This is a genomic window from Prevotella sp. C0026C3 (assembly GCF_056590795.1).
Window position 1 is genome coordinate 1 of record NZ_JBWPWW010000006.1, and the last position, 57,671, is coordinate 57,671.

General features: G+C 44.2%; 55 protein-coding genes, 1 tRNA gene and 1 pseudogene (1 of these 57 running past the window's edge). 31 read left to right on the plus strand and 26 right to left on the minus strand.

The window, feature by feature from the left end:
• The first annotated feature begins 162 nt into the window (after positions 1-162).
• The 10 genes from AC1EK4_RS05105 (at position 163) to AC1EK4_RS05150 (ending at position 8,095) form a co-directional block, all read left to right on the plus strand.
• Positions 163-384: a DUF2795 domain-containing protein gene (locus AC1EK4_RS05105; protein WP_036898451.1), complete on the plus strand. Its 222-nt coding sequence runs from the start codon at positions 163-165 to the stop codon at positions 382-384.
• A 90-nt stretch (positions 385-474) separates the two neighbouring features.
• Positions 475-1,413 (plus strand): PorP/SprF family type IX secretion system membrane protein, encoded by a 939-nt coding sequence (locus AC1EK4_RS05110; RefSeq protein WP_480357289.1) that lies wholly within the window; start codon positions 475-477, stop codon positions 1,411-1,413.
• Positions 1,414-1,419: 6 nt separating this feature from the next.
• The gene (porK, locus tag AC1EK4_RS05115; RefSeq protein ID WP_197421739.1) at positions 1,420-2,865 is read left to right on the plus strand and encodes a T9SS ring complex lipoprotein PorK/GldK; all 1,446 of its coding nucleotides are present in this window, start codon (positions 1,420-1,422) and stop codon (positions 2,863-2,865) included.
• Positions 2,865-3,611 carry a type IX secretion system motor protein PorL/GldL gene (porL, locus tag AC1EK4_RS05120; protein WP_062434208.1) on the plus strand — a complete coding sequence of 249 codons (747 nt, stop codon included), beginning with the start codon at positions 2,865-2,867 and terminating at the stop codon, positions 3,609-3,611. The genes porK and porL overlap by 1 nt, the downstream gene beginning before the upstream one ends.
• 29 nt (positions 3,612-3,640) lie before the next feature.
• On the plus strand, positions 3,641-5,185 hold the full coding sequence (porM, locus tag AC1EK4_RS05125) for a type IX secretion system motor protein PorM/GldM (RefSeq protein WP_062434211.1): 1,545 nt from the start codon (positions 3,641-3,643) through the stop codon (positions 5,183-5,185).
• Between the two features lie 27 nt (positions 5,186-5,212).
• Positions 5,213-6,244 carry a type IX secretion system ring subunit PorN/GldN gene (gene porN, locus AC1EK4_RS05130; protein WP_480357291.1) on the plus strand — a complete coding sequence of 344 codons (1,032 nt, stop codon included), beginning with the start codon at positions 5,213-5,215 and terminating at the stop codon, positions 6,242-6,244.
• Between the two features lie 237 nt (positions 6,245-6,481).
• Positions 6,482-7,099: a porin family protein gene (locus AC1EK4_RS05135; RefSeq protein ID WP_036898460.1), complete on the plus strand. Its 618-nt coding sequence runs from the start codon at positions 6,482-6,484 to the stop codon at positions 7,097-7,099.
• A 6-nt stretch (positions 7,100-7,105) separates the two neighbouring features.
• Positions 7,106-7,702 carry an HAD family hydrolase gene (locus tag AC1EK4_RS05140; protein ID WP_036898435.1) on the plus strand — a complete coding sequence of 199 codons (597 nt, stop codon included), beginning with the start codon at positions 7,106-7,108 and terminating at the stop codon, positions 7,700-7,702.
• Positions 7,699-7,947 (plus strand): TolB-like translocation protein, encoded by a 249-nt coding sequence (locus AC1EK4_RS05145; RefSeq protein WP_052052903.1) that lies wholly within the window; start codon positions 7,699-7,701, stop codon positions 7,945-7,947. Before AC1EK4_RS05140 ends, AC1EK4_RS05145 begins: the two co-directional genes overlap by 4 nt.
• Positions 7,948-7,954: 7 nt before the next feature.
• Positions 7,955-8,095 carry a hypothetical protein gene (locus AC1EK4_RS05150; RefSeq protein ID WP_198025887.1) on the plus strand — a complete coding sequence of 47 codons (141 nt, stop codon included), beginning with the start codon at positions 7,955-7,957 and terminating at the stop codon, positions 8,093-8,095.
• Positions 8,096-8,429: 334 nt separating this feature from the next.
• Here the strand turns inward: AC1EK4_RS05150 and AC1EK4_RS05155 are convergent, their stop codons facing one another.
• A complete protein-coding gene (locus AC1EK4_RS05155; protein WP_036898432.1) occupies positions 8,430-8,597 on the minus strand; it encodes a DUF362 domain-containing protein in 168 nt (55 codons plus the stop codon).
• A gap of 309 nt (positions 8,598-8,906) precedes the next feature.
• Here AC1EK4_RS05155 and AC1EK4_RS05160 point away from each other — a divergent pair, with 309 nt between their 5' ends.
• A complete protein-coding gene (locus AC1EK4_RS05160; RefSeq protein WP_036898429.1) occupies positions 8,907-9,794 on the plus strand; it encodes a Fic family protein in 888 nt (295 codons plus the stop codon).
• A 98-nt stretch (positions 9,795-9,892) separates the two neighbouring features.
• Positions 9,893-10,636 carry a type IX secretion/gliding motility protein PorT/SprT gene (gene porT / locus AC1EK4_RS05165; protein ID WP_480357296.1) on the plus strand — a complete coding sequence of 248 codons (744 nt, stop codon included), beginning with the start codon at positions 9,893-9,895 and terminating at the stop codon, positions 10,634-10,636.
• Positions 10,637-10,841: 205 nt separating this feature from the next.
• On the opposite strand, the gene hemL is transcribed toward porT, so the two are convergent.
• The 9 genes from hemL to AC1EK4_RS05210 form a co-directional block, all read right to left on the minus strand.
• Positions 10,842-12,119 (minus strand): glutamate-1-semialdehyde 2,1-aminomutase, encoded by a 1,278-nt coding sequence (gene hemL / locus AC1EK4_RS05170; RefSeq protein WP_062434226.1) that lies wholly within the window; start codon positions 12,117-12,119, stop codon positions 10,842-10,844.
• Positions 12,120-12,128: 9 nt separating this feature from the next.
• Entirely contained in the window at positions 12,129-13,121 is a 993-nt protein-coding gene (hemB, locus tag AC1EK4_RS05175) for a porphobilinogen synthase (RefSeq protein WP_036898423.1), read from the minus strand.
• On the minus strand, positions 13,108-13,728 hold the full coding sequence (locus tag AC1EK4_RS05180; RefSeq protein ID WP_062434229.1) for a uroporphyrinogen-III synthase: 621 nt from the start codon (positions 13,726-13,728) through the stop codon (positions 13,108-13,110). Before AC1EK4_RS05180 ends, hemB begins: the two co-directional genes overlap by 14 nt.
• A gap of 3 nt (positions 13,729-13,731) precedes the next feature.
• Positions 13,732-14,391 (minus strand): hydroxymethylbilane synthase, encoded by a 660-nt coding sequence (hemC, locus tag AC1EK4_RS05185; RefSeq protein WP_036898417.1) that lies wholly within the window; start codon positions 14,389-14,391, stop codon positions 13,732-13,734.
• Positions 14,388-15,278: a glutamyl-tRNA reductase gene (gene hemA / locus AC1EK4_RS05190; protein ID WP_062434235.1), complete on the minus strand. Its 891-nt coding sequence runs from the start codon at positions 15,276-15,278 to the stop codon at positions 14,388-14,390. Before hemA ends, hemC begins: the two co-directional genes overlap by 4 nt.
• A 17-nt stretch (positions 15,279-15,295) precedes the next feature.
• Positions 15,296-16,324 (minus strand): uroporphyrinogen decarboxylase, encoded by a 1,029-nt coding sequence (gene hemE / locus AC1EK4_RS05195; protein ID WP_036898413.1) that lies wholly within the window; start codon positions 16,322-16,324, stop codon positions 15,296-15,298.
• Positions 16,321-17,727, minus strand: a complete 1,407-nt coding sequence (gene hemG, locus AC1EK4_RS05200) for a protoporphyrinogen oxidase (protein WP_062434239.1) — start codon at positions 17,725-17,727, stop codon at positions 16,321-16,323. The genes hemE and hemG overlap by 4 nt, the downstream gene beginning before the upstream one ends.
• A 4-nt stretch (positions 17,728-17,731) precedes the next feature.
• Positions 17,732-19,096, minus strand: coding sequence for an oxygen-independent coproporphyrinogen III oxidase (gene hemN, locus AC1EK4_RS05205; RefSeq protein ID WP_036898458.1), 1,365 nt, complete (start codon positions 19,094-19,096; stop codon positions 17,732-17,734).
• Positions 19,097-19,228: 132 nt separating this feature from the next.
• Positions 19,229-19,627, minus strand: a complete 399-nt coding sequence (locus AC1EK4_RS05210) for an START-like domain-containing protein (protein WP_036898456.1) — start codon at positions 19,625-19,627, stop codon at positions 19,229-19,231.
• Positions 19,628-19,776: 149 nt separating this feature from the next.
• Here AC1EK4_RS05210 and AC1EK4_RS05215 point away from each other — a divergent pair.
• A tRNA-Met gene (locus AC1EK4_RS05215) sits at positions 19,777-19,850 on the plus strand.
• 387 nt (positions 19,851-20,237) lie between these two features.
• Here the strand turns inward: AC1EK4_RS05215 and AC1EK4_RS05220 are convergent.
• The 3 genes and pseudogenes from AC1EK4_RS05220 to AC1EK4_RS05230 all read right to left on the minus strand — a co-directional run.
• Positions 20,238-20,717: a hypothetical protein gene (locus AC1EK4_RS05220; RefSeq protein WP_156431065.1), complete on the minus strand. Its 480-nt coding sequence runs from the start codon at positions 20,715-20,717 to the stop codon at positions 20,238-20,240.
• A gap of 17 nt (positions 20,718-20,734) precedes the next feature.
• Entirely contained in the window at positions 20,735-21,211 is a 477-nt protein-coding gene (locus AC1EK4_RS05225) for a hypothetical protein (RefSeq protein ID WP_036898405.1), read from the minus strand.
• A 45-nt stretch (positions 21,212-21,256) separates the two neighbouring features.
• Positions 21,257-21,394, minus strand: a pseudogene (locus AC1EK4_RS05230) (Nramp family divalent metal transporter); the annotation flags it as partial.
• Positions 21,395-21,815: 421 nt separating this feature from the next.
• Between AC1EK4_RS05230 and AC1EK4_RS05235 the strand changes: the two are divergent.
• The gene (locus AC1EK4_RS05235; RefSeq protein ID WP_036898395.1) at positions 21,816-23,771 is read left to right on the plus strand and encodes a KUP/HAK/KT family potassium transporter; all 1,956 of its coding nucleotides are present in this window, start codon (positions 21,816-21,818) and stop codon (positions 23,769-23,771) included.
• An 18-nt stretch (positions 23,772-23,789) separates the two neighbouring features.
• Here AC1EK4_RS05235 and AC1EK4_RS05240 read toward each other — a convergent pair whose 3' ends face one another.
• Both AC1EK4_RS05240 and AC1EK4_RS05245 read right to left on the minus strand, forming a co-directional pair.
• Entirely contained in the window at positions 23,790-25,049 is a 1,260-nt protein-coding gene (locus AC1EK4_RS05240; protein WP_036898391.1) for an Nramp family divalent metal transporter, read from the minus strand.
• A gap of 30 nt (positions 25,050-25,079) precedes the next feature.
• Positions 25,080-26,249 carry an alkaline phosphatase family protein gene (locus AC1EK4_RS05245; protein ID WP_480357301.1) on the minus strand — a complete coding sequence of 390 codons (1,170 nt, stop codon included), beginning with the start codon at positions 26,247-26,249 and terminating at the stop codon, positions 25,080-25,082.
• A 1,042-nt stretch (positions 26,250-27,291) separates the two neighbouring features.
• On the opposite strand from AC1EK4_RS05245, the gene AC1EK4_RS05250 reads away from it, so the two are divergent.
• The 7 genes from AC1EK4_RS05250 (at position 27,292) to rodA (ending at position 34,758) form a co-directional block, all read left to right on the plus strand.
• Positions 27,292-28,164 carry a sigma-70 family RNA polymerase sigma factor gene (locus AC1EK4_RS05250; RefSeq protein WP_036898386.1) on the plus strand — a complete coding sequence of 291 codons (873 nt, stop codon included), beginning with the start codon at positions 27,292-27,294 and terminating at the stop codon, positions 28,162-28,164.
• 190 nt (positions 28,165-28,354) lie between these two features.
• Positions 28,355-28,948, plus strand: coding sequence for an IMP cyclohydrolase (locus tag AC1EK4_RS05255; protein WP_062434245.1), 594 nt, complete (start codon positions 28,355-28,357; stop codon positions 28,946-28,948).
• A 34-nt stretch (positions 28,949-28,982) separates the two neighbouring features.
• Complete coding sequence (locus tag AC1EK4_RS05260; RefSeq protein ID WP_036898380.1) at positions 28,983-30,005, plus strand: rod shape-determining protein; 1,023 nt, start codon at positions 28,983-28,985, stop codon at positions 30,003-30,005.
• A 42-nt stretch (positions 30,006-30,047) separates the two neighbouring features.
• Positions 30,048-30,911, plus strand: a complete 864-nt coding sequence (gene mreC, locus AC1EK4_RS05265; protein ID WP_036898378.1) for a rod shape-determining protein MreC — start codon at positions 30,048-30,050, stop codon at positions 30,909-30,911.
• 21 nt (positions 30,912-30,932) lie between these two features.
• A complete protein-coding gene (gene mreD, locus AC1EK4_RS05270; RefSeq protein WP_036898375.1) occupies positions 30,933-31,433 on the plus strand; it encodes a rod shape-determining protein MreD in 501 nt (166 codons plus the stop codon).
• A gap of 24 nt (positions 31,434-31,457) precedes the next feature.
• Positions 31,458-33,308: a penicillin-binding protein 2 gene (gene mrdA / locus AC1EK4_RS05275; protein ID WP_036898372.1), complete on the plus strand. Its 1,851-nt coding sequence runs from the start codon at positions 31,458-31,460 to the stop codon at positions 33,306-33,308.
• Positions 33,289-34,758 carry a rod shape-determining protein RodA gene (rodA, locus tag AC1EK4_RS05280; protein ID WP_036898369.1) on the plus strand — a complete coding sequence of 490 codons (1,470 nt, stop codon included), beginning with the start codon at positions 33,289-33,291 and terminating at the stop codon, positions 34,756-34,758. The genes mrdA and rodA overlap by 20 nt, the downstream gene beginning before the upstream one ends.
• Positions 34,759-35,037: 279 nt before the next feature.
• Here the strand turns inward: rodA and AC1EK4_RS05285 are convergent, their stop codons facing one another.
• Genes AC1EK4_RS05285 through AC1EK4_RS05295 form a run of 3 tightly spaced genes read right to left on the minus strand, consistent with a single transcriptional unit; the run spans position 35,038 to position 37,942 of the window.
• Positions 35,038-35,493 carry a gliding motility lipoprotein GldH gene (locus AC1EK4_RS05285; RefSeq protein ID WP_480357302.1) on the minus strand — a complete coding sequence of 152 codons (456 nt, stop codon included), beginning with the start codon at positions 35,491-35,493 and terminating at the stop codon, positions 35,038-35,040.
• On the minus strand, positions 35,490-36,770 hold the full coding sequence (locus tag AC1EK4_RS05290) for a PSP1 domain-containing protein (protein ID WP_036898348.1): 1,281 nt from the start codon (positions 36,768-36,770) through the stop codon (positions 35,490-35,492). The genes AC1EK4_RS05285 and AC1EK4_RS05290 overlap by 4 nt, the downstream gene beginning before the upstream one ends.
• A 20-nt stretch (positions 36,771-36,790) precedes the next feature.
• A complete protein-coding gene (locus AC1EK4_RS05295) occupies positions 36,791-37,942 on the minus strand; it encodes a DNA polymerase III subunit (protein ID WP_480357305.1) in 1,152 nt (383 codons plus the stop codon).
• Positions 37,943-38,377: 435 nt separating this feature from the next.
• Here AC1EK4_RS05295 and AC1EK4_RS05300 point away from each other — a divergent pair, with 435 nt between their 5' ends.
• From AC1EK4_RS05300 to xylE, 4 genes are all read left to right on the plus strand, one after another.
• Complete coding sequence (locus AC1EK4_RS05300; protein ID WP_156431049.1) at positions 38,378-38,518, plus strand: hypothetical protein; 141 nt, start codon at positions 38,378-38,380, stop codon at positions 38,516-38,518.
• The gene (locus tag AC1EK4_RS05305) at positions 38,508-39,044 is read left to right on the plus strand and encodes a hypothetical protein (RefSeq protein ID WP_062433912.1); all 537 of its coding nucleotides are present in this window, start codon (positions 38,508-38,510) and stop codon (positions 39,042-39,044) included. The genes AC1EK4_RS05300 and AC1EK4_RS05305 overlap by 11 nt, the downstream gene beginning before the upstream one ends.
• A complete protein-coding gene (locus tag AC1EK4_RS05310) occupies positions 39,031-39,693 on the plus strand; it encodes an ATP-binding cassette domain-containing protein (RefSeq protein WP_480357308.1) in 663 nt (220 codons plus the stop codon). Before AC1EK4_RS05305 ends, AC1EK4_RS05310 begins: the two co-directional genes overlap by 14 nt.
• A gap of 226 nt (positions 39,694-39,919) precedes the next feature.
• On the plus strand, positions 39,920-41,386 hold the full coding sequence (gene xylE / locus AC1EK4_RS05315; RefSeq protein ID WP_036898341.1) for a D-xylose transporter XylE: 1,467 nt from the start codon (positions 39,920-39,922) through the stop codon (positions 41,384-41,386).
• Positions 41,387-41,395: 9 nt separating this feature from the next.
• Here xylE and AC1EK4_RS05320 read toward each other — a convergent pair whose 3' ends face one another.
• Positions 41,396-41,764 carry a DMT family protein gene (locus AC1EK4_RS05320; RefSeq protein WP_036898338.1) on the minus strand — a complete coding sequence of 123 codons (369 nt, stop codon included), beginning with the start codon at positions 41,762-41,764 and terminating at the stop codon, positions 41,396-41,398.
• A 189-nt stretch (positions 41,765-41,953) separates the two neighbouring features.
• Between AC1EK4_RS05320 and AC1EK4_RS05325 the strand changes: the two genes are divergently transcribed.
• Entirely contained in the window at positions 41,954-43,192 is a 1,239-nt protein-coding gene (locus AC1EK4_RS05325) for an anaerobic sulfatase-maturation protein (protein ID WP_036898335.1), read from the plus strand.
• A 23-nt stretch (positions 43,193-43,215) separates the two neighbouring features.
• On the opposite strand, the gene AC1EK4_RS05330 is transcribed toward AC1EK4_RS05325, so the two are convergent.
• From AC1EK4_RS05330 to AC1EK4_RS05340, 3 genes are read right to left on the minus strand one after another with little or no spacing between them, the layout of a single operon-like run.
• Positions 43,216-44,097 carry a carbohydrate kinase family protein gene (locus AC1EK4_RS05330; protein ID WP_480357310.1) on the minus strand — a complete coding sequence of 294 codons (882 nt, stop codon included), beginning with the start codon at positions 44,095-44,097 and terminating at the stop codon, positions 43,216-43,218.
• 58 nt (positions 44,098-44,155) lie between these two features.
• Positions 44,156-44,992 (minus strand): bifunctional metallophosphatase/5'-nucleotidase, encoded by an 837-nt coding sequence (locus AC1EK4_RS05335; protein ID WP_062433931.1) that lies wholly within the window; start codon positions 44,990-44,992, stop codon positions 44,156-44,158.
• A 39-nt stretch (positions 44,993-45,031) separates the two neighbouring features.
• On the minus strand, positions 45,032-45,796 hold the full coding sequence (locus AC1EK4_RS05340) for a 5'-nucleotidase C-terminal domain-containing protein (protein ID WP_480357311.1): 765 nt from the start codon (positions 45,794-45,796) through the stop codon (positions 45,032-45,034).
• A gap of 919 nt (positions 45,797-46,715) precedes the next feature.
• Here AC1EK4_RS05340 and AC1EK4_RS05345 point away from each other — a divergent pair.
• The 3 genes from AC1EK4_RS05345 to rplS all read left to right on the plus strand — a co-directional run bounded on the left by AC1EK4_RS05345 (position 46,716) and on the right by rplS (position 51,883).
• Positions 46,716-49,763, plus strand: a complete 3,048-nt coding sequence (locus AC1EK4_RS05345) for a SusC/RagA family TonB-linked outer membrane protein (RefSeq protein ID WP_052052756.1) — start codon at positions 46,716-46,718, stop codon at positions 49,761-49,763.
• Positions 49,764-49,775: 12 nt separating this feature from the next.
• Positions 49,776-51,326 carry a RagB/SusD family nutrient uptake outer membrane protein gene (locus AC1EK4_RS05350; RefSeq protein ID WP_480357312.1) on the plus strand — a complete coding sequence of 517 codons (1,551 nt, stop codon included), beginning with the start codon at positions 49,776-49,778 and terminating at the stop codon, positions 51,324-51,326.
• A gap of 191 nt (positions 51,327-51,517) precedes the next feature.
• Positions 51,518-51,883 (plus strand): 50S ribosomal protein L19, encoded by a 366-nt coding sequence (rplS, locus tag AC1EK4_RS05355; protein WP_036896348.1) that lies wholly within the window; start codon positions 51,518-51,520, stop codon positions 51,881-51,883.
• 116 nt (positions 51,884-51,999) lie between these two features.
• Here rplS and AC1EK4_RS05360 read toward each other — a convergent pair whose 3' ends face one another.
• Positions 52,000-52,278, minus strand: coding sequence for a hypothetical protein (locus tag AC1EK4_RS05360; protein ID WP_036896347.1), 279 nt, complete (start codon positions 52,276-52,278; stop codon positions 52,000-52,002).
• A 222-nt stretch (positions 52,279-52,500) separates the two neighbouring features.
• Between AC1EK4_RS05360 and AC1EK4_RS05365 the strand changes: the two genes are divergently transcribed.
• Both AC1EK4_RS05365 and AC1EK4_RS05370 read left to right on the plus strand, forming a co-directional pair.
• Positions 52,501-53,343, plus strand: coding sequence for a DUF3737 family protein (locus AC1EK4_RS05365; protein WP_062433998.1), 843 nt, complete (start codon positions 52,501-52,503; stop codon positions 53,341-53,343).
• Between the two features lie 12 nt (positions 53,344-53,355).
• A complete protein-coding gene (locus tag AC1EK4_RS05370; protein ID WP_480357314.1) occupies positions 53,356-54,504 on the plus strand; it encodes a MalY/PatB family protein in 1,149 nt (382 codons plus the stop codon).
• A 37-nt stretch (positions 54,505-54,541) separates the two neighbouring features.
• Here AC1EK4_RS05370 and AC1EK4_RS05375 read toward each other — a convergent pair whose 3' ends face one another.
• The 3 genes from AC1EK4_RS05375 to AC1EK4_RS05385 all read right to left on the minus strand — a co-directional run.
• Positions 54,542-55,321 (minus strand): FecR family protein, encoded by a 780-nt coding sequence (locus tag AC1EK4_RS05375; protein WP_036896344.1) that lies wholly within the window; start codon positions 55,319-55,321, stop codon positions 54,542-54,544.
• Positions 55,322-55,399: 78 nt separating this feature from the next.
• Positions 55,400-56,395, minus strand: a complete 996-nt coding sequence (locus tag AC1EK4_RS05380; protein ID WP_480357316.1) for a DUF4249 domain-containing protein — start codon at positions 56,393-56,395, stop codon at positions 55,400-55,402.
• A 3-nt stretch (positions 56,396-56,398) separates the two neighbouring features.
• Positions 56,399-57,671 carry the end of a carboxypeptidase-like regulatory domain-containing protein gene (locus AC1EK4_RS05385; protein WP_036896338.1) on the minus strand. Its footprint extends 1,403 nt past the window's final position, so only the last 1,273 of its 2,676 coding nucleotides appear in the window; the start codon falls outside the window, past its right edge — the gene reads right to left on this strand; the stop codon is at positions 56,399-56,401.

Sequence of the window (57,671 nt, forward strand, 5' to 3'; positions counted from 1 at the left end):
ACAAAAAGGGCTGAAATCCAAATACGGATTTTAGCCCTTAACTTTTATATGTGGAAAAGGTTTACCGGACAGTAATATAAAATAATATATAAAACACTTGGGAATAAGAAGAAAATTGCTATTTTTGCACGCAAAATTGTTAACGATAAAAACGCAAATAATATGTATTGGACACTTGAATTAGCTTCCAAGTTGGAGGATGCACCTTGGCCAGCAACAAAAGACGAATTGATTGATTATGCGATTCGTTCCGGTGCGCCACTAGAGGTATTAGAGAACTTGCAGGAGATTGAGGATGAAGGTGACGTCTATGAAAGCATAGAAGACCTTTGGCCTGATTATCCTTCCAAGGACGACTTCTTGTGGAATGATGATGAATATTAACTGACTGTAGATAAGGTCGACTGAGTTTAATCAGTCGGCCTTTTTAGTTTTATTCTTACAATAATAATAAGGTATCTGCGTTATAGAATCGTGCAAAAACGGTTCTACATCATATTATTTACTTTTCTTTCCATGACTCAATGGGGCATGGCACAGTATGATGTGTCATTCAGTCACTATTTTGATATGGAGCCATCGTTCAACTCAGCAGCAGTAGGTAAACAATCTAAGCTAAATATTACAGCTACTTATGCACTTAATATGGTTGGCTATGAACATAATCCACGTACATTATATGCTGCCGCCGATATTCCTTTTTATTGGGCACGTAATTATCATGGAGCCGGTATTCAGTTTATGAGCGACCAACTAGGTCTGTTTACCCATCAAAGATTAGGGCTTCAGTATGCCTATCGACATCATCTATTTGGAGGAAATTTGGCTATCGGTGCACAAGTTGGTATGCTAAGTGAGAAGTTTGAAGGGAGTAAACTAGATATTGAAGACACTAATGATCCTGCTTTCGCAAAGACTGATGTGAATGGCAATGGACTAGACATAGGAACGGGTGCGTACTATGAACATGGAATTTGGTACGCCGGAATATCCGTTTTGCATCTTAATGCGGCAACCATCAATCTAGGAACGACAAATGAATTAAAGATAGATCCAACCTTTTATTTGACAGCTGGATACAATATTCAATTCAGGAATCCGTTTCTAATGATGAAGTTATCGGGCTTGATGCGTACAGATGGAACAGCTTATCGAGGCGATGTTTCAAGTCGGTTGGTTTATATGAATCATGAAAAGATGATGTATGGTGGTCTATCTTATAGTCCAACAAACTCTGTAACATTCCTACTGGGTGGCACTTTCCATGGCTTTGTGGTGGGATATAGTTACGAACTTTATACATCGGCCATTCAGCTCGGAAATGGTAGTCACGAACTTTTCGTGGGTTATCAAATAGACATCAATCTTGTTAAGAAAGGTAAGAATAAACATCAAAGCGTAAGAATCTTATAAGTAGATATGAAAATGAAGAATATAACCATCTCCTTTTGCATTGCGATAACAGCATTGACAGCCACCGGATGTTTCAGTGGAAAGAGTATGTCGTCGGGAGGCAGAGGCGGAGAAGTGGTTGGAGTAGGCGGACGTGCCTTCAACGAACCTACCCCTTATGGTATGGTGAAAGTGGAAAGAGGCTTCCTTCACATGGGAATAGATAAGCAGGACAGTCTGTGGGGGAAACAAACACCAGTGAAAGATATTTCTGTTGATGGCTTCTGGATGGATGAGACCGAAGTTACCAATTCTGAATATAAGCAGTTTGTGATGTGGGTACGCGATAGTATCCTTCGCACACGTTTGGCTGATCCTGCTTATGCCGGCGACGAAAGCTATATGATTACAGAGGATAAGGATGGCAATCCCATCACTCCACGTGTCAATTGGAAGAAGCCGCTGCCTCGTAAACCGAATGAGGATGAGCAACGAGCTATCGAAAGTATGTACACCACAAATCTTGTGACAGGTGAGAAATTGCTCGATTGGCGTCAGATGAACTATCGTTATGAGATTTACGATTATACAACAGCGGCCTTGCGTCGTAATAGGATTCGTCCGCAAGAGCGTAATTATAATACCGATGTAGACATCAATCCTAATGAAGTGGTCATGATTTCCAAGGATACCGCTTATGTGGATGATGAAGGGAATATCATCTCTCGTACCATTGACCGCCCACGTACCAATGATTGGGACTTCCTGAATACCTATATAGTGAACATCTATCCCGATACCACTTGCTGGGTAAATGATTTCAAGAACTCTGATAATGAGATGTATTTACGCTATTATTTCAGCAATCCTGCATATAACGACTATCCAGTAGTAGGTGTTACATGGGAACAAGCCAATGCCTTCTGTGCTTGGCGTACCGATTATTTGTTGAAAGGTATAGGCGGTGAAGCTCGCTATATACAGCGTTATCGCTTGCCTACAGAAGCCGAATGGGAATATGCTGCACGTGGCAAAGAGGGTAATGAATTCCCTTGGGACAATCAGGATATGAAGAATGGAAAGGGATGTTTCTATGCAAACTTCAAACCGGATAGGGGAAATTATACCGAAGATGGCAACCTCATAACAAGTAAAGTGAGAGCTTATGGCTCAAATAGCAATGGACTCTACGATATGGCAGGTAATGTAGCCGAGTGGACCAGCACCGTATATACTGAGTCTGGTGTCGATGTTATGAACGACCTCAATCCTCAATTGTCTTATAATGCAGCTCCTGAAGATCCCTATCGCTTGAAGAAAAAGAGTGTGAGAGGTGGCTCGTGGAAAGATCCGGAGAGTTTTATCCGCAGTGCATGGCGCACTTGGGAGTATCAGAATCATCCACGTTCGTATATCGGATTCCGCTGTGTACGCAGCCTTGCCAATTCAACGACTAAAAAGAGTAAAAGATAATGTCACATTATAGTAAATTCAATATCATCTATCGTCTGCAGAAGTGGATGGATAGCGTGCCCGGCCAGACGTTCTTGAACTATGCTTATAGTTGGGGAGCTGCCATTGTGATTTTGGGAACTTTATTTAAGTTGACTCATTTACCCGGTGCCAATCTCATGTTGTTTCTCGGTATGGGAACCGAGGTCTTCGTCTTCTTTCTTTCCGCTTTCGATCGCCCATTTGACAAAACGGCCGCTGGTAGAGACATACCTGTGCATGTGACAGAGGAATATTTGGAGGGTATTGTAACGGCAGAGGATACTCAGTCGCCTACCCAGTCTCCTACTTATACCCCTCAACCGACTGTCGCGCCTGTTGTCGAATCGGCAGTTGTTGCTCCTGTGGTTCAGACGGTAGCTGCAAATCCGGAACTAGAAATAGCTCAAAGTAACTATGTAGACGAGTTGAAGAAATTGACAGAGGTGTTAAGTAAGGTTGGTGAACAAAGTACTCGACTCACTCGTGACAGCGAAGAGATGGAGAATCTCAATCGTACGCTTACCGGAATTGCTAAAGTATATGAGATGCAATTGAAGAGTGCCAGCCAACAAATAGGAACTATTGACCAAATCAACGAGCAAAGCAGATTGATGGCTCAGCACATCGAACAGCTCAACAAGATTTATACTCGTATGATAGAGGCCATGACCGTGAACATGCGTGCCGCAGCTCCGGGCTCCATCTCCAGCGGTCAAACGCTCTAGTTATCAATCTTCTTAGTCTAATTATAGAAATGGCAATCAAGAAAAGACCGGTATCTCCACGTCAAAAGATGATCAACCTCATGTATGTGGTGTTGATGGCTTTGCTGGCTTTAAATGTGTCTACCGAAGTGCTGAATGGTTTTTCCATTGTAGAAGAAAGCCTAGACCGCACCACTCGCAATTCCACCAAGGAGAATACGGCATTGTATGAAGACTTTGCCAATCAAGCCAAGAATAATCCTGAGAAGTTGCAGGCATGGTTTGCCAAGGCTACGCAGGTAAGAGAGATGAGCGACTCGCTTTATAATTTTGCTCAAGAGTTGAAGGAAGCCATCGTACGCGAGGCCGATGGGAAGGATGCCGATTTGCGGAATATAGAGAATAAAGAAGATTTAGAGGCCGCTAGCTTGGTGATGTTATCGCCCGGTACTGGCCGTGGGAAACAGCTTTTCAATTCTATCAACGTTTACCGTGGGCGCATTTTGAAGCTCGTCTCCGATTCTGTTCAGCGTCAGCTCATTGCCAGCAATCTCTCAACTGCTTTACCTCGAAAGGCTTATGCGATGGGGAAAAATTGGCAAGAGTATATGTTCGAGAATATGCCAGTGGCTGCAGCCGTCACTCTCCTGTCTAAGTTACAGAACGATGTGCGCTATGCCGAGGGCGAAGTGTTGCATACGTTAATCTCTAATGTAGACCTCAAAGACTTCCGGGTAAACAAACTTGAGGCATACGTTGTTCCCGAATCCAAGACCGTTATCAGTGGAGATATGTTCTCCGCTCGTATTGTAATGGCTGCTGTAGATACTTTACAGCAACCTGAAATCTATGTTGGTGGACAGCGTATATCCGGAAACACTTACCAATTTACGGCCGGTGGAGTAGGCGAACATAGTTTCTCAGGTTATATTGCAATGCGCAATGGACGTGGTGATGTTATCCGTAGAAACTTCTTACAGAAATATACAGTCGTAGGACCGAGTGCTACCGTGTCGGCCGACTTGATGAATGTGCTCTATGCCGGCTATGATAATCCCATCAGCATCAGTATTCCCAGTGTGCCATTGAATGCTGTTTCAGCTTCCATGTCGGGTGGTGGATTTCGTTCGATAGGCATGGGGCGTTATATAGCTCGCCCCACGACGATAGGACAAAAGGTCACTATTCAGGTATCTGCCACGCAAAATGGACGCTCTCGACAGATGGGTAGCTTCACATTCCAAGTTCGTAAATTGCCCGATCCGGCTGCTTATTTACAGATCGGTTCCGACCGTTTCCGTGGTGGTGCACTCTCTAAGGCTGCCCTTATAGCTTTGGATAATGTGAGTGCTGCCATAGACGATGGAATCCTTGATGTGCCCTTTCGTGTACAAAGTTTCGAGACTGTGTTCTATGATAATATGGGTAACGCCGTGCCGATGGCCTCTGAGGGAGCTTCGTTCTCTGCTCGTCAGCGCGATACATTCCGTAAACTTTCACGCAATCGTCGATTCTACATCAACCGTGTCACGGCTGTAGGTCCCGATGGTATCGTGCGTCGATTGCCGGCAAGCATGGAAATTATAGTTCGATAATCTTTTTGAAATAAAATATAAGACGATATGATAAGATATTTATTGATATTGGGATGTCTTCTTTTTACATTGCAGACAGTCGAAGCTCAGTCGCCTAAACGGCGAGCACAGCAACAGGAACAAGCCAAAAAGAAGTCTGAAAGTCCCACCTTGCGTTCCCAAATCTCTTTTCCAACTTCGGTAGGACCTCATGAGGATGTTGTTTGGCGTCGCGATGTTTACCGCCAACTCGATCTTACCCATCCTGCTAATGGTGGTCTTTATTATCCAGTAGAGCCCTCCGGTGGTCAGATGAACCTTTTTACCTATATCTTCAAGTTGTTCATGACCGGTAATATTCGTGCTTATGAATATCGACTGGATGGTAACGAAGTGTTCAATGATACCGCTGTGGTGAATCGAAAGGCTTTCTTAGACAATTATCATATCTATTATGAGCGTACCGACCGCGGTGTGCATATCGACGATAGCGATATTCCCTCTCGCGAGGTAAAGGCTTATTATATCAAGGAAGCTTCTTACTACGACCAAACTACAGCCACTTTTCATACCAAAGTTTTGGCACTATGTCCTGTCATGTTGGGCGACGACGATTTCAGTTTCACTCCATCTAAGTATCCACTATTTTGGGTGAAATATGATGACTTAGCTCCGTTCCTCAGCAAGCAGATGATGATGGCGAGCGACGTCAACAATGCCGCAACGATGAGTATAGATGATTTCTTTACTATGAATCAGTATCGTGGTAAGATTTATAAGACCAATAATATGCTCGGTCAGACATTGGCGCAGTACTGTGCTACAGATAATGCCATGAGTAAAGAACAGAAACGTATTGAACGTGAAATAGCAAGTTTTGAGCATCGTATGTGGGGTGACCAAACACGTAAAGACTCGTTAGACAGTATTGCCAAGCTAGACCAAAAGCAGATAAAAGTTGCTAAGAAGTCTAATCGGCGTACTCGTACCACGACGGTACGTATCAATCGACGTGCACGTGGTGTCAGTAAGGCGTCCTCCGGCTCGGCTACGGTTACCGTCAGACGAGAAAGACACTAGAGATAGTCGCTTCTCTGCCTTCTCTGTAGAGGAGTAGGGGCAAATACTATTTATCTCTATATGATAGAAAAAGTTGATGGGAGTTAAATAAAATGTAGCCATACATTTCGTTTAACTCCTTTTTGTTTGTCTACAAAATAATGCTAAATATGTGGCTCGTTATCGGAAAATAGCTATTTTTGTAATTGTGAGAGAGAAGAAAATCATGTATTATTCATTAAAAAGAAGAATTATCCTATGAAGAAATTATTATCTACAGCTATGTTGACCATAGCAATGCTTTTTTCTACCAATGCGCAAGCACAGGTAAAATTTGGTTTGGCCGGCGGTCTCAATGTCACCTCTATGTCGTTTAGCAAAGACGTTGTTCAGTCTTCCAACCAAGCCGGCTTCTATGTTGGTCCCACAGTCAAGTTTACACTGCCCCTTGTAGGGTTAGGAATTGATGCTGCTACTTTCTACGATCAGCGCTCAGCTGAGTTGAATGGTGAGAAGGTTAAAAAGCAGTCTATTAATATCCCAGTCAATTTGCGTTATAATATTGGTTTGGGTAATTTGGCAGGTCTTTATTTCTCAGCTGGTCCACAGTTTGGTTTTAATGTTGGCGACGATGAGTTTAAGTGGGCAGACAGCAAGGCTTACCAGAACACTTTTCAGATGAAGAAATCTAGTTTTAGTATTAATCTTGGTGCCGGTGTAGAGTTGTTGAAGCACCTAGAAGTAGGTTTCAAATACAATATTGTATGTGGAAAGAGCGGAGATATCAACGTGTTGGATGCAGCCGGAAAGGCTCTCAGCAATACATCTAAGGGACGTTACAATTCTTGGCAGGTTGGTTTGGCGTACTATTTCTAAATCAACATGATTAAGAATATCGTATTTGATTTCGGAGGGGTATTGGTGGATTGGAATCCTCATTACCTCTTCGATTCGTATTTAGGGAGTAATGATAAGGCCGATTGGTTCTTGTCGAATATCTGTACACACACTTGGATTCGCCAGATGGATGCAGGTAAGACCTTTGATAAGGGAGTAGAAGAGTTGGCTGCACAGTATCCTGATTGGGCTGATGCTATCTACACTTATCGGAATCGTTGGCGTGAGATGATTAGCGGATTGATTCCGGGCATGGAAGACTATGTCAAGCAATTGAAGCATGAAGGCTACCATGTATATGGCTTGTCTAATTGGGTGAAGGAGACCTTCGACATTGTAGAGCACGAGTTTTCTGTGTTCCAAGAATTAGAGGGGATGGTTATCTCCGGTCGTGAGGGAGTCATCAAGCCATTTCCTGAGATTTATCAACTTTTGTTGACGCGCTATCAGCTTAAAGCCGATGAGTGCGTGTTTATCGATGACGTGCTTGAAAATGTAGAAGGGGCTCGTGCCGTCGGTATGCAGGGCATCCTGTTCCGTGGATTGGACGATTTGAAGAAAGAAATTAATAATCTGATATGATTAAATCTTTATTTGTTTTGGCTGGTATATTGACTACATTTGCAGTGAGAGCCCAGTCGCTGCAAGAACAGCGAACGCAAGACGAGGTACTTAGTCGGCTAGAGGTTTTTGACATAAAGACCGGTACCCATCGCGTGATTCATGAATTTCCTTACCGTATAGAGATGCCTAATTGGAGTCCGGATGGTAAGTGGATAGGCTATAATTCTCATGGCCGGCTTTATAGAGTGTCGGCATTTGCCTAATTTCAATGTGGTTTTGCGTCTTATGCAGAGTGATGGTAAGAACGACCGAACAATAGTGGAGCTGTTTGGAGGGCAAGGTACTATCAACGTCAACTCTTGGTCGCCCGATTCAGAGAAGTTCGCTTATGTGAGCTATGAGTTGAAATAAGGTGTTGGAGTGGGAACATTGCCAAATCTTTATACTTGAATATCAATACGGGAAGAGCTTGATGATGTTCTATTGATGGCTTTTTTCTTTGAAAGAGGGGCAGCTAGAGGTTACTGCCGAGGCGTGGCAAAGTATCTGTCTCGGCTTTGCAGCGATGCAGAAAGGGTTAGGCAGTAATACTGATTAAGCCCTGCAACATTGTAAGTTTTTAGAGTTTTTGTGTCTCTTGATTGTTGAATGAAAACTCTTGTCGACTAGATACAAAACAAATAGCGACTTTCTTCATATAGAAGAAAGCCACTATTTACATCTTTAATCGTTAAGACTGTGTGCCTTATGGAAGTGTGATAGCTTCGTTAGGGCAAACGCTAGCGCATGTACCGCACTCTGTGCAAGCATCAGCGTCGATTTTGTAGATATCGCCTTCAGAGATAGCTCCTACCGGACATTCGTCAATACATGTACCGCAAGCAATGCAGTCGTTTCCAATTACGTAAGCCATAATGTTTTGTTTTTATATTTAATAATGTTTTTGTATACTATCTATATGTAATAGGATACCTATATTTTGTTTTCGCAAAGGTAGTATTTAATTTTGATATACCTATAAATAGGTATTCACTTTTTTTCTTATTTAAACGAAGTCTTAATTGGATTTTGAGCCTGTGAGTTTGTTAGCTTATGAGGTTTTGGTATTATTTGTGAGCGAGTAAAAACCATATTTATAAGCATTTTCTTGCCTGTGTCGGCATAAAATACTAACTTTATTGCCGAATTAAGGGCATAATCATGCCGATAAAGGAGAAAAGATATGGAGTATATATCTGTTAAAGCATTTGCAGAGACACACGGGATAGCCGAACGAACAGTGCGTAATTATTGTGCCGGGGGCAAGATCCCGGGTGCATTTCTGACGGGAAAGAGTTGGAATGTGCCGGCAGATGCTGCCTTGCCTAAAAGGAAAAACGCGCGTAAACAGGCGAATATGCTTTTGGAAGTATTAAGGGAGCAAAAGCATATTGGAATGAAAGGTGGAATTTATCATCGTACTCAGATAGATTTAACCTATAATTCCAATTATATAGAGGGAAGTAGGTTGACCCATGAACAAACACGCTATATCTTTGAAACCAGTACTATCGGTATAACAGAAAGTAGTGTGCGTGTTGATGATATTCTAGAAACTGTCAATCATTTTCATTGTATAGACATGATAATTGACCATGCCAATGATAAACTTTCAGAACATTTTATTAAACTTTTGCATGGACAACTAAAGGGGCAAACTACAGATAGCCGAAAGGAATGGTTTAATGTGGGCGATTATAAGCAACTGCCAAACGAAGTAGGTGGTATGGAAACCTGTCCACCAGAAGAGGTTCATAACCAGATGAAAGCTCTCTTAGGCGAATATAACAAACAGACAATTCATACTATAGAGGAGATAATCGATTTCCACCAACGTTTTGAAATGATTCATCCTTTTCAGGATGGTAATGGACGTGTAGGCAGACTTATCATGTTTAAAGAGTGTTTGGCTTCTTCCATCGTTCCTTTCATCATTACCGATGAACTCAAGATGTTCTATTATAGAGGGTTGCATCACTGGACAACAATACGTGGATATTTGTTGGATACATGTCTTTCGGCACAAGATAATTATAAATCTATACTCGATTATTTTAGAATAAAATATTGAAGAAACGGCATAAAATTCATATTGCTACCTCGTGTGATAGTGTTGAGTACTGTGTGTTGCCACAATAATTCAATAGGTATATCGTTTTGTAGAAAGATATGAAAAGAATTTGTCTCTATATATTAATAGGATGGATGGGCTTACAACAGGTCTGTGCTCAGCGGGTGGTGGAGAATCGTCCGTATACAGACCTGCGACCATTCCACTTTGGTGTGTTGGTAGGTACGCATTTACAAGATTTGGAGTTGACAAATGTTGGACCACAAACGATTATTCAGGAAGATGGAACAACGGTAGATGCCTTGATTACTTGCGATCAAGATAGGTGGGATGCCGGCTTTACTGTTGGAGTTTTGGGGGAATTAAGGTTGAGCGAACACTTCCAGTTTCGTGTAGCTCCTGCCATGTATTTTGGTTCTCATCATATTACTTTTCATCATTTTAAGGTTTTAGATGCTGCTGGACAACCTACTGAACAACAGCAGGAATTAAAGACCGCATATTTCTCTACAGCTTTTGACTTGATTTTTGCTGCCCCTCGTTCGGGAAATCATCGACCTTATTTGATGGTGGGATTGACACCAATGTTGAATCTGAGTCGCAAAGAGCAAGACTATTTAAAGCTAAAGAACACAGAAGTGTTTGCCGAAGTTGGTTTGGGATGTGACTTTTATCTGCCTTTCTTTAAGCTACGTCCGGAACTCAAGTTCCTCTATAGTCTGACAAACAGTTTGGATAAGAATCATGCTAGCGAACTCAAGGATAAGAATATGTTGCCTTACACGAATTCAGTAAATAAAGCACATAGTAAAATGATAGTACTGACGTTCTATTTTGAGTGAGGAGTTATATCGAATTAGGAATGAAGAATGACTAATGAGTAGTTGAATCCTTAGGATAAAATAAAAAGGACCATAATTGCTTATGGTCCTTTTTTATTGGAAGTAAATGGAAGTTAGAAGTGAGGAATTCATTGTGATTGCCTTAAAGATAATGAACATTTGTCCGTTATCTCCGCGAATAACTCCCGATTAATTTCTCCACTCTTTACTCATTAATGCTTTCTTCTATCGACTTCAATACGTAGTCGAGGATTTCCGGAGTGTGGCATTGTGAGATAAAATTGCCTTCAAATTGTGAAGGGCTCACATAGATGCCACGTTCCAACATACGATTAAAGTAGCGTGCAAAGCGTACTTGGTCGCTCTGTTTAGTATCTTTGAAGTTCTGTGGATTCTTCGTATTGAAGAAGAGGGTGAACATACTACCCACATGATTTAGGTAAATGTCCTTGCCTTCGATAATCTTCTCTAGACGAGTACAGAATTCATTGCTTCGTTTTTCTAGTTCCTCGTGGAATCCAGGAGCTGACAGTTGGGTAATGGTTTCAATGCCAGCTGCCATAGCTACAGGGTTGCCACTCAATGTTCCGGCTTGGTAAACGGGGCCATCGGGGGCTAGAACCTTCATGATATCGGCTCGACCACCAAAGGCAGCACAAGGGAATCCGCCACCGACAATCTTGCCGACAGTCGTCATATCGGGCTTGATACCGAAACGTTGTTGGGCACCGCCGAAGGCAAGACGGAATCCGGTAATCACTTCGTCGAAGATGAGTATGGCGCCATGTTGCTCCGTGACACGGCGAGTAGCTTCGATAAACTCACGTGTTGGAGGTACGACGCCCATGTTACAAGCTACGGGTTCGATGATCAACGCAGCTACCTTGTCGCCATTTTCTGCAAAGTATTGCTCCAAAGCCTCAGTATCATTATAAGGCAATACAACTGTGTACTTGGTAAAACCATCGGGAACACCAGCCGATGAAGCATTGCTAATGTTGGCAACGGCCGAGCCGGCAGACACCAATAGATGGTCGGCATGGCCATGGTAACATCCCTCGAACTTAACTAAAACATCGCGACCGGTGAAGCCACGGGCTACGCGAATAGCCGACATAGTAGCTTCTGTACCACTGTTAACGAAACGGAGGCGCTCCATAGAGGGGAATGCTTCGCGTACTTTCGTAGCCAATGTGGTCTCTGCCAGTGTCGGAATACCATAACTACTGCCACGCATGACGGCCTCGGCAGCTTTCTGACTGACGGTAGGGTTGTTATGACCGAGGATGAATACACCCCACGACATGCAGAAGTCAATGAAACGATTATCGTCAATGTCGGTGATGTAAGTTCCTTGTGCTTCTTTGACGAAGAGGGGAGTTGTCCCTACGGCTTTCAAAGCGCGTACGGGACTGTTTACTCCTCCGGGTATAACCTGCAATGCTTGTTGAAAGGCTGCAGCCGATTTAATTCTTTCGTTCATGCTGTCTCCTTATCTTTTAATTTCAAAACGATCGTTCCATTTTTCCATAAACTCTTTGGCATAGTATGAAATGATGTACTTGGCACCAGCGCGTTTGATGGCAATGAGGCTTTCAAATACAACACGTGGCTCGTCAAGATAGTTAAGTTTGGCAGCTGCCTTGAGCATACTATACTCTCCACTCACCTGATAAGCAACCATCGGAATATTCGGGAAACGCTCAACACCACGTGCAATCATGTCGAGATAAGGCATAGCGGGCTTTACCATTGTCCAGTCGGCACCTTCCTCAATGTCTGCAGCAATTTCTTCTAAACCTTGGTCGTGAGTGCGATAATCCATCTGGTATGACTTACGGTCGCCGAAAGAAGGAGCTGAGTCGGCTGCATCGCGGAACGGACCATAGAATGCTGACGCATATTTAGCGGAATAAGCCAATATACGACAAGTCTTGTTCAATCCTGTTTCATCCAGCTTCTTGCGCAGCGCTTCAATTTGTCCGTCCATCATAGACGATGGAGCAACGAAGTCGGCACCGGCTTTGGCATGTACGTAAGCCATTTGAGCTAATAGTGGTAAGGTAGAATCGTTCTCTACATTGTGGTCGTGGAGAAGTCCACAATGTCCATGACTTGTATATTCGCAGAGACATACATCGGTGATAACCATGACGCCGGTAACATTCTTTTTGATGGCTGTAGTGGCACGACAGACAAGGGCGTCGTCGGCATAAGCCAAACTACCACGCTCGTCTTTCAACTTATCTTCGATGACACCGAAGAGCAAAACCTTGTCAATACCTAGTGCTTTCACCTCTTTAATATCCTCAATGAGGGTATCGATAGAGAAGCGATAGACACCCGGCATGGTGGAAATCTCTTCCTTGATATTCTCTCCTTCGACAACGAAATAAGGATAGATGAAATCTTCTGCTTTCACTTCTACGTCGGCATATTTGTCGCGTGTGGCTTGGTCTTTGCGGTAAATTCTAAATCTTTTCATATCTTCTTTGGTTTAAATATTGTTCTGTAATGGCTCCGCGGGTGATATAAATCTTGTCAGGGGGCAAGCTTCCGTAGAGTTGTATGAAATGGTCGATGGTACTGGGTGATGTAAAGATGATGCTATCTATCTCTTCCAGATTGACCTTTATGGGACGGAGAGGCATCTTATTACGATAAGCAGTAATGGGATAGAAGGTAAAACCTAGCTCTTGTAGTCCCTTGGGGATAATGTCGAGTGCTCGTTCGGAGCGTGGACAAATGATTCTGCCTTGTGGCGGAAAAACTTTGAAGTGCTCAATGATACCGTAAGAATCGTCTTTTTCGGTTTGCTCAATGTGCGTTGCACCAGACTCTTGTAAGGTCTTGGTGGTTACTCTGCCGATGGAAACAATGCGTTGTTCACCCCATGTTGCTCGTATCTCTTGCATGGCTTCATACCAAAACCTCACTGCATATCGGCTCGTAAAAAGCAGTGTATCCGATATGGTGAGGCTTCGAATGGCTTCGTATAGCTCACTTCTGTCATCCAAGGCCACCAACTCGATGAGTGGGGTATGGATGTAATCGGGGTTCTGGCTGTGTGTTCCGGTGAAGAGTGTACGCATGAATTAATCGTTTATTTGGTCGAGAATACTCCCTTTGCTAAACAATTCCTTTAGATCGTCGCGGCCTTTCCGAGCTGTGATGGCTAATCTTCCTTGCATGGGGTGGGTGTCGAAGGGTAGTATTTCGGCTATTTCGTTTTCCATTCCGAGACGCTTCAAGGCGCAGGTGGCAACGATGACAGCGTCTATTTTTCCATCCCGAACTTGCTGTACGCGCTCTTCGATGCATCCTCGAATACCCACAATTTCTAAATCCGGACGCAGAGAAGTTAGTCCGGCTTTGCGTAATGGCGAACTTGTTCCGATACTACTGCCGGCAGGTAGTTCATTTAGTTTGAGATGATTGCGACTTACAAGAGAATCTGTTTTGTCGAAAGCCTCGTATAATGCAATGATTTCTAATTCCGGATTCAAATTGACCGGTAGATCTTTGGCGGAGTGAATAGCTATGTCTGCTTCCCCCGTAAGAATCAGTTGGTCGAGTCCGCGGGTAAACATGTCGTCCGGTGCAGCGCCATTAAGTAATGAAATCTGCATATTGTGGTCGCCATACGACTTCGTTAGAATCAGGTCATAGTCTATTTCGGGAAATCTATTGAAGATCTCTTTTACCTGCAGTTGAGAGAGTTTACTGCCACGTGCTACAACTTTGAGCTTGTTCATTTGATATATGCTTTTCTTCTTTCGAGGGTTTCGTATAGTTCGTCTATCTCTTCTTCGATAATCTTCTCGGCTTTTTTCACTTCGTCTTCTCGAATAGAAATATTCTTTTGCACCTTGCTTTCTACATCTCGTAAGTTGTAGAGAGTGACGTTGGGATTTTCTCCGATGGCCGGTGCTATATCGCGTGGAAAGGCTAAATCGATGGCCAACATACGTTGGTTAGGGTTGATATCCTCTTCATTGATGATAGTAGTATCTGCCGAAGTGGCACTGATAAGAATATCTGTGTCTTTGAGAAACTCGCGTTTATCGTCAAGTGCAAACACTTCAATGCCGAATTGGTCGGCCAAGCGGTGCGCTTTGTCAAGGGTACGATTGCCTAGAAAGACAAGGTGTGCACCCTTGTTTTGCAAAAACTTGATAATATCGCTAGTCAGTTTATTGACACCGATGATGGTAATGCGAGCATCTGTGAGGTCGATATGCTCATCCTCGATAATCTCAATGGCTGCGAGACTATGGCTTACAGCACCATGAGAAATCTCAGTTTCATTACGTACGCGCTTTCCTACTTGCAGGGCAAATTCAAAGAGTTTGTGCATTTCGGCAGGGAGTTTATGGTGAGTGCGGGCAGAGATGTAGGCATCTTTCACCTGTCCTTGTACGGCACGTTCGCCAACAATAGCCGATTCGAGTCCACTGACCACGCGGAAAAGGTGATTGGCTACGTCTGTAGGAATTTCTCCTTCACCATAATAGAGTTCCATTCGGTTGCATGTCTGTAAGAATACCGATGGTTGATTGTTTTGGTTTCGCTCCAACTTGAAAGTCTCTTCGCGGTCTTCGAGTGAAGTGTTTAAATGGTTGATTGATTTATATCCTATCATAATTTTTTGTATTCTGTTTATTGGTGGGCAGATAGAGCTTTCGCCCACGTAGCCACATACTTTAGATTTTCAAATGGAGTATCGGCCAATACGCCATGTCCAAGGTTGAAAATCCAAGCTCCATGCTTCTCAAAGAACTTCTCATATGTGCCAAGTACAGCCTGAATAGTGTCTAAATCGGCATAGAGTAAGCGTGGGTCTAGATTGCCTTGTAGACCAATAGAAGGATGAAGAAGCCGGCGGGCGGTTTCTAAGGATGTCTGCCAATCAATACTTACAATGTCGCAAATATCGGGAGTGATGAGGGATAAACTTGTTCCGATGCCTTTGGGGAAGAAGATAACACGGCGTCCCATACTGCGGATAGCTTCGGAAATACGTTTTACTGCCGGTAGGAATAGGTCTGCATAGAGTTCTGTAGGAACGAGACCGGCGTGTGTCTCGAAGATCTGGAAAACGTCAATACCGTGTCGAACTTGCTGCCGGGCGTAGTGGATACAAAGCTCGGTGATAACATCTATCAGCTTACGAGTTTCTTCGGGCTGAGTATAGAAGAACTTGATGGCATCGGGAAAACCCGTATGTGAGTTCAAACCTTGCAGCATATAGCAGAGCGTAGTAAGCGGTGCGCCACAGAATCCGATGAGAGGAGTGCCCTGTGTGCGGGGCTCCATGATGCGGTCGATGGCCCGATAAACAAATTCCAATTTCTCCGGTTGGGGTTTTAACAAGGTTGATGGTTTCTCTATAAATGCCAATGGAGTGGGGAATACCGGGCCTTTATCGGTCCATTCCACATCACTCTGCATAGCCATTGGTATCACAAGAATGTCGCTGAAGAGGATAGCAGCATCCACACCTAAATCTTCAACGGGTAATAATGTAACTTTGGCTGCTAACTCCGATTGGGTCATTAGCTCTAAGAAAGAATGGCTTTGTCGCAATTCTTGGTAGCGAGGAAGCACCCGGCCGGCTTGCCGCATGAACCATACGGCGGGTCGATTGGCTTGTTTGCCTTGTACGATGTCGAGGAATGGGTTTGTCATTTCTGTAATTGTATGTTGGTGGCAATGTCACGTGCCTGCTTGATACGATGAGCCATGCCGATACCATTGCGTAGATTACCGGCGATAATGAGCCCCGGATATTCCGTTTCTATGCGGCCTACTTCTTCAAAACGAGCACCACTCGAAACTTCATATTGTGGAATAGCCTTTGTGTGCCGGAATATATTAATGGTGTCGGGATGGATGTGTGATGGGAACTTGAGCATGTTATGGAAGTAATCTACAACAAGATTTTGTAGCTCATCGTCGCTCATATCGAGCATCTCAGTATGTTTTACCCCACCAATAAAGTAGGTGAACAGGGCTCCGCCTTCGGGTGCACGTCCTTTGAAACAAGCCGATGGAAAGAGGATTCCCAAAACTTTCTTTTGTTCGCGAGAAGGTATCAAACCACCAAATGCTTTGTAATCCAGCCCTTCGGTGTTGCGTACTCCCACACCTACTTCTATAATGGGGGCGTAGTGCAGATTGGTAATACGCTCAAGGCGTTGAGATTCAATGAAAGGTAACATGTTGTTCAGTGCGTATGCTCCGCAAGTTGTAACCACTTTTTGGCATTGATAGATGATGGCTTGGCCTTGTTGACTGGTAAATTTTACTTGCCACTTGTCTTCGAAAGGCTTGATACTTACATCTGTCACGCCCAAAGAGATGTTCTCTGTGCCTATGTAGTCGGCCTCTGCTTGGGGAATTTGTCCTAAACCACCAACAGCAGAGAATACTTCTTTAGTAGCTAATTTGTCTCGGTCATTCTTCGGTTGTTTGGCTTTGGCTATAGCTCCGCGAATAAAACTGCCATACTCTTGTTCCAAATTATAGAGTTTTGGCAGGGCATAGCGTGTGATGAGTTGGTTAGCATCACCGGCATAGACACCCGATATGAATGGGTCTACTGCATAATCGACAAATGATTTTCCTAGTCTACGGGTAGCTAGGCTTGCTACACTTTCGTCGGGATTCTGACCTTTGCGGCGCCATGGCTCACCTAGAATACGGAATTTATCAGTCCATGTGAATAGTGGAGTTGTCAATCCACCTATAGGGCTGGATGGCAAAGCATGGAAACGACTGCCTTTCCAAATCAATCGTTGGTTGGCAACTTTTACGGCCGGTTCGAGTAAACAAGTACCATGCGAAGTCTCTTTAAGCTCGTTCATCAGTTCCTTAACCTCTGGAAATGATATAGCGCCCGTGTTAGGTCCACTCTCCACGATGTAGTCACCCACTCGGTGTGTTTGGATTTGTCCGCCTATTCGTGTCAGCTTTTCTACGACATGTACGCCAAATCCTCTTTGTTTAAGTGTATATGCTGTGGTTAGTCCGGTGAGTCCTGCTCCAATGATGACCACGCCTGTATGCTTGATAGCTTCTTGATTCTGCATGTTGTTAGATTGCTTTGGAGAACGATTTGTTGGATTTCAACATCAGAGGGTCGAGCGATGCCGCTACATTTCTAACCATAGGAGATGCTGCGTCAGTCATCTCTAGATGTAAATCATCGAATCGGATGATACCATCGGCAGCAAATTCTTGTAGTTTCTGCTCGTTGTAAGCAGTGGCAACTTTCAATTGTTCGACACTCGTTTGCACATGATTAGCAATATCTTGCCAGTCAATACGATAGTTACACATCAATGTTTCAATTACTTCGCGAGTCAGTCGCTCCTCGTTTGATAGGGCATAACCTTTCCGAATCGTTAGGTTTCCATGATTAGTCTGCTCTATATATTCAATTATATTCTTTGTGTTTTGAGCGTAAGCACCGTCAAGTTGACTGATTCCTGTGACACCAAAAGCATAAACTTGAGCCGTAGTACGCCGTGTACAATATCCTTGGAAGTTACGGTGTAGCTGATGATTTTGTCGGGCTATGTATAACTCGTCGTCCGGAAGTACGAAATGGTCGAGTCCTACACTCTTGTAACCGGCCTCATGTAGCAGTAGGCTGGCTGTTGTAAAGATACTCTCTTTGACCGAACTTGTGGGTAGCCCCGCTTTTTCTAGGATGAGTTGTTGCTTTTTCAACCATGGCACGTGGGCATAACTGAATGTCACGAGGCGGTCGGGATGAAGTTCAATAGCTCGACGTATGGATTCGGCAAACGAATCGGGCGTCTGTCCCGGTAAGCCGTATAAGAAGTCCATATTGAGCTTAATGCCTGATTGGCGTAAGAGAGCAACCACGTCTTCTATCGGTTCGCACGCCGGTTGGCGATTTACGGTTTTTAGTACAGCTTCGTTAAAGTCCTGTATACCTATGCTCATACGAGTAAAACCGCAATCTATCAATTGTTGCCATTTCTCTAGTGTGAGATACCCCGGATGGCATTCTATGGCAATCTCTGGTTGCTCTATAGTATCGAAATGGGAAAGCAGATGCTCGTTGAGTTTTTTAATCTCTTTCGGTTCAAGGAGCGTTGGCGTACCACCACCATAGTGAATCTGTGAAATCTTGCGATTTGAGTCTAAGTGTGGTAACAATAAGTCAATCTCTTGATGCAACGCATCTACGTAAGCCGACACAACTTCGGGCTTATGCATACAGTACGAGTTGCACGCACAGTAATGACACAAGTGTCTACAAAACGGAATATGAAAGTAGAATGATAGATGCTTGTCGGTTGCTGTATTCGATTTGTTTACAGCATTGAGATAGTCTGCCTCTGTGAAATCTTCAAAATAATTCGCAGGCGGATAACTGGTATATCGTGGTACCGGAACATTATATTTATCGATAATGTCTTGGTTAATGTTTTGTATCTTGTTCGTGCTCATACTATAAAATGCAAAGGTACAAACAAAGTTATACAAAAACAATCCTTATTTGTAAGGAGTAAAGTGGCTAAAAGGCTTATTCTACAGAGCCTTGTTGCGTATCTCTTTTTATAATCCTGTTGCTTGATGAAGCCTTGTCAAGTTGTCTTGCCATATATTTTCTAGTTGCTCCATATCATTAGGTTCTGCAAAATCTGTAATAATAAGCATGTAATGACCGGTCAAATCTGTTCGCTCCATCTTGATTTCTACAAAAGCCTCCAAGTCTTCTTCGTCTTCCCACCGGATACGAATGGCATTGAAATTCTTACAACTAATAAGTTTAGCTTTCCGAATCTCGTGGTGGCTCCATACTTTTCCCCATACGAATGTGATTTCATCTTGGTCTTGTGTGACTTCATCGGCAAGCCAACAAGCCCATCCGTGAACAGTCCCCACTATGTCCCAAATGATGGATGGTGAATTTGAACTCAACAGGTGCTCAATCGTTATTTTCTCTTTCTTCATGTACTTGTTGGGTTGATATAAAACTTGTTCAGCTACAAAAATATAAAAAAATACTGAGGAAAACAATAAAAAAGGAGATTGAAATTTTGTATAATCAAAAAACTTGTATACCTTTGCACCCGCAAACAGCACTTGCTGCGAGTTGTGATGGCGGGATAGCTCAGCTGGTTAGAGCGTCGGATTCATAATCCGGAGGTCGTGGGTTCGGGTCCCACCCCCGCTACAAAGGATAAAATCTTAATAATAAAGGATTTACGAAACTATTCGTAAATCCTTTATTTCGTTTACTACCAACAAGTGGAACATTCATGGAACATTTTGAGTCCAAAAATAGGTGCTTGCAGCATAGTGCAAGGAAATATTTTTCATTACTTTACACTAGCATGAAATAGGTTTCAACAAGCTTTTTCTGCATTTTACCATATCAACATGAAAAATATATTTATGTACTTGGGGCATACTTGTAGGATAGCTAAGGAGTAACTTGAGGGGTATCAGAGAATCAACTTGAGGGCTACTCTTTTATTGCACTTCGTTTTGTAACTTGCAGGTTGACTCTGCGTAGCCCCCATTTTTGTTTGATTTAGCGAGTTTTTTCGGAACTCCATTTTCATTTCTTCCGATAGGGGATATCCCCGATGAACACCATGCAATTTTTAAAATTGCCTTGTGATGGATATAATGTAGAGAAGATACTATCTCTGTTTTCGCGTGCAATTCGGTAGCGTTTGCCCATGAAATATACCTTGTCGTTGGTGCGATAGAGGTTGAGGTGTATATAGGGTTTAGCTGTCTTGTCGTAGCCAAGGATAGAATCCGGGACATCCAGAATGAGAATTCCCTCGGTAAGTCCATCGCCGAGAATGGTTTTGGATAATGTATTGTTGGTGTATCCCCATCCTCGTCCAATGGTGAAAATACGGTTGCCAATAGCTATTGGGCATGTTTGCATGTCGAAGTCGTGGCACTCTAGTATCGTAACTTGTGTATATGGTAGTTCAGATAATCTTGTTCCACTGGGCACTGTGTGGCATGATAATATTACGAATAGCAGTGATAACATGCTTAAAAGGGGTAGTCTTCTATCCATAATCATGGAATTTTATATTATACAATCTTCAGATACCATTGCTTCGATCGCAATATTGTGATGTCATCTCGTTGTGAAAAGTGGATAATCTTGCGCCGTAAGTGGTAGAAGTTGGCAGTCCAATAGGTACCACGGCCAAAGTTTATTTCTGTAGGTGGGCGATGGCCTGTATATTTAATTTGCAAAAACAAACCGTCGAAAGGCCGTGCACAAAAAGCAATATACTCAATGTCACCCCACAAGATGTCTTGTATCTGCTGTTTGATACGTATTTGTATGCCGGCACCCGTGATCATAATATGGTCGTGGCGTGATTGATAATAGTCATATATAAGGTATATAGCTAATGATATGATGACTATCATGAATCCCAAGCTATACCAATCTTTTGCAACTAAGAAGCTAGCAATGCCGGGTATTATCAACAATATCATGGCAAAAAGTATGATACTGAGGGTTGTAAGCGGTCTGATTTTATAACTGTCGTATGTCATAGAAAATCAAATTGTAAAATTAACTACTATAACTGGTCCCTGCTTTTATGCTGATATACCCTCTGTCAGTAGCCATATATTCAATAAGGTTACGAAGCCGGCAAGGCTGTAGAGGAAGGCCGAATTCCACGGTTTGTTGGCGTAACAACCCATGATGCGCTTGGAAGAGAAAGAACTTACTTGTCAAGGTGTAACAGAATGAAACTGTACACTCTGCAATGGCTGCAACTAGAAAAGTTCCTAGAATAGTGTAACAATGAAGAATATCATGAATAGTGATAGTCTTAATGCCGGTCGTTCCAATGCTCTCTTTCATGGATAAACATTAGCTTTATACATTGCAAATATACCTTTTTAGCTTTACGCAAGCAAGTTCTTGCGCCTTAACTTTGTAAATAAGACGCATAATTTGCGGTTTGTTGTGGCATTTCAGCCGCAAAAGTGGATTTTAAGCCTGTTTGTTTCTCATTCTGTGAGCCATTTTATTTTTACAATTTATCCCATGGTTAATAATGGTTAATGGCATTAACTAAGTTTCTGGTTTTATGCTTGCAAAAGCATTTTATCCCTATCTTTGCGCCATTTTATAGAGATATTTTCAAGGATGAAAGCAACAGAAGATAGTAATGCAACCAGACGTTGGAGTCTGATGGGCATGTTTGTCACATTGGGTATTGTTTTCGGCGATATAGGCACTTCGCCCTTGTATGTGATGAAGACGATTATCGGTGTGAATCGACACTACGATACGAGTTATATAGTAGGGGCTGTGTCGTGCATCATCTGGACGCTAACCATGCAGACAACCATTAAATATGTATTGATAGCATTGCGAGCCGATAATAAGGGAGAAGGAGGTATCTTGGCTCTTTATGCTCTTGTGAAGCGCAGCAAGCGTACGTGGCTCTACCTACTAGCTATTGTCGGGGCCAGTACGCTTGTTGCCGACGGTATCATCACCCCTTCTATCACCGTACTTTCGGCTATTGAGGGGCTGGGGGCTCTTCATTCCACGCCACCGATATTGCCTATTAGTATTGCCATTATCACGGTTTTATTCTTCGTTCAGCAATTTGGTACCAACGCCATCGGTAAGTCCTTTGGTTATATCATGTTTTTGTGGTTCTTCATGTTGGGTGTGGTAGGAGTTTGCCAATTGCCCCATCATTGGGCTATCTTGCAAGCGTTCAATCCTTATTATGCGCTCAATCTCTTGGCGCACAATCCCTCTTGGTTCCTCATATTGGGTGCTGTATTTCTTTGTACTACCGGAGCCGAGGCGCTGTATTCTGATTTAGGTCATTGTGGTAAGCGCAATATTACGTGGAGTTGGATGTATGTGAAGTCGATGCTCATACTCAATTATTTGGGACAAGGGGCTTGGCTTATCGCTCATCGTGGAGAGGTTGCTTCCGGGCTCAACCCTTTCTATGCCATCATGCCGCAGAGTTTTCTCGTACCGGCTATCATCATGGCTACGATGGCAGCCGTTATTGCCAGTCAGGCTCTTATCAGTGGGGCGTTCACTATCTTCAGTGAAGCTATGAATCTTAACTTTTGGCCGCGCTTACGTATCAAATATCCCACCCGCCACAAGGGACAGATGTTTGTACCTTGGGTCAATACTTCGCTTTATATACTATGTATCCTTACAATATTGGTATTTCAATCGTCTGAGAATATGGAAGCCGCCTACGGGCTATCTATTACCATAACGATGTTGATGACGACTGTGTTGCTAGTCTATTATCTGTCGATGAGGCAGGTGAATAGACTGCTTATATTCGTATTCGCACTAGTATTCGGAGGTATTGAAGGCTTGTTTTTTATAGCTAATGCCTTTAAATTTTTCCATGGTGGATGGTTCACTATTTTATTGGCCGGCCTTTTCTGCAGCACGATGTTTATATGGTATCATGCAAGTAAGATAAGAACGAAGTATCTCAGCTTCCTGCGTGTCAATCAATATTTTGACATAATCAAGGCTATTAAGGCCGATGAGAGTATTCCGATGTATGCTACTAATCTAGTCTATATCAGTAAAACCTCTGATATAGACTTGGTTGAAGGCAAGGTTATCTATTCTATTATCCACAAAAATCCCAAACGTGCCAAACATTACTGGCTGTTTCATTTTGAGTATGTCGACAGTCCCGATACGCTTACGTACACCTTTACACCGCTAATCCGGGAAACTTTATACCGTGTAGACGTGCAGATTGGTTTTCGAGTACAACCTTATCTCACACTCTATCTACGACAGGTGGTAGAAGATTTGGTTGCCAATGGACAGTTCCAACTGACGAGTGCATATCGCTCTTTGGCTCAGAGAAAGATTGCCGGCGACTTCCGCTTTATCATTATTCATCGCATTTTCTATCCTTTTAGTTCTGATAATTCGCGCGATAATTTTATTATGGGGCTCTATGCGCTCATCAAGCACATCGGCATTAGCGAAGAACGAGCCTTGGGACTTGACACAAGTAGTGTTGTCGTAGAGCGCGTGCCGTTGATTGTTGCACCCCGTATGGGAGGTCGGCGTATCGTTCCTAAAGAATAAACGATGGAATTATAAGGCTTAAATACTCTCTATCAGCAGCCATATATTCAGTATGGTTACGATGGCGGCGAGGCTGTAGAGGAAGGCCGAATTCCACGGCTTGTTGGCGTAACAACCCATGACGCGCTTGGAAGAGGTAAGGCTTACCTGCAAGAATACGGTAAAAGGAAGTTGCACACTCAGCAACATCTGCGAATAGATGAGTCCTTGGAATGGATCGGAGATGAAGAAGATGATGAGCAACGACAGCCCCAGTGAGATACAGATACCTACGACAGAGTGGGTGTCTTGGGCATTGTACGACTCACCAAACATGCCTGCAAAAATACTTCCGGCAGCCATTCCGCTGGTGATGGTACTCGAAATTCCGGCCAGCAGCAGCGCCATGGCGAAGATGTTTCCGGCATTGTTGCCTAACAATGGGGTCAACAGCGATTGGGCTTGTGACAGCTCTTCCACATGGATACCGTGATTGTAGAATGTTGCAGCAGCTAATAATATCATGGCACTGTTGATGCCCCAGCCCACAATCATGGAGAAAAGGGTGTCGAATAGTTCGTATTTCAGTGTCTTCTCTATGTCTGTCTTACCCTTCGTATGTATCTGGCGACTCTGTATCACCTCTGAATGCAGGAATAGATTGTGGGGCATTACCACGGCACCGAGCACACTCATGATGATGAGCAGACTTCCTTCGGGCACGCTAGGCACTACCCATCCCGTGGTAGCAGCAGGCCAATCAATGTCTATTAAGAATATCTCGTAGATGAAAGAGAGTCCAATCATAGATACAAAACCGATGATGGCACGCTCTATATGGCGATAAGAATTGGTGAAAAGCATAATGAGTACGGCCACCACTGTGAGGGTAGAGCCCCACACGATGGGGATTCCAAAGAGCATTTGCAGGGCAATGGCCGAGCCTAATATCTCTGCCATGGAGGTACTGATGCTAGCCAGTACGGCACTGACGATGATGGGGCGACCAATCCATTTGGGTGTGTATTTCTCGGCAGCCTCACTCAAGCAGAGCCCGGTAACGATACCCAAGTGGGCTACGTTGTGCTGTAGAGCGATGAGCATGATGGTAGATAGTGTGACCACCCACAGCAAGGCGTAACCGAAATCGGATCCCGCTGCGAAGTTACTGGCCCAGTTTCCGGGATCGATAAAGCCCACGGTGACGAGCAATCCGGGACCGATGTATTTCAATATGTCCATACCACCGAGGATTCTCGGATGGTCTTGGCGTTTCAGTTCTTTGAATATATTCAGCATAGTCGTTGGTCTAATGTGTTGTGGGGTGCTTTATAGGCCGGCCGGTACTTCTCCGTCGTTGGGGGCAGGCGTGAGTCCGAGCAATTTACAGAGTAGTGGATAGACGTCTACATTGCTAAAGTGGGGGAGTGTAGCATGTGGAAAGTCGGGGCCGGCAGCACGGAATAAGGCGTGCATATCTTGCTCGGCCGGGTCGAAACCGTGTGTACCTCCACCTTTCACCGGTGTGTCTTGCGCCAAATAACCGCCGTCGGGGCAAACTACGATGTCGCCAATGCGCGGATTGGTGCCGTAGTGTAGGTAGGCCGGGACGTCGCCACGTTTCCATACGCGGGCATGGTCAATGTTGCGAAGTGCCTGATAGATGGAGTCGGTGCAACCTTCACGCGCGTATATCATGGCCGGGACGTTGCCTTGGATGCTTTTCACCCACTCTGCTTTTAACCGTGATTTGAGTGGCACTTGGTGTCCCTCGTCCACCCAAGTCATACCATGGTCGGATACAACGATGAAGTTGACGTCGGCCGCGAGAGGCAGTTGTTGTATGCCACGATATATCATTCCCATGAGCGTGTCGGCTTGCATGACCACCTGTCTGGTCTTTTTGCTTTGCGGACCGAAATGGTGACCGTGGGCATCGGGCTGCTCGAAGTAGGCCATGATGAGTTGCGGACGCTCTTTTTCGGGTTTGCGCAACTCGTTGAGCACGCCTTCTACGCGCTCTTCGAAGGTGAGTCTGGGTGCTTTGTCGTATTCCAAAAACCGGTCGGGCAGCATGCCTTTTACCTTTACATCGGACCCCGGCCAATAAAGTATGCTTGTCTTGACACCCTGTTGACGAGCCGTTACCCAAATAGGTTCGCCACCATAGAAATGCGAGTCGAGTTTCGTTGCCTTATTAGCCAGCGAGAAGAAACTGTCAGAAACCTTGTCGAAGAATGTGTTATGCACAATACCATGGTGATCAGGATACAATCCTGTGGCCAGCGTATAGTGGTTGGGGAATGTCTTAGAAGGGAAGGATGGAATCAATCCCGACGTTATACCCTTGGCAGCCAAGGTGTCGAGAGCCGGCGTATCGTACCAATCGGGATAGTCCCAACGGAATCCATCGAGCGAAACAATGACTGTATAGTGCTTCCCTGCCATACTTGTGAGGGCAGTGAGGCATAGAGTTAGTGCAATCAGTAACTTTTTCATATCAGTGGTTGTATATGTTGTAAACGTCTAAAATAACAGTCTCAGGTGAATCTATCTTATGGAGACGGAGTACATTCCGTTTCCTACAGTCACCCTTGAGAGTTGGTAAGCTTATGCAAAGTTAGCCATAAAAAATAAGATAGTACCAATTGTCGCATTCTTTTCTTACATATTCTGCATAGCAGAAGAGGAAGAATCGTAAGAGCGGATACATCGCTTTTTGCAGGAATTCTTGTTTTCTAATAACGCTATACTATTCACTTGTCTTTTAAACTCGTTCACTTGTCTACTCGTTGACTAGTTTATTTTCCTTTTAAAACTGTTTCCTTGTCTACTTGTAACTTGTTTCCTTCTCTTTTAAACTCGTTCACTTGTCTACTCGTAAACTTCTTTACTATCAAACTGCAAGGGCTTCGCAGTTTTACTGCATAGCCTATTCAGAAATGCTGAAAAGTTGAGGCAGTGATGCTGAGAAGCCGCTGCAACAGCCCCACCCCAGCCCAATCGTTTTAGTAGACAAGTCAAAGAGTGAACAAGTAGACAAGATTTTAGGTTGACAAGTAGCTGAGTTTGGGTCTTAGTATTTAAATTTTTGAGTTGATAAGTTATTGGTTGAGTTTGTTAGTTCATGAGTTTTTTAGTTGATAAGTTTTTAAGTCATGGGACAGAAAAGCTTTATTTCTTTCGCCCTCCCCTTTATGGGGAGGGTTGGGGTGTGGCTCCTGTAGAGACAAAAGGTCTTCCATTCGCGTTCCTACGAGTCCTATCATATACTTATGTAGGTATAATCCAATGATAATTATTACTTGTTGAATGTTTGATAAACATTTATATGTATTTGGATTAACTCTCTTTCAGTTTTCTAGTTCCTAATAACTTGAAAGCGATATGGTATGTTAGTAATGTTAAATAAATGTATATTTGGTAAATAATGCAAATATCACTTGCTTTGTGTTTCCTTTTTTGGTACCTTTGCATGCCTTTTATAAAGAGGTGTGGACATTGAATTGTAAATCAGGTAGTTAGATTTAAGGTAAAGGGAATGAGACAACTAAAGATACAAAAAAGTATTACCAACCGTTCGAGTGAGGCATTAGATAAATACCTTGTAGAGATTGGACGTGCTCCATTGATTTCTATTGATGAGGAAATTGAGCTGGCACAGAAAATCAAGAAAGGCGGACGTGAAGGTGAACGAGCTAAAGAGAAGTTGGTAACGGCAAACTTGCGTTTCGTGGTTTCTGTTGCCAAGCAGTATCAGCATCAGGGACTTTCGTTGACCGACCTTATTGATGAAGGTAATATCGGACTCGTAAAGGCTGCCGAAAAATTTGATGAGACACGCGGTTTTAAGTTTATTTCGTATGCAGTGTGGTGGATTCGCCAGAGCATTTTGCAGGCTATTGCCGAGCAAAGTCGTATTGTGCGTCTGCCATTGAATCAAGTAGGTTCGCTGAATAAGATTAACCGCGAAATCAATAAGTTTGAGCAGGAGAACCAACGTAAGCCATCTTTGTCGGAGTTAGCAAGTGTAACGAAGATAGAAGAAGAAAAGATAGACCAGAGTCTGATGGCCGATAGTCATCATGTAAGTATTGATGCGCCATTCCAAGATGGCGAAGACAATAGCATGGTAGACGTGATGGCGTCGGGCGATGATAGTCGTACTGACCGTCAAGTAGACCATGAGTCGATGGCGTTGGAGCTGGAATCGGTGTTGAAGAAGGTATTGAAAGATCGTGAAATTACAATTATTCGCGAATGCTTCGGTATTGCTTGTCATGAAAAGGGGCTTGAAGAGATTGGCGATCAGCTTGGTTTGACACGTGAGCGTGTGCGCCAGATTCGTGAAAAGAGTATCGCTAAATTGCGTGATAGCGGTTATGCTCGTATCCTCATGAAATACTTGGGGTAGTGAGAAGTTCTGAGTGAAGAGTGATGAGTTGAAAGTTTTTGCTCTGAAAGATAATGAAAGGCGATTCCAAGATGGAATCGCCTTTATCGTTATACCTTATATAAAAAGCTTAATTTTTCAGTGTTTTCGTACACATCTATCAATGTTTTTCGTAACTTTGCATTCTCATCATTATAATGAATAAATAGATATGGCAGAGACAAGAGAGTTGAAGACCGCGCTTATTTCGGTCTTCCACAAAGACGGTTTGGATGAGTTGCTGGCCAAACTGAATGCAGAAGGTGTGAAATTCCTGTCTACAGGAGGAACTCAAAAGTTTATCGAATCATTGGGATATGAATGTCAGGCTGTGGAGAGTGTGACCTCTTATCCCTCTATTTTGGGTGGACGTGTGAAGACATTGCACCCGAAAGTATTCGGTGGAATACTTGCTCGCCGTGAGAATACAGGTGACTTGGAGCAGATGAAGGAGTATGAGATTCCCTCTATCGACTTGGTTGTCGTAGATCTTTACCCCTTTGAACAGACCGTAGCCAGTGGAGCTTCTGAGGCTGATATCATCGAAAAAATAGATATTGGCGGCATCTCTTTGATTCGTGCCGGTGCAAAGAACTTCAAAGATGTGGTGATTGTGCCTAGCAAAGCAGAGTATGGTATGTTGCTAGATATACTGAATGAGAAGGGAGCCAAGACCGATATAGAAGATCGTAAGATGTTCGCTGAGCGTGCATTTGGTGTAAGTAGCCACTACGATACAGCTATCCACGCTTGGTTTAGTAAGTAAATACACATAAAATATAAATCCGAAACACTATTTCATGGGATTTTTTTCGTTTATACAAGAAATAGCTATGGACCTTGGCACGGCCAATACGATCATCATCAGTGATGATAAGATTGTGGTCGATGAGCCTTCGGTAGTAGCTTTAGATCGCCGCACCGACAAGATGATTGCTGTCGGTGGAAAGGCAAAAATGATGTATGAGAAGACGCACGACAATATTCGTACCATCCGTCCGTTGCGCGATGGTGTGATAGCCGACTTCACTGCGTGTGAGCAAATGATGCGTGGACTCATTAAAATGGTACATACCGGTAGTCGACTTTTCTCTCCGTCGCTGCGTATGGTTATCGGTGTTCCATCAGGTTCTACCGAAGTTGAGTTGCGTGCGGTGCGCGATAGTGCCGAGCATGCTGACGGTCGCGACGTCTATTTAATATTTGAACCGATGGCAGCAGCTATCGGTATAGGTATCGATGTAGAGGCTCCGGAGGGCAATATGATAGTTGATATAGGTGGTGGTAGCACTGAAATCGCTGTGATTTCGCTCGGTGGTATCGTGTCGAACAACTCTATTCGCACAGCCGGTGACGACCTTACGGCCGACATTCAGGAATACATGAGCCGCCAACACAATGTGAAGGTGAGTGAGCGTATGGCCGAACGAATTAAGATTCATGTGGGTTCTGCCCTCACAGATCTAGGCGAAGAGGCTCCCGAAGACTTTATTGTGCATGGCCCGAACCGCATTACGGCACTCCCAATGGAAGTTCCTGTATGCTATCAGGAGATTGCACACTGCCTTGATAAGACTGTAGCGAAGATTGAAAACGCTGTACTCTCGGCCTTGGAGAATACTCCGCCAGAGCTCTATGCCGACATCGTGAAGAACGGTATCTACCTAAGTGGAGGCGGTGCATTGCTTCGCGGGCTCGACAAGCGCTTGACAGATAAGATCAATATTCCGTTCCATATTGCAGAAGACCCATTGCATAGTGTTGCAAAGGGAGCCGGTATTGCATTGAAGAATGTAGACCGCTTCTCTTTCCTTATGCGATAAGAGCGTTGTTGGTAAACTGTTCCTGAGATCGCCTTTCATCACATGCGCAACCTATTAAACTTTTTGGCTAAGAATAACCACTGGTTTCTTTTTGTTTTACTGGAAATAGTAAGCTTTGTATTATTGTTTCAGTTCAACAGTTATCAAGGCAGTGTATGGTTTTCGTCTGCCAATGCCGTATCGGGGAAAGTGTATGAGATGAGTTCGGAGGTGGAATCTTTCTTCTCTCTGACAAAGGTGAATCAGGCGTTAACCAGTCGAAATCTGACTCTGGAACAGCAGGTTAGACTGTTGTCGGAACAGTTGGCTAAGCAGACACAAGACTCTGCTTACTTGCATACAGAGAAACTCCCGACTCTACAAGGATACCGGCTGATACCGGCAAAGGTGGTGAGCAACTCGCTCGATAAGCCCGATAACTTGATGACTATCGACCGTGGTGCAGCCGATGGAGTGCGAAAGGACATGGGCGTCGTATGTGGAACAGGCGTTGTGGGCATCGTTTATATGACGTCGGCCCATTACTCTATCGTCATACCGGTGCTCAATTCGCGGTCGAATATCAGCTGCACCATCAAGAATCGTGGCTATTTCGGTTATCTGCATTGGTCGGGTGGAGCTGCCAATATGGCCAATGTAGATGATATTCCGCGCCATGCTCATTTCAAATTGTTTGAAGATGTGGTGACAAGCGGATATTCTTCGGTGTTCCCACCGGGTATTTTGGTGGGGAAAATTCGCCACGTCTATAACTCTGCTGATGGTCTGTCGTATCGTTTGAAGGTGATTCTGGCGACTGATTTCGGCAATCTACGCGATGTCTGTGTCATTGATAATGCCGCCGTAACAGAGCGTCTTGACGTGATGAGAGCAGCGAAAGACTCCCTCATGGAGAAGAGTAATTGATAGAAAGGAGATGATAGACAGATGAATGTAAGTTTGTTGAAGGGCATGTTTATATTTGTGTTGCTGTTGTTGGCGCAAGTTTTGGTGCTCAATCATGTCCATCTTTTCGGCTTTGCTACGCCACTTCCTTATGTTTATATGGTGTTGCTGTTCCGTCGAGGATACCCTAAATGGGCTATTCTGTTGCTGTGTTTCCTCATGGGATTGGGCATAGATGTATTCTCAGATACGCCCGGTGTCACCATGGCATCAATGACATTTCTTGGTCTTTTACAGCCTTATCTGTTGTCAATGTTTATCCAACGTGATGTAGACGACACTTTGGCGCCCTCTTTCTCAACACTTGGTACGGCTAAATTCGTTTACTATACCATTATTTCAGTGACGATTTACTGCTTTGTGTTCTTTACTCTAGAGGCATTCAACTTCTTCAATTGGCAGCTTTGGTTGGCCACCATTGGCGGTAGTATCGTCTTGACGGTCATCTTGGTATTGGTGTTGGAGAACTTGAGAAAGAAATAAATACATTCTTATTTCAAACGATTAGTGAAGGATTACGATCTTGAAAAGCGACAAACAGTTATTGCCGGGGTGGCCATCACCATTGTGGTCATCTACATTATCCGTTTGTTTACGCTCCAATTATTGAGCGATGACTTCAAGAAGAATGCCGATAGTAATGCCTTCTTAAAAAAGATTGAATACCCGTCGCGGGGTATTATAACCGATCGTCATGGCAAGTTGATGGTTTATAATCAACCAGCTTACGACATCATGGTGGTAGAAAATGAGGCTCGCGACAAGATCGATACCACCGAGTTTTGCGAAGCTTTGGGCATTACCAAGGAATTTTTCGTGAAGCGAATGGAGGATATTAAAGACCGAAGTAAGAATCCCGGTTACTCCAGATTTACCCAGCAACTCTTTCTTAGTCAACTTTCCGACCGCGAGTTTAGCGTGTTCCAAGAGAAGATATTCCGTTTTCCCGGCTTCTATGTACAAAAACGTAGCATCCGGCAATACCAATATCCTTATGCAGCACACGTATTGGGAGATGTGGGAGAAGTCGGTGAGAGCGACATAGAGAAAGACGATTACTACCAAGCAGGCGACTATATAGGCAAGTTAGGAGTCGAACGTTCATACGAACAACAGCTCCGTGGTGTGAAAGGAGTGCAGGTGTTACTGCGCGATGCACACGGTCGTATCCAAGGAAAATATCAAGATGGGAAGTACGATCAGCGTCCGGTGGCCGGTAAAGACCTTACATTGAGTCTTGATTTAAAGCTTCAGGCTTTAGGCGAACGGTTGCTACAAGGTAAGATAGGAAGCATTGTGGCCATCGAACCGTCTACGGGTGAAGTATTATGTATGGTTTCATCGCCTACCTATGATCCTCGTTTGCTCGTCGGACGGAAGCGTGGTAAGTATCACAGGGTACTTTCCGCAAATATTTGGAAACCCTTGCTGAATCGTTCAATCATGGGACAATATCCCCCCGGTTCGACGTTTAAGACTACGCAGGCACTCACTTATATGACAGAGAAAATCATCACTCCGAGTACCATGTTCCCTTGTCATCATGGCTTTTACTACCGAGGTCTGCACGTAGGATGCCACGGTCACGCCTCTCCTTTGAATCTTGTTGAGGCTCTAAGTACCTCTTGTAATGCCTATTTCTGTTGGGGATTATACTACATGATGAGCAATCGGGCGAAGTATAAGAATGTACAAGAGGCCATGAACTTATGGCGTGATTACATGGTGAGCATGGGATTTGGCTATAAACTAGGCATCGACTTACCCGGAGAGAAACGTGGTTTGATTCCTAATGCGTCGTTCTACGACAACGCTTACCGTGGTTCGTGGAATGGACTTACCGTTATTAGTATCTCCATCGGGCAAGGTGAGGTGAATCTGACGCCTCTTCAGATTGCCAATCTAGGTGCTACCATTGCCAATCGTGGATATTATTATGTTCCCCATATCGTACGTAAGGTACAAGGCGAGCCTTTGGATACCTTGTACACACGTCGACATTACACCAAGGCCAACCGCCGGGCGTACGACTATGTGGTCGCCGGTATGCGCTCATCTGTTATCAAAGGAACGTGTAAGGCAGCCAACCGAGCCGACTATCTAGTCTGTGGTAAGACCGGTACAGCCCAAAACCGCGGTCAAGACCACTCCGTTTTCATGGGATTTGCACCAATGGATGAACCAAAGATAGCCATTGCCGTATATGTAGAGAATGGTGGTTTCGGTGCCGACTATGGTGTACCAATTGGCTCACTCATGATGGAACAATATATAAAAGGTAAACTCTCGGAAGCCTCGGAGAAGAAAGCAGCCGACTTCCAAAGACGAAGAATCGCTTATGGCTCAAGGAATAGGTAGACAACCTAGCGTGTTACGTTCACTCGACTGGTGGACGATAGGCATCTATATTGCTTTGCTCATCTTCGGATGGGTGAGTGTTTGCGGTGCCGGCTACACCTATGGCGACAACAATATCTTCAGTATGGACAGCCGTTCAGGTATGCAAATCATTTGGATTGCTACTTCCATCGTACTTGGCTTTGTGCTGTTGATGATGGACGACCGAGTTTATGATACTTTCTCCTACGTCATCTACGCGGCTTTACTGTTGCTTTTGTTCGTCACTATCTTTAATCCTCATCAGATTAAAGGCTCTCGATCGTGGCTCGTATTAGGACCTTTGCGATTGCAACCTGCCGAGTTTGCCAAGTTTGCCACGGCTCTAGCCGTGTCTAAACTCATGAGTACTTACGGCTTCAACATCCATCAATGGAAGCATTTTGCTGCGGCTTGTGGTATCGTTTTGCTTCCGATGCTTTTTATTATTGGCCAGCGTGAGACCGGTTCGGCATTGGTTTACCTCTCTTTCTTCCTCATGTTTTATCGCGAAGGAATGCCGGGTAGCGTGCTGTTTACAGGCGTTGCCATGGTCGTTTATTTCGTGGTTGGCATCAAATTCGAGAATGTCATGCTCCTCGGTACGCCAACCTCTATCGGCAAATTCGTTGTGTTGCTGTTGGTACAGATATGTACGGCCTTCATGGTCAATATCTATTGTCGAGAGAAAAAGCAATTCTTGTACATTCTTGCCGGTTGTCTTGGTACGACGTTGGTATTCTTCTTGTTCTCCGAGTATGTGATACCTTTCGATATAGTATGGGTACAACTCATCGTATCGGTGGCTCTTGTGCTCTATTTACTCTACATGTGGTTGCGCACACGTTTCCCCTCTTACTTTTTTATCTTGGCTTTCGCCGTAGGTTCCATCGTCTTTTTCTATTCGGCCGATTACGTGCTGAACAATGTGATGGAGCCACACCAACGTGTTCGTATCAACGTGTTGTTGGGATTGGATGAGGACTTGGCCGGTGCAGGATACAATGTGCATCAGAGCGAAATAGCCATCGGATCCGGTGGATTGCGCGGCAAAGGATTCTTAAATGGTACACAGACGAAACTTAAATTTGTGCCCGAACAAGACACCGACTTTATCTTTTGCACAGTAGGAGAGGAAGAAGGATTCGTAGGTTCGGCTGGAGTGCTGCTCTTATTCTTGGCTTTGATACTCCGATTAATCAAACTTGCCGAGCGGCAACCATTCAAGTTTGGTCGTATTTATGGCTATTGTGTGTTGAGTATTTTCTTATTCCACGTGTTTATCAATGTAGGAATGGTGCTTGGATTGACCCCTGTTATCGGTATTCCGCTGCCATTCTTCAGTTATGGGGGGTCTTCGTTGTGGGGCTTTACCCTTCTTCTTTTTATCTTCTTGAGGATAGACGCCGGGCGTAATTTGGTACGTACATAGCATGTTAATGGCTTCATGCTTTTATAAAATCCATGACTTTTGTTTTTAAATTATTGCTGTCCGCTAAAACTTTTTTCTTCCGACCTATGTAAGAAAATCTCCTTTAATACAGTATTTTTGAATATTAAAACTTAAATATAAACCATTATCTAATCCCCTATAGAGTAAAAATGCTTGTATCACCGGTAGATAAAGGGAGTGCAGGCTTTCAATTCATTTTTAGCGGACAGCAATAAATGTATATATCCACTCTTTTTTTTGCAAAGAGTTGTTTCTATTTTATCTATTCAGCATGATGCCAATATCGCTGATGCCGGGAAGAATTTCACGCTTCATATCATGGCGTACGCTGATAGACAGGCTGTCGCCAGCGTGCAGATACATCTCCGTTACCTTGAAATGGTATTGATAATAGCTCAAACCGCGACCTTTACTGTTGCCTCGAGGGTCTATCAATTCACAGTTGAGGGTATCTGATTTCACGCTACGGCCGGGGAAACGAGTCTGGTCTACAATCAGTGTCAGCTCCATAAAAGGGTACGAGCCGTTGATACGCAAGCCTAACTCAGCCTTGTACATGCCCGACTGTGCTACCGGTGGTATCTGATATTTCAGTGTGTCGTTCTTCTCCCATCCGGCAATAGGTGTATGCTCATATTTGTCATACACCTTATTTCCGGTACACGCCGACAAGAGTGCGACTGCCACGACTATGACTGAGAGAAATCGTTTCATTGTTTTGCCGGTGTGGCGGTCTCTTGATTTCTTGTTTGTGATGCCTGTTGAGGTTTGTTATCACGGTTTTGTCCGTTGTTCCTGTTGCCGTGATTGTTGCGATGATGACCATTCCTTGTTCCACGGTTGTCGCCATTGCGCTGTTCACCCTCTTTGGTTTGAGGTCTCGGTCTATTGTTTGGTTTGTTGTTACGCTTCTTTTTGTTACGATCAAAACGACTCAAATCGCCACCTTCCAATAAGTCTTTAGGCCGTTCGGGTTGCTTCTGCTTGTCGTCTTCCAAGAGCGATAGGGGCTTCTCTCCACGCTTGTTCATCTCGATAACTTCGCGTGCTCGCTGTGCAGAGATGGTCTCTAGATTCACGGGCATGCGTTTGTCGGTAGAGTAAGTTACCTCTCCTGCCAATATATCTTGCTTGAAAAAGTAGTAATCGCTGTCTTGTGTCTGTAGCATTACCTCCTTGCTAGGCATCTTACGCCCTGCTTCCATGTAGGTATCCACTTCGTAGTTCATGCAGCATTTCAACTTGGCGCACATGCCGGCAAGCTTCTGTGGGTTCAGTGAGATGTCTTGGTAGCGTGCAGCGTTGGTGCTTACGCTCACAAAGTTCTTCAACCATGTAGCGCAACAAAGCTCACGTCCACATGGGCCAGTACCACCGATGCGCCCTGCTTCCTGCCTTGTACCAATCTGTTTCATCTCAATACGCACGTGGAAAGTGTCGGCCAACACCTTGATAAGTTGTCTGAAGTCTACACGTTCGTCGGCAATATAGTAGAAGATAGCTTTATTTCCGTCGCCTTGGTATTCCACATCGCCAATCTTCATTTGTAGTCCTAGGTTCTTAGCTATCTGTCTACTCTGTATCATGGTGTCGTGTTCGCGACTCTTAGCTTCGTGATATTTGTCCATATCAACAGGCTTTGCGATGCGGTAGATACGCTTGATGTCGTCTGCAGACTTCAGGTTTGCTTTCTTGATTTGCAGTGTGACGAGCCGTCCTGTGAGTGTTACAGTGCCGATGTCGTGACCCGGTGTGGCTTCCACGGCCACGATGTCGCCCTTTTTCAGAGGCAGGTTGTTCACGTTATGGTAGTATCCTTTGCGCGTATTTTTGAATTGTACCTCCACCAAGTCGGTACTTTCTGCGTTGCCGGGAACGTCGGCGAGCCAGTCGTAGGTGTTCAGCTGGTTGTCTTGGCGGCCACATCCATGGCAGCTAAGCCCCCTGTCGCACCCTCTGGATATCTTGAATTTCATGTTTTTGTAGTCCATAAACAATTCTATAGTGGGTTTTATTTTCTCACGAGCAACACTATCATCTTCAGTGCAAAGTCAAAGAATACAATTTTTGCATTGGCATTTTGCCCGATGTCTCGGCGTGCTCGTTCTATTAATTCGGTAATATCTATGATGTTGGCTTCGTTGATGAAGCGTGCAAAATTCTTCGCAAAGTCCTCTTCGGCCTGCGTCATGTAGGTGAGTTCATGTATCTTGAAGTTGTACATGAAGCTCTCTCTCACCATTCGCAGACTATAAGCTAGGAGTCGACGCTGCTTCTCTCGTCCGTACGACGCTACTGCTTCGCTCCATACTTTCAACTCTTTCACGTTGCGCATGTAGGACAGTCGCATCAGCATCACGAACATGTCGAAGAATATTGCGTTCTCGTTATTGGCATCAAGTGTTTGTATTGCCTTGTGCCAACTGCCTCCGGCCATACGCGCTATACGGTGGGCTATGTCGCTCTCCAGTCCGCGTCGCTCTATCAAAGCTTGTTCTATGTCGCCCTCTTCTATTCGGTGTATGTCGATACGCTGTACTCGGCTGCGGATGGTATCGATGAGTTGGCCGGGCTCTTCGCACACGAGTATGAAGACGGTCTGCGTAGGTGGTTCCTCCAGTAACTTGAGTAGCTTGTTGGCGCATTCTGCATTCATACGCTCCGGCAGCCACATGATACACACCTTATAGCCGTTTTGGCTCGATTTCAGACTCAGTTTGTGAATCAGCGCGTCGCTCTCTCCGGCACCTATCTGCGCCTGCTGGTTGGCGGCATCCATCTGTGTCAGCCATTGGTCGATGGTGAAATAAGGTCCACGCATCATCATCTCGTGCCATTCAGTTGCGAAGTCGTCGCTCACCATCTTATGTTCCGACCCTGTGCCAGAGGGGCGAATTACGGGGTAGGAGAAGTGAAGGTCGGGATGTTCCCATACCTTTAGCATGGCTTCGGCATTGAGTGTGGCGGCTTCGTCGGTAATGATTCCCTTACCATGCTCGTCGCGCTCGCCCAAGAGATAGGATGCGAAAGCCATGGCCAGCGCCATCTTGCCACAGCCGGTCGGCCCGCATAGCATCATGGCATGGGGAATACGATGTTCCTCTACCATTTGCATGAAGCGTTGTTTGGCTTCACCTTGTCCTATGACTTCACTGAATTTCACTCTATAATTTTCTTTTATAAAAGAGGTATATTTGTGGCAAAGTTACTAAAAAGCATTGAGATAAACGAACAAAAAGAGCGAGTAGTTTGGAGTGAAAAGTAGGGAATGATGGGCGGATAGGGAAGAGTGAGTGGTTAGAAGTGATGGGTGAAGAGAACAAAAATATCTAATTTGTCTACCGATTGCGGCTCCCTCTCTGAAGGAGAGAGGCTGAGTGAGGTTGTTGCAAGGGCTTCGCAACGATGCTGGCTTGCCTTTGCAACAGTGCTGATAAGTTGAGGCAGCATTGCTGAGTCGCCATTGCAGCATTTTAAGTTTGCCAGTTTGTGAGTTTATAAGTTATTAAGTAAGGCTGTGAGTTCATGAGTTTTTGAGTTGATAAGTTGTTGAGTTTAGGATGAAAATAATGAGCTTTAAGAAGTACATAACCCTTTTATGGCGAGTAGTTGGTTGCATTGGATGGAAGTCATTGCCATACCGTTGGTGGGTGTGATGGTGGCTTGGATACCACAGGTTCATACCTCTATCGGGGGGAAGTGCACATTCTCTCTTTCCTCAGGGGAGTATGGAGTATGAGCGAGGATTGCGTGTGATGTTGCCCTTTTGGAGTGTATTGCTAGTAGGAGCAGTCGTAGGCGTGGTGAAAGACAATCCGCGCATCTCATTGGTAGCAATGCTTTTAACTCTTTTCTTGGTATATCCTGTGATGCTTAGCAATCTTGTCAACCCATTGTATATGCGCAATTACTCATCTGTAAGCAGGTTTGTGAAGACGCATATACGCCATGCAGTTGTCAATACGCTTGTTGTTTGGCTGCCGTTTGCACTAATGCTTTGTCTTGGTTATCCATTGTTGATAGGCCTGTCATTATCGGTTCAATTTTATTTGGCGACATTTTTGTTGGTGGTGCAGGTGTGTTTTTTGCGGATTCTCTGTCGTAATAATATGGTGATGGAGGGACTTCTCCTACTGGCTTTATGCCTGCTGGCTGGTTTAGTAGTATATTCTGCTTGGGGCATTGTTGTGCAATTCTTGATTGCCTGTTTGCTTTTTCAATTTTCATTATCGTCACTTAAAACTTTGATTGATGGTTATCGTTGAACACTTGAACAAGAAATATGGTTCGCATCTCATTTTGGGAGATGTAAATTTCAGGCTCGATGCTGGTTGGGTCTATAGTATCATGGGTGAGAATGGAGCCGGGAAAAGTACGCTTTTTCGCTGTCTGATGGGGCTTGAGCGGTATGAAGGACAAGTAGAGATAGATGAAGATAAGGGAACGATAGGTTATTTGCCCGATGTGCCTTTCTATTATTCATACGTCACGGGTTACGAGTATGTGGAGTTTTGTTTGGAAGCGCAGGGAGTAAAAGCGAGCAGACAAGAAATTGATGAAGCTAATGTACTGTTACGATTGCCACTCGACCGATATGTCACGCGCTATTCGTTAGGCATGCAGAAACGGTTGGCGTTGCTCGCTCTCATGCTCCAACGCAACCTTGTTTATATACTTGATGAACCTTTTAATGGCATGGATATGCCGGGAACGCTCATCTTGAAGCGGTGGATAAACGAACTTCGACAACGCGGATGTACCATACTTTTTTCCTCACATATCATTTCTTCGTTGACCGATATGTGCGATGAGATATTCTATCTGTACCAAGGTTGTATCGCACGACGCTATGTAGACGAGTCGGCCGAAGCCATAGAGCAAGACATGATGGATTACTTCTTGAAGGCGAAGTGAACAAAATATGAGATGAGAAGTGTCAGATAAGTCCTTGATAAAGAGGTGGTAATAAGCCGTTTTGTTTCCGAAACCGTCATTTCCGAAACCGTTGTTTCGATAAATTTGTTTACAATGGAAATAGAGAGGTTATCGGTTCTTAGGCAAATCATTGCAATATGTCAAGGGGATTTGCCTTGCTGAATCGTATTATGAACTGTAACTAAGCAATTTAAACCTAATAGATATGACACAAAATTCGCAAGGCTCTAAAGCCTACCTAGTTTCTATTGTGATGGTCGCTGTACTTGGTGGCCTGCTTTTTGGCTATGATACGGCAGTTATTTCGGGTGCGGAGAAAGGCTTACAGGCCTTCTTTATGAATGCTACCGACTTCGTTTATGGTGACGCATGGCACGGTTTTACGTGTGCAAGTGCATTGATAGGATGTATTATTGGTAGCGGATTATCGGGTTTGTTGGCCTCTAACTGGGGACGTAAGCGCTCACTTATTTTTGCCGGTATCATGTTCTTCATCTCGGCTTTGGGCAGTATGTATCCCGAATTCTTGTTTTTCGACTACGGAGAGCCATCACTTAGTCTGCTCATCTCGTTTAATATCTATCGCGTGATAGGCGGTGTGGGCGTCGGATTGGCGTCGGCTATCTGCCCAATGTATATCGGTGAGGTGGCTCCTTCTAACATTCGAGGAATGCTCGTAAGTTGGAATCAGTTTGCCATTATCTTTGGTCAGCTGGTCGTTTACTTCGTTAATTTCATGATATTGGGCAGTCATGCCAATCCCGTTATCGAACTTGTGAACGGTGTAAACCAAGTGGTGAACGGCGAAGCAGCCTCTTGGACCATCGCAACCGGATGGCGTTATATGTTCGGAAGTGAGGCTGTACCGGCCGGATTGTTTGCTTTGCTCATCTGTTTTGTGCCGGAAACACCTCGTTATTTGGTGATGGTGGGTCGCGACGAACGTGCTTTGGGTGTGCTGAGTCGTATCAATGGCAGCGAACAAGCTGCTTTGATACTCAATGATATTAAGAATACTATCAGTGAGAAAACCGAACGTTTGTTCTCTTATGGATTCCTTTGTATTTTCATCGGCATCATGCTGAGCGTGTTCCAACAGGCTGTAGGCATCAATGCCGTGCTGTATTATGCACCTCGTATCTTTGGTGATATGGGCATGGATAACCCGATGGTGCAGACCGTTATCATGGGTATTGTGAATATTCTCTTTACGTTGGTGGCCGTATTCACGGTGGAGAAGTGGGGGCGCAAGCCTCTGCTGATAACCGGTAGTATCGGTATGGGCATCGGAGCGTTTGGTGTTGCGCTCACATTCGGCAATGTCTCGCTGCAGATTATCACCATGTTAAGCATCATGGTTTACAGTGCTTCGTTCATGATGTCGTGGGGACCAATCTGTTGGGTACTCATCGCTGAGATCTTCCCCAATACTATTCGAGGCAAAGCGGTGGCTATAGCGGTGGCTTTTCAGTGGATATTCAACTGGATAGTAAGCAGTACTTTCGTTCCAATGTTTAATATGCACCTGACTCCGGGAGACGACTTTGGACACTGGTTCACCTATGGTCTCTATGGCGCTATTTGTGTAATTGCAGCTATTTTCGTTTGGCGACTGGTTCCGGAAACCAAGGGTAAGACCCTTGAAGAGATGGGCAAGTTGTGGAGAAAGTAGGTTTTTGGTCTATTTGAATACCAAGTAGACCGCTAAGATGAGGCAGCCGAAAGCTGCATAGTGGTTCCAATGAAAGGTCTCGCCTTTGAAAAAGAGTACGGTAAAGACGGTGAACACGGTAATGGACAGTACTTCTTGCACTACTTTTAATTGCAAAAGTGTGAAGTGCCCTCCATTACCTTGGAAGCCGTATCTATTGGCCGGAACCTGACATATATACTCGATGAGCGCCAACATCCAACTTAGTAGGATGACAAAGATGAGTGGCGTAGCGTTTGAGAGGAGTTTCATCTCTTGCAATTTAAGGTGTCCGTACCATGCAAAGGTCATGAATATGTTGGACACCAAGAGCAGAAATATTGTAAGATATGGATTCATAACAATTTAAATTTTGACTTGCAAAAATAGATAAAAACGATGAAATAGCAAAAGGGGACTTCTGTTTGTTGAAGCCGGTAGAATTATGTGGAACGCATGGAAAGACCAGATACAATAATCATGTGGGTGCACTAAAAACCTTTAAAAAGTGTGTAAACAAGAAACTTATGCTTATTTTTGCAGCTATCTATGACAACAATATCACCTTTTTCACGACCTTTATACGTCATGCTCAAGCCTGTTGGTTCGCATTGTAACTTGGCTTGTGAGTATTGTTACTACCTTGAAAAGTCGAAATTGTATCCCGATTACTCCAAGCAAATGATGACTGACGAGTTGTTGGAGAAGTTTACAGAGGAGTTTATTGGTGCTCAAACCATGAACGAAGTGCTGTTCCAATGGCATGGTGGCGAACCGCTGATGAGGCCATTGTCGTTTTATAAACGAGCATTGGAGTTGCAGAAAAAGTATGCCGGAGGCCGTAAGATAGACAATGTGTTGCAGACCAACGGTACATTATTGACCGATGAGTGGTGTAAATTCTTGCATGATAACAACTTTCTTGTGGGCGTTTCGATAGATGGGCCGCAAGAATTTCACGACGAATTCCGCAAGTCGCGCTCCCGAAAACCATCGTGGGCGCAGGTAATGAAAGGCATCCGACTGCTCAATAAGTGGGATGTGCAATGGAATGCGATGGCTGTTGTGAATGAATTCAACGCTGATTATCCGCTTGAGTTTTATCGTTTTTTCAAAGAGATAGGAGCACATTATATTCAGTTTGCGCCTATTGTGGAGCGTCTTGTGAAGTATCCTGCACCCGAAAAACCGAATGAACCGGAGGCTGCCAAGCGTCATTTGGCTCATATGTTGGACACGAATGCTCCGTTAGCTGACTTCTCTGTATCGCCAAAGCAGTGGGGTAGATTCCTATGTACGCTGTTCGATGAGTGGGTAAAGCAAGATGTGGGCGAGTATTTCGTTCAGATCTTTGATGCCACACTGGCCAATTGGGTGGGCGAGATTCCCGGTGTATGTACCATGGCACAGCGTTGTGGACATGCAGCCTGTATGGAGTTTAATGGCGATGTGTACTCTTGCGACCACTTTGTGTTCCCGGAATTCAAGCTTGGAAACATCCATGAGCACTCGTTGGTAGAGATGCTTTATGGCGAACGACAGCAACGTTTCGGTGATATTAAGCAGCAGTTGCCCCGTCGTTGTATGGAGTGTGAGTGGAAGTTTGCTTGTAATGGCGAGTGCCCGAAGAACAGATTTGTGAAGATTGCGGCTGGTGAGCCGGGCCTAAACTATCTATGTGAGGGATATAAGATGTTCTTTAACCATGTCGCACCCTACATGGATTTCATGAAAAAGGAGTATGAGAATGGCCGTCCACCGGCTAATGTGATGAAATTTAGACCGTAGATAGCGTTGTTATAGTAAGCGTATTATGCTTTCAAATTAGTGAACTTCTTTGGCAAAACAGGCATGGCACCGTTTTGGGTACATACGTATGCACTTACTTCTACGGCTAACTTGTGAGCCTCTGTAACACTCTTGCCGGCCAAGATAGCCGCACAGAAGGTGGCGGTAAATGAATCTCCCGCGCCAACAGTATCGGCAACGTCTACCTTTAGCGTCTCTAGGAACGATACATTACTAGGTGTAAATACGTAACTTCCGTCTGCTCCACAGGTAAGTATCAGCATGTTGAGATTGTAATGATTTAGAATCAAGCGGCATTTGTCCTTAATATTAAGCTTTGAACAACCTAGAAGTTGACCAATGATAACCAATTCTTCATCGTTGATTTTGAGCACATTACAGAGGTGTAGAGACTCTTTGATAATTTCAGCAGTATAGAAATTTTGTCGAAGATTGATGTCGAAGATACGTAAACAGTTGTTAGGTGTGATGTTGATAAATCGTTGAATGGTGTTGCGAGAGCCGGAACTGCGCTGCGCAAGCGAGCCCCAACATACGGCACGAGCATTCTGTGCGAGGCTAATCATTTCCGGTGTCAGCGGTATATTGTCCCATGCCACATCCTCACGAATATCGTATGTGGGTACACCTTGGGCGTCGAGCTCTACTTGTACGGTGCCTGTAGGGTAGTCAACACGTGGCATCAGATACTTCAAGTCTTTGCTTTCGAGAGCTTTGATAGTCTCATCGCCGAGCGCATCTTTGCCTAATGCACTGACAGCTTTGGTCTCTAAACCGAATTGCCCTACGTGGTAAGCGAAGTTAGCAGGTGCTCCTCCCAGCTTCTTCCCCTCGGGTAGTACGTCCCAAAGAACTTCTCCCAGTCCGATAATTGCTCCGTCCATAACGTTGAAAGACTGTGTTTCTCGTTTTAAAACGTTCCTTATAATTTGCCTAGTATCTTTATTTCTTCTGTAAATCCAGTGTCATTTTCCCCACGAATATGGCGTTTTTGCCATTTTGGTCTACTGGAACCTGCCTGCCATCTAAGTCGGTGACGTAGCGCAGCGCTTGGAAATAGGTGTGTGAATGACCACCCAATACCAAGTCGATGCCACGTGATGCGGCTATCAACTTTTGATCGTTCATATCGCTTTCGTCCCATCCCAGATGCGAGATAAGTATTACTACGTCACACTTCTTTTCTTCTTTGAGTAGCTTCGTCATGCGGTTGGCTACTTCGATAGGGTCGAGATATTTCACGCCTACAAAGTTTTTAGTAGCTACCAGTCCCTCCATCTTCGGGTCAAGTGCAAAGATTCCTATTTTGACACCTTGTCTTTTTAGCACTATATAGGGCTTCGTGAGTCCCTCGACTGGTGTTCCTGTGAAATCGTAGTTAGAACAAATGATGGGGAAGTTAGCCATCTTGAAGAGACGAGCCATGTTTTCCAGTCCGAAGTCGAACTCATGATTGCCCACTGTCGAAGCGTCGTAGTGCATGCGATTCATGAGTTCTATCTCTACATCGCCCTTGAAAAGGGTGTAGTAAGGCGACCCTTGCGAGAAGTCTCCGCTGTCTAATAGCAGTAGCTTGGGATCTTTTTTGCGTTCCTGTTCTATCATGGTGAGACGGCGAAGGAATCCACCTCTGCCGGCTTGCATGGTGTCAGCCAAATTGATACTGAGCGGTTCTATGCAGCTATGTGTGTCGTTGGTGTGGAGTATGGTGAGCTGTTTCTGTGCACCGACGGCCAGTGTAGACAGGCAGAGTGCGATGCTGATGATATATCGTTTCATGATTGTATAGTCTTAAACTTTTCAGAATGGGTAGTTATATTACTTCAAAACGACAATGCGTCCTTCTACATTGCTGTCTACTACCTTGCCTTCGGCTTGCATCTCCTTGAAATAATTCATGATGATGAAGCGTGTGTCGTTTTCTTTAGACTGCGGAGATAGCAAATCAGTACCACGTTTGAGGGCCGTCATATGGTCATTGCCTTGCGCCAAATAGTCGATGGTGGCAATGCGATATTGCTTATTCGGATCGATAGGTTGGCCGTTGAGGGTGACACTTACGAGTTTACGGTCTTTGATTTGCATAGTCACGCCCTTGCTGACCCCCTCTCCGCCGACGGAGGCGATGTTACTGAAGAGTTCCATGAGGGCCTCGCCCGACAAGGTAATAAAGCATATTTTGTTCTCAAAGGGTGCTATTCCCACCACGTCGCCTACGGTGATGTTACCTTTAGACAGTCCCGCGCGGATGCCCCCCATATTATAAAGCCCCATGACGGGATGCTCGTTGAAATCCTTTCCGCCCCAAACCATGATGTCGGCCAAGAGATTTGATAACGTACTTTCGGGTCGACGGGCAAACATGGGCTTTGCCAGTGTACCCACCACCGGTTTCATGATGCTGTCTATTTGTTGTTTATAAGGTTTTAGGAACGCGGCAGCTTCTGCGTCTTGTGGTTGGTCGTATCGCTTGTCAATAATGATACGGGTACGCTGAATGCCTGTTAGTTGATAGTGGGAGTGGCAAGATACCATCATCATTCCGACCAGTGCCACGCCCAATCCTGTGTATTTATGTTTCATAAATAAGTTACTGTTATACGATACAAATTTACATAAAAATCGCGATATATAAGCCAGTGGAAATAAAAAACGGGAAATAAATTCCCGAATCGCCTTCCCATTTGACGTGCACAAAGATAGGAATAAAATACGATAATAATGATTTCTCATCTTTATTTCATTTTCCGAATCTAGTAAGACTTCCCTTCTCACCAACACTTTATATAGAGATTGGGCAAAGAGGGGGAGCCTTTCGGGCTCGGTTATGTTCGGCTTCTTTTACCGTAAGCCTAAAGGCATACGGTTATTCATGGGTTGTCCTTCAGACAGAAAAGCTCTTATATCACGACTTATAAAGTCTGTTTGTACTTGGAAATAGTTTATGTCTTTCTTTAAACTAGTCTCTTTCTCCTTCAACTTACAAACTTATTAAGTCATAAACTTGCAAACTTAATCTGCTGCACGGGCTTGGCAGCGATGCTGCCTCAACTTTTCAGCAATGTTGCAAAGGCGAGACAGCATCGCTGCCAAGCCCGTGCAGCAGATTCAGAGTGAGGAGTTAAGAGTGAGAAGTGAGGAATTAGTAATGGTGAATAGTGAGGATTTTGTGATTATTAGTCTTTGTTTCGAGATGGGGAATGGGCTAAAATGCGGATTTATTGTTTAAATTTTCTGTGTTATTTTGAATAACGTAAGTAAAAAAACAGTATATTTGCATCAGATATAACTATTTGTGCTATGAGGACGGAAGCCAAATAATCTATGCCGATAAACAAAAACGATGACTTATTTCTAGCCAGCTATGACTATAACATGTCATGGGGAATATGTCGGATACATGGTTGTTTCTTCCCTTTTGAAATGCATATAGTAGTGAATAAGGATGTTATTAACTGTTAGGAATCAACCTATACTTATATATTAACAAAACTGTATTAACATGAAAAAGACAAAAAGATCCAAGATCGGCCTGTTTGGAGGCATTGTACTTGCTATCGGAGTCTCAGCAACACCTGCTCATGTCTATGCTGTAACAGATGTTTCACCTGCAGCCAGTGTACAACAACAGAACTCGCAACGTGTAGTTGGGGTTGTGAAAGACCACAAAGGCGAACCTATTATCGGTGCCGTGGTTACCTCGGCCGGGCGAAAAGCGGGAGCTGTGACAGATGTTGATGGGCACTTTACCATTAATGTGTCACCCGGAAGCGAACTCCATGTGTCGTGTATCGGTTTCAAACCGGCTGTTGTTCGTGTGAAGGGAGATACTAACCAATACAATATTGTGTTGGAAGAGGACAACAAGGCTCTGGACGAAGTGGTGGTAGTAGGTTACGGAACACAGAAAAAGGTAAACCTGACCGGTTCTGTTGCGTCTATCAGTTCAGATAAATTGGCCAATCGTGTGGGTAGTGATGTCACCAATATGTTGACAGGTTTGATGCCCGGTGTGACGGTCATACAGAATAGCAGCATGCCGGGGGCCGACCAAGGAATCATGCGTGTGCGCGGATTGGGCACAATGGGCGATGCCAGTGCGATGGTAATTGTCGACGGAGTAGAAAGTAGTATGAGCAGTGTCAACCCCAATGATATTGAGAATATATCGGTATTGAAAGACGCTGCAGCCTCGGCTATCTACGGTGTTCGTGCTGCTAATGGTGTAGTACTTATCACGACGAAGCGCGGAAGCAAAGGTCGTACGAACGTAAGTTACGACGGTTACGTGGGATGGCAGCAAGCTACGCGCATGCCCAAGTATCTAGACTCTTACAATTATGCTACCCTTATGAATGAGGCATATACGAACGATGGCGTGCCGGCACCTTTCTCTAACGAAGATTTGCAGAAATTTAGAGATGGAACTTCACCCGATACGCATCCCAACTCGGACTGGTTGGATGCTTTACTCTCGCGTAGCGGTTTCTTCCACAATCACCATGTGAGTATCAAAGGTGGTGGTGAGAAAGTGACTTACTCGTTAGCACTGAACTATTATGACAAGCAAGGACTTGTAGAAAATACCAACTTCAAGAAGTTCAACGTGCGTACGAACATCGATGCACAGATTAATAAACGTGTGAAGTTGACTACCGACCTTGCCATGTATCGCAGTCGGTCTACGCAACCGGCCGATGGTATGGACAACTTGATGCATTATGCGTTCCGCGAAACACCTACTACGCCTATCCAACTCAGCAATGGTAACTACCCATTGTTCAAAAACGAGCATAATTCTGTGGCTTATTCAAGGATTGGTGGTACTGATGAGGCAATCAATACCAACTTCCAAGGAAGCTTGGGATTACAAGTAGACATCATCGATGGATTGAAATTGCGAGGCTTGGCAGCTTCTACGGTGAGCCTGCTCGACAATCCTATACATACTAACTCGATGAGTTTCTATGAAGCCGGCCGGGAAACGCCTATCAAGGTGACGCAAAGTAAGCAGGCAGAAAGCGATACCAAAGCATACGAAATCAATTTACAGGCCTATCTGGACTACCATAAGTCGTTTGGTAAGCACGACATAGGTGCGCTTTTGGGTTACTCACAACTCTATCAACAGACGCGTCTTTTAGGAGCTTCGCGTAAGAATCTGTCTAACTCACTTAGCCAGCTTAATGCTGGAGAAGTGACTGGACAGACAACTACCGGTACCGAAGTGGAATATGCACTTCGCTCTGTATTCGGTCGTCTGACTTATGCTTATGATAACCGTTATCTATTCGAAGCAAACCTTAGAGACGACGGAACATCGCGCTTCCCCAAGAATAAACGTTTCGGTGTATTCCCCTCTTTCTCTGTAGGATGGCGTATCTCAGAAGAGAAATTCTTCAAAGTCGACTGGGTAGACAACTTGAAATTGCGTCTGTCTTGGGGACTTTTGGGTAATCAAGAGACCATCGACGTGAATGGAGTAGTTAATAACTATCCTTTCCAGAATACTTATGTGTACGGTTACGATTATAGTTTCAATAACAAACTCTACACAGGTATCTCTATTGCCAGCCCAATGGCTAATAACAATATTACTTGGGAAAAGACCGAACAGTGGAACGTTGGTTTTGATGCTACACTGTTTAGAAACCGCTTAACGTTCTCGGCCGATTTCTTCCGCAAGGAGACTCGCGATATATTGTTGCAACTTCCTATTCCCTATATTACAGGTGTAGGTGCACCGATGCAGAATGCCGGAACCGTACTCAATACCGGTTTTGAATTGCAGTTGGGCCACAACAACCACATTGGTGATTGGAACTACTCGCTGAATGCCAACTTCAGCTACGTACACAATAAGATAACCGACCTCAAGGGGGGCGATACTCCCGGACAATCTGTAGGCGATCCGTTGTGGGCTTACTATGGATACGAGTGTGATGGTATCTTCCGTAGTGCTGACGAGATAACAAAACACCCTGCACAGACAATGGGTACACCTGTTCCCGGCGATTTGAAGTATCGTGATTTGAATGATGATAAGACTGTAGATAGTCGCGACCGCCGTGTGCTGGGTTCGTATTTCCCCAAGATTGGTTTTGGTCTTAACTTCGCAGTACAATATCGTAACTTCGATTTGAATGCCGTATTCCAAGGCTCTGCAGCCGTTAAGGGACTTCCGGTGAGCGAGATTCGCTATGCTTTCTACAATGGTGGAAAGGTGACCGATAAGTATTTGGATCGTTGGACCAAGGATAATCCCAATGGTTCGATGCCTCGCTTGTCGATGAAAGACTCTAAGAACCGTGTCACTTCTAGCTTCTGGGTACAGGATGCATCCTATCTTAAGATGAGAAATTTGCAAGTAGGATACAGCTGTCCGAAGTCTTTTATCTCTAAGTTCGGTATCAGTCGCCTACGTATCTATTGCAGTATTGACAATCTCTTTACGCTCTCCGGCTTCGATAGTGTCGATCCGGAAATGGTATCGGGTAACTATTATCCGTTGACACGCAATTATTCATTCGGTCTCAACATAAACTTCTAAATTTTGAACAGTATGAAAATCAAACAATATATTCCACTGTTGGCTGCCGGCTTATTGCTGTTTGCATCGTGCAACGACAGTTTTCTAGAGCGTACTCCGAAAGATCGCCAGTCAGATGCATCGTTTTGGAAAGACGGCAATGATGCCCAAAGCTATGTTAATGGTATCTATCTCTACTTGGTACAGCCTGAGAACCACACCATCATGACCGATTGCTATACCGATAATGCTGTTCCGGTGCATGTGGGAGCAGAGCAGGGAGCACTCTCGGCAGGTACTTCTACATCGAGTAATCCGCACTTCCTCCAATTATGGAACGATGCTTATCAAGGTATTCGTCGCTGTTTGGTGTACAAAGAGAAGATAACCGATGTCCAGATGAACGACAAAGACAAAGCACAACTCACAGCAGAAGTGCAATTCTTGGAGGCATTCTTCTATTCTACCTTATTAAAATATATGGGTGGTGTGCCTGTTTTGGATCATCCTTTGGCACTCAATGAGACGATGCCTGCAAGGAAGACGGCTGAGGAGACCTATGATTATATCGTAGGATTACTTGACAAAGCTGCTCCCAATCTGCCTATGAAGCGTGCTGTTGTAGACCATGGTAAACCCAGCGCCGGTGCTTGTTATGCCTTAAAAGCGCGTGTGGCTTTCTATGCCCATAAGTATGATGTAGCGGAAGAAGCTGCTGCCAAGGTGATGGCCTCAAAGCAATTCAAACTCTACGATAATTATGGTGACCTTTTTCAACCGGTAGCTGAGACCTGCGATGAAATACTCTTCGATCGCGAATATATCGAGAATCCGAAGAATTCTAAGGAAGGTAGCAAGATAGGATTGTTCTTTGCACCTATCATGATGGGTGGTTGGGAAGCTCTTTCGCCCACTCAAGATATGGTAGATGCTTATCCTTGTACCGATGGAAAGTCTATCAAGGAGTCGCCACTCTATAATCCGGCTAAGCCTTTTGAGGATCGTGACCCACGATTGGCTTTCTCTATTCTTTGGAAAGGGGCACAGATAGCAGGTAAAGCCTATGATATTAAGCAATTGGGCGATGGTAGTCATACCCGTACAGGATATTGTATGCGTAAATATATGAATCCGGAGAATGATGGTATCAATAATTATGACTGGACCAACTTTATCTATATACGTTATGCTGAAGTGCTGCTTACCTTTGCAGAGGCTCGTAATGAACGTCTCGGAGCACCCGATCAGCAGGTATATGATGCCGTAAATGAAGTTCGTCAGCGTCCGAGTGTTAATCTACCGGCATTGCCTGCAGGGCTTAACAAAGACCAAATGCGTACAGCCATTCGACTGGAACGCAGACTGGAATTGGCCTTTGAAGGTATCCATCTCTTCGATACGCGTAGCTATAAGACTACTGAGAAAGAAGTGACAAAGCCTGTCATGGGCGTGGATGATAGTGGAAAGCCATTCCAAGTAGAAGTTCGCAAGTTTAATCCAAGCCGTGATTACTTGTGGGCAATCCCTCTGAAGGAAATCGATTTGGCCAAAGGTGTATTGAAACAGAATCCCAATTGGGATTAAATCCATAGGAAGGAATGTTGGCAAAAAAAGTACAGTGAGATATTCCAATGACGTCAAGAATTATGTAATAACATTTGGCATATCGTGGAAAAAACTGTAACTTTGCACCGATTTTCGGCGTAACCGCTGGTGACAGAAGAGTTGTCGCGCACGTTGCGTTGGAGCAACAAACATTTTTTTAATACAACAAAATGGATTTAATAAAGGTTGCTGAGGAAGCATTTGCTACCGGTAAGCAGTTCCCATCGTTCAAAGCCGGTGATACAATCACTGTAGCTTACAGAATCGTCGAGGGTACAAAAGAGCGTATTCAGCTCTATCGTGGTGTGGTAATCAAAATATCCGGCCATGGTGACAAGAAGCGTTTCACTGTTCGTAAGATGTCTGGTACCATAGGAGTAGAGCGTATCTTCCCTATTGAGTCGCCTGCTATAGACAGCATCGAAGTGAACAAGCGTGGTAAAGTACGTCGTGCTAAACTGTACTATCTGCGTGCACTTACCGGTAAGAAAGCTCGTATCAAGGAGAAGAGAACTCTTGTTGCTACAGCAGAATAATTCATTCCATCCGATAAGGATAGTAAAAAAAGAGGTTCAGCCCATTGCGGTGCTGAACCTCTTTTTGGTTATTGGGGGGATGAGAGTAGTCGTACTAATTGGCCTTTATAGACTAATTATTTGTTATTAGTGTTTTCTTCCTCATCCTTAAATGTTGTACGTAGGGTGTTCCAATCGTCAAAACCCGCAAGCAAGGCAAGGCGGTCAAGAACTTCAGGAGACGGTTTCTCTATCCCCTTGACGTATTTCCAGAGCTTACGGAGCGATGCTGACTTCAGATGTATGTGATGTTTGGAAAAATATTTCGATAGTTTTTCGAAATCTACTTGTATCGTTTCTCTTGCATTCAGCTTGGCTTGGACTTCTTTCCAGATAATCTTAATATCTTTTCCCATATCTCATAACAAAACAAATAACTTATTAAGTGTTTCTATTATTTGTTTGCAAAGGTATGAAAAACTTCATGAGTGCCATCTTAAAGCAATGAATATTTCTTGTGTGAGGGATGATATGATGTTCTTGATGTGGCGTCAAGTAATATTGATAGTTAAATCTGTAAATTGTTTAATTGCCGTTTACGATATTCTCTTTACCTTTGCAAAAGATACAAGATGAAGATGGAAATAATAAAAGATAAAAAGTTTGGGGGCGAGCGCCCTCTCTTTGGAGCACACGATGTGCGTTTGGAAAATATTGAAATAACGGACGGTGAGTCGGGTATAAAATGCTGTCGAAATTTGGAATGTGACCATTCTGCATTCTATGGCAAATATCCTTGGTGGCATGTAGACGGCAGTCTGATAACCAACTGCTACTTTGCGCCGGAGAGCCGGTCGGCTATTTGGTACAGCACAGATATGGTAATGAAAGATAGTGTGATTGATGGACCGAAGTTTTTTCGTGAGATGAAGAACCTTACATTGGAGAATGTGAAAATCAATGATGCTGATGAAACTTTCTGGAAAGTTGATGGCTTGACAATAAAAAATGTATCTTTGCATGAGGGGACTTATCCTTTCATGTTCAGCAAGAATATCTATGTGGATGGATTGGAGAGCGATGCAAAATATGTTTTCCAATATTGTGAGAATGTAGAAGTGCATCATGCTAAGATTACCACGAAGGATGCGTTTTGGGAATGTGACCATGTGACCATCTATGATAGTGAACTTGACGGTGAGTACTTGGCTTGGCATAGCAATCATGTGCGCTTGGTAAACTGCCATATTAGTGGAGAACAACCGCTATGTTACGTGGAAAACCTCGTGTTGGAGAACTGTACATTTGATGCAGCATGCGACCGTGCCTTTGAAGACTCGGATATTCAAGCCGATATTCGTGGTACGATAACCAACATCAAGAACCCTCGTACCGGTCGTATTGTGGCCGATGAGATTAGCAGTGTGACTTACGACGAATTCGTGAAAGCACCAAATAACTGCGAAATAGTAAAACGATAAATTTATAATAACATGTTTGACTTTGATAAACTAATAGACCGTCGTAATTCCAATTGTATTAAATGGGATTTAGTGAAAGACACTGATGTCATCCCAATGTGGGTGGCCGATATGGATTTTGAAGTTGCTCCTTGTATCAAGGAAGCATTGATGAAGCGTGTAGAACATGGCGTTTTCGGTTATACACTAGTGCCCGAAAGCTATTATGAGGCTGTGCAGGGGTGGTTTGCGCGTCGTCATGGATTTACGATTGAGCGCGACTGGATGCTCTATACATCGGGAGTAGTACCCGGAATTGCCTGTGTTCTCAAGGCATTGACGATGCCGGGAGAAAATGTTTTAGTTCAAACACCGGTATATAATTGCTTCTTCTCGTGTATCAAAAATGCCGGGTGTAATGTCTTGGAGAATAGATTGGTACGCCGAGATGATACCTATGAGATAGATTTTGAGGATTTTGAAGCGAAGTGTGCCGATGAGAAGACGACGGTATTCTTGCTTTGTAATCCTCATAATCCGGGTGGACGTGTATGGCGGAAAGAGGAATTAGAACGCATGAACGATATCTGTTTGCGCCATGGGGTGCGTGTGGTGTGTGATGAAATACACTGTGAATTCGTGATGCCGGGCTATCAATATACTCCGTTTGCGACTGTATCGGAGGCTTGCTTAAAGAATGTGGTAACGCTGAATGCGCCTTCTAAGGCTTTCAATATTGCAGGTTTGCAGATTTCTAATATCATTTGTGAGAATGCAGAGGTACGTCGTCGTATCGACAGAGCTATCAATATCAATGAAGTTTGCGATGTTAATCCGTTTGGAGTGGTGGCTCTTGAAACTGCTTATCGGGAGGGTGAGCCGTGGATTGATGAATTGAATGTTTACTTAAGAGATAACTACAAAGCACTAAGGGCATTCATTGTAGAACACAAACCGGAATGGACAGTGATGCGACAAGAGGGCACTTACGTGGTATGGGTAGATGTTTCGGCTATGGGAAAGCCTGTCGCTGAATTGGAAGAATGGTGGCTGAAAGAACGTAAAGTGTACGTCAATGCCGGTACACATTACGGTGATGTCGCCGGAGAAGGCTATATTCGTATAAATATAGCTTGTCCTCGGAGCAGGATGCTGGAAGGTTTGAGTCGACTATGTCGCTAAACTACTGTTACCATTCCGAGGACTAAGCGCGTGTGTATTATAATGAAAGGTTTATATCAAGTGTCTTATTGATAATCTCAATAATCTCATCTAGCTTCCCGGCATCAAAGTTTCCTGTGAGACGTTTATTGGTGTTGGGAGCTATAAGATGAGTTCCATAGTGGGCATTCAGGTCTTCCACCACCTCATTGATAGGGGTGTTATCGAAGTGGAAGCGATGGGTGGCCCAACTAACGTGGTTCTCGTCTTCGTCAGCAATGCGTACAGGGCGCTCATCTTTTTGTGATATGACGGCGCGCATACCCTTGGTTAGCATGATTCCATCGGCTTGACCTAGTGCAGTGAAAAGCACTTTCCCACTATTGACATATACTTCTGTATGTGCTGTCGTTTCGGCTATCTCAAACTTAGTACCCAATACTCGTACATGGCCTTGGCTACTTTCCACATCAAAAGGGCGCTGATTGTCGTGCTTTACTTCAAAGTATATCTTGCCAGTCATGGTTACTTGTCGGCAGTTATCGCCTTTGTAAGAGAGTGTCGAGTGTGGTGATAGGGTCACATGTGTGCTGTCTGACAGCCAAAAACTTTGGGTCTCTGTCCGGGCAACCAATGTAGTTGTGGGCTGACGCAGCATCAAGTAGCTGCCAATAGAGAGCAAAATGAGGAATGATGCTACCATACTGACGATTCGTAAGGCTGTATGTTTCGGCTTTATACCGACGCTTGCACGAAATCTATGGATAGCTTTTCGGGTATCGAGCTTTCCTTCTTGATAATAATGCAGCACAAAGGCAGTTTCTTGTTTTTTGTCCATGATCAAATTACTATTTCATTCATATGACGTAAGAAAGTCTATTTCCCCCCATTCAAAATGCAAATAAAAAAACTTTTCTCAATATTCTAGTTCTACTTTCATCCAATCGCTCTCGCTCAGAGCGTAGCAACCAAGGACGCCAAAGCCCCCGCGGATGTTGGTAAAAGAGGGTTTCATCTGCGATAAACCATAGCGAGCAAGCTTGTTATTGGCTAATTCATTGATTGATTTGAGGAATTTATAATACTCCGGGGAAAGCTTGTAGAGGAATACCTTAAAGCTTCGACTGATGGGTACTTGGCTTGTCATGGCGGTTTGATAACTCAACACGTTGAGGCGTAGGGTATGGGTTAGTCCGTTGATATTGTGGTCGTTGAAGATGTAGAAGTTACGATAGAACATGTTGTTGAAGCCCAAACTGTTGTCAATATCGGATATATGGTTGAGCACAATTTCGTCTTTGGTATTGATGTCAGCCCAGAAATAGGCGGAATCTAAATCTTGTAGATTCTCATACGAGTCGTTTTTGGGTGCTATATCCTTTACTAGAATGCGCACGGCATAGTAGTCTGCAGTAGCTTCGGGGTCGGTAAAGTGGGCTTGTATTTGGTAGTATGTATCCTTGATGTTATCTTCTCCGATGCGTGTGACGTATATAGTATTGTCGGATATAATCGGAATAGCTTGTGGAATGGAACCTTGCGACTCTACGTTAGGGAGACTGTCGGTTGATACACTCAAGTTGATGAGATCTCCGGTTTGCTGTTTCCCCGTGGTATAGTACATACCATTCTCTTTCTTGTAAACTTTGCGTGGCATGCCATTGACACTATATTGTATGTTGGCTTCCCTTACCTCAGAGGCTGATATAGACCGTTTTGTACCTACAGGAATGCTCTTCCATAGTTGTATATAGGTGGTGTCGGCCGTAGAAGGGAATACATAGGCTACTAATTTGTTGTTAGTATCGGTAGAAACAATATTGAAATCATCTCGACATGCCACCGTACTGAACGCCAACAAGCATATGATACAGAGGATGAAAGTATGTTGTATGAATCTTCTTCGTCTCATTTTTTAGAACTTATAAGTGTAACTTATTGATGGAATGATGGGTATAAAGCCTTTTGCCTGAGCTGTAAACTTACCTTCTTTGTTCACTTTGATTTGTACGTAAAGTGGGTTTAGGTGACAATATACATTATAAAGACTGACGTTCCATATACGTTCGTGTTTCTTCTTGGTAAGTTTATGGAAGTCGAATCCTACATCCAAGCGATGGTAGAGTGGCAACGATTGGTTGTGGGGACGGTCGTAGATATAGCCAAAGCTAGCTATATTATCGCCCAGATTCAAATAGTATTGCACGATTCCGTCGTCAATATTTGCGGGCACTTCCGGCAAATTAGCATACTGTGTAGGGATACTTACGCGATTACCACTGTGTAAAGTCCAAGCTGCAAAGCAATAGATGTTGCGTGCTAGATGGTATCTGCCACTGATATTGAATTTATGTCGGTTGTCGAATTTGTCGTAATACCATCCCGGATAGAACTCTTTAAATTTGCGTTTATTCCATGAAAGCGTGTAAGCTGCGTCTATCTTGAGGTCTTTGGTCTTATATCCGAGGTCGACCGAGATGCCGTAATAGCGTCCTTTTCCTTGCATGATGTCTTTGTCCCAACTAGCTGCCGGCGGTTCCAGTCCCATCCAATTAGCATATTGTACTAGATTGTGCGAAGACTTATAGTATGCTTCAAGCGAGGCTGTCCAGTTATGTCCAAGCTGCGTATATACTCCTGTGGCAACCTGATACGACCGCATTGGTCTTAGCGAACGAGTTGTCGGCACCCAGTAATCAGTCGGCATGTCAAGATAGGTATTGGAAAGTTTGTGAACGAATTGGGTCATGGATGTCCATGAAAGTTTCATGGAGAGATGGTTGTTTACCTGATATTTGATAGCTAAACGAGGATCAATATTGAAGTAATTCTTACCCACAATACCGAAAAGGTCTAAATGTATGCCGGCATTGAGGCTTAGATGGTTGTTGAAAGTCATCTCATCTTCGATGTAAGCATTCCGTTCCATAGCGTGCAAACGGTTGTGGCTAGTGGTTCTAACGCTATCCAGTTCGTTCTCGTTATAGCCATAGTAATCCAGTCGTCTGTAGGTTTGGGGATGGAATGTATGGTAGGTAAGGTCGTTACCAAAGCGTATATGGTGGGTTGGGTTCGGTCTGTAATCGAACTCAGTACGGTATCCTAAGTCGTAGATAGTAGATTTGTAGCCATGCTCTGTGTGCGAAATATCGGCCGTAGTATGGTCTAAGAAGTATATTCTATCATCG

Bases quoted from the DNA above. Each gene is read 5' to 3' on its own strand.
- AC1EK4_RS05360 (WP_036896347.1), bottom strand. From the start codon at position 52,278: ATGGGAAAAGATATTAAGATTATCTGGAAAGAAGTCCAAGCCAAGCTG.
- hemB (WP_036898423.1), bottom strand. From the start codon at position 13,121: ATGAAAAGATTTAGAATTTACCGCAAAGACCAAGCCACACGCGACAAA.
- rodA (WP_036898369.1), top strand. From the start codon at position 33,289: ATGGCTCAAGGAATAGGTAGACAACCTAGCGTGTTACGTTCACTCGAC.
- AC1EK4_RS05220 (WP_156431065.1), bottom strand. From the start codon at position 20,717: ATGGATAGAAGACTACCCCTTTTAAGCATGTTATCACTGCTATTCGTA.
- AC1EK4_RS05180 (WP_062434229.1), bottom strand. From the start codon at position 13,728: ATGCGTACACTCTTCACCGGAACACACAGCCAGAACCCCGATTACATC.
- AC1EK4_RS05250 (WP_036898386.1), top strand. From the start codon at position 27,292: ATGAGACAACTAAAGATACAAAAAAGTATTACCAACCGTTCGAGTGAG.
- AC1EK4_RS05290 (WP_036898348.1), bottom strand. From the start codon at position 36,770: ATGGACTACAAAAACATGAAATTCAAGATATCCAGAGGGTGCGACAGG.
- AC1EK4_RS05350 (WP_480357312.1), top strand. From the start codon at position 49,776: ATGAAAATCAAACAATATATTCCACTGTTGGCTGCCGGCTTATTGCTG.
- AC1EK4_RS05155 (WP_036898432.1), bottom strand. From the start codon at position 8,597: ATGGCTTACGTAATTGGAAACGACTGCATTGCTTGCGGTACATGTATT.
- AC1EK4_RS05305 (WP_062433912.1), top strand. From the start codon at position 38,508: ATGGAGTATGAGCGAGGATTGCGTGTGATGTTGCCCTTTTGGAGTGTA.
- AC1EK4_RS05240 (WP_036898391.1), bottom strand. From the start codon at position 25,049: ATGCTGAATATATTCAAAGAACTGAAACGCCAAGACCATCCGAGAATC.
- hemE (WP_036898413.1), bottom strand. From the start codon at position 16,324: ATGACAAACCCATTCCTCGACATCGTACAAGGCAAACAAGCCAATCGA.
- AC1EK4_RS05380 (WP_480357316.1), bottom strand. From the start codon at position 56,395: ATGAGACGAAGAAGATTCATACAACATACTTTCATCCTCTGTATCATA.
- AC1EK4_RS05260 (WP_036898380.1), top strand. From the start codon at position 28,983: ATGGGATTTTTTTCGTTTATACAAGAAATAGCTATGGACCTTGGCACG.
- hemL (WP_062434226.1), bottom strand. From the start codon at position 12,119: ATGAACGAAAGAATTAAATCGGCTGCAGCCTTTCAACAAGCATTGCAG.
- AC1EK4_RS05285 (WP_480357302.1), bottom strand. From the start codon at position 35,493: ATGAAACGATTTCTCTCAGTCATAGTCGTGGCAGTCGCACTCTTGTCG.
- AC1EK4_RS05105 (WP_036898451.1), top strand. From the start codon at position 163: ATGTATTGGACACTTGAATTAGCTTCCAAGTTGGAGGATGCACCTTGG.
- AC1EK4_RS05255 (WP_062434245.1), top strand. From the start codon at position 28,355: ATGGCAGAGACAAGAGAGTTGAAGACCGCGCTTATTTCGGTCTTCCAC.
- porM (WP_062434211.1), top strand. From the start codon at position 3,641: ATGGCAATCAAGAAAAGACCGGTATCTCCACGTCAAAAGATGATCAAC.
- xylE (WP_036898341.1), top strand. From the start codon at position 39,920: ATGACACAAAATTCGCAAGGCTCTAAAGCCTACCTAGTTTCTATTGTG.
- mreD (WP_036898375.1), top strand. From the start codon at position 30,933: ATGAATGTAAGTTTGTTGAAGGGCATGTTTATATTTGTGTTGCTGTTG.
- AC1EK4_RS05140 (WP_036898435.1), top strand. From the start codon at position 7,106: ATGATTAAGAATATCGTATTTGATTTCGGAGGGGTATTGGTGGATTGG.
- porN (WP_480357291.1), top strand. From the start codon at position 5,213: ATGATAAGATATTTATTGATATTGGGATGTCTTCTTTTTACATTGCAG.
- hemA (WP_062434235.1), bottom strand. From the start codon at position 15,278: ATGATAGGATATAAATCAATCAACCATTTAAACACTTCACTCGAAGAC.
- AC1EK4_RS05225 (WP_036898405.1), bottom strand. From the start codon at position 21,211: ATGACATACGACAGTTATAAAATCAGACCGCTTACAACCCTCAGTATC.
- AC1EK4_RS05320 (WP_036898338.1), bottom strand. From the start codon at position 41,764: ATGAATCCATATCTTACAATATTTCTGCTCTTGGTGTCCAACATATTC.
- hemC (WP_036898417.1), bottom strand. From the start codon at position 14,391: ATGAACAAGCTCAAAGTTGTAGCACGTGGCAGTAAACTCTCTCAACTG.
- AC1EK4_RS05145 (WP_052052903.1), top strand. From the start codon at position 7,699: ATGATTAAATCTTTATTTGTTTTGGCTGGTATATTGACTACATTTGCA.
- AC1EK4_RS05245 (WP_480357301.1), bottom strand. From the start codon at position 26,249: ATGAAAAAGTTACTGATTGCACTAACTCTATGCCTCACTGCCCTCACA.
- hemG (WP_062434239.1), bottom strand. From the start codon at position 17,727: ATGCAGAATCAAGAAGCTATCAAGCATACAGGCGTGGTCATCATTGGA.
- AC1EK4_RS05330 (WP_480357310.1), bottom strand. From the start codon at position 44,097: ATGGACGGAGCAATTATCGGACTGGGAGAAGTTCTTTGGGACGTACTA.
- porL (WP_062434208.1), top strand. From the start codon at position 2,865: ATGTCACATTATAGTAAATTCAATATCATCTATCGTCTGCAGAAGTGG.
- AC1EK4_RS05210 (WP_036898456.1), bottom strand. From the start codon at position 19,627: ATGAAGAAAGAGAAAATAACGATTGAGCACCTGTTGAGTTCAAATTCA.
- AC1EK4_RS05370 (WP_480357314.1), top strand. From the start codon at position 53,356: ATGTTTGACTTTGATAAACTAATAGACCGTCGTAATTCCAATTGTATT.
- AC1EK4_RS05325 (WP_036898335.1), top strand. From the start codon at position 41,954: ATGACAACAATATCACCTTTTTCACGACCTTTATACGTCATGCTCAAG.
- porT (WP_480357296.1), top strand. From the start codon at position 9,893: ATGAAAAGAATTTGTCTCTATATATTAATAGGATGGATGGGCTTACAA.
- AC1EK4_RS05365 (WP_062433998.1), top strand. From the start codon at position 52,501: ATGGAAATAATAAAAGATAAAAAGTTTGGGGGCGAGCGCCCTCTCTTT.
- AC1EK4_RS05310 (WP_480357308.1), top strand. From the start codon at position 39,031: ATGGTTATCGTTGAACACTTGAACAAGAAATATGGTTCGCATCTCATT.
- mreC (WP_036898378.1), top strand. From the start codon at position 30,048: ATGCGCAACCTATTAAACTTTTTGGCTAAGAATAACCACTGGTTTCTT.
- AC1EK4_RS05345 (WP_052052756.1), top strand. From the start codon at position 46,716: ATGAAAAAGACAAAAAGATCCAAGATCGGCCTGTTTGGAGGCATTGTA.
- AC1EK4_RS05160 (WP_036898429.1), top strand. From the start codon at position 8,907: ATGGAGTATATATCTGTTAAAGCATTTGCAGAGACACACGGGATAGCC.
- AC1EK4_RS05235 (WP_036898395.1), top strand. From the start codon at position 21,816: ATGAAAGCAACAGAAGATAGTAATGCAACCAGACGTTGGAGTCTGATG.
- AC1EK4_RS05335 (WP_062433931.1), bottom strand. From the start codon at position 44,992: ATGAAACGATATATCATCAGCATCGCACTCTGCCTGTCTACACTGGCC.
- AC1EK4_RS05375 (WP_036896344.1), bottom strand. From the start codon at position 55,321: ATGGACAAAAAACAAGAAACTGCCTTTGTGCTGCATTATTATCAAGAA.
- AC1EK4_RS05340 (WP_480357311.1), bottom strand. From the start codon at position 45,796: ATGAAACATAAATACACAGGATTGGGCGTGGCACTGGTCGGAATGATG.
- AC1EK4_RS05135 (WP_036898460.1), top strand. From the start codon at position 6,482: ATGAAGAAATTATTATCTACAGCTATGTTGACCATAGCAATGCTTTTT.
- rplS (WP_036896348.1), top strand. From the start codon at position 51,518: ATGGATTTAATAAAGGTTGCTGAGGAAGCATTTGCTACCGGTAAGCAG.
- AC1EK4_RS05300 (WP_156431049.1), top strand. From the start codon at position 38,378: ATGGCGAGTAGTTGGTTGCATTGGATGGAAGTCATTGCCATACCGTTG.
- porK (WP_197421739.1), top strand. From the start codon at position 1,420: ATGAAAATGAAGAATATAACCATCTCCTTTTGCATTGCGATAACAGCA.